The following is a 57,671-nucleotide window of genomic DNA, read 5'->3' on the forward strand; positions in this document are numbered from 1 at the left end:
TTTATGCTTCGAAATCACACAACCCGAAGGCATGTACCGATTTCTCAGCGTCGATCTTGCAAGCAAGATCGTTACTCACTCGTTGTTCAGTTTTCAAAGATCAAACTTGATTTGTGTTACTCTTTTTTCGTCTCAACCGCGTTTTCGGCGGCGACTTAAATAATGTAACACATTTCGTTCGTTTCCGTCAAGAACTTTTTTTATTTTCTTTTTTTAAAGCTTTAGCTCTTCACGATTTCCTGTGCAGAATTTATCATTTGTTGACGATAAGCTCGTTTGAGGAACGAAATATAATGTATCATATTTCCTGAATAAGAGTCAACTTCTTTTTATAAATTATTAAACAAACAAAAAAGGAAGGTTTCCCCTCCTACGTTATTTACCATTTTGCGGCCGGCTTTACGAGTATTCACCCCTCAACCCAATAACGGATTTCCCGTCCATCTCCACCTATAAAGGATGGCCAACCTGCCGATTCTTTTACTATAGAACGAAATACCAGCTTACGAAGAATGAGCGGCAGATCCTCCCGTACAAATCTCAACTGCGGATGATGGACAAGTTCATCCATACTCCACGGTTCCCTTCGACTTCCCAGCACACGCAGAAGCAATCTGGAGCAGTCGCTCATTTTGGACATCACTGAGAATTCACAAGCAAGCAGTACAAGCTCAACTCTCTGTTCCAGCGTCTCCGAACTTACTGTAAGCTCCTGATATAGCTTCCACAAAGCACGATCCAAACTCTGCACATGTGTCCAGACAGCATGATCCGGGTAAATCCCCTGCTCAATGAGTACAATTCGCGCCCAGTTCCCCAGTGCTTCAAGCACATTGTAGTAGGCATCTACAACATGACCCTCTTGAATGTAACGTTTGGCTTCCACATACATTTTTAAAAAACTGGCGAATTCATGAAGCAGCTTTTGCTCACGCAATTCGGTTCCAAAAGCAGATAGTTCCTCTCGCAAATCGCTCAAGGCGTTATCCGCTTCCCAGATGATCTCCCCTTCAATCAGACACTGCATGATGTTATTGTTATCCCCCGTAATTACACTGCTCTGCAATTCATGACGACTGACATAGATCATTTGATAACGAACATCACCATATTTGTAGTGTCCAACCTTGGATATCAACTGGTCGGTATTATGAACAACAAGTACGAGCAATTCAAAATCCTGGATTAGGGAGCCGTGGAATCGCTCTCCCGGGTGGGAATAAGCGATAGCCCCAACTGCCCCTGTCTCTTCCGACTGTTCGGACAAAAAAGCAAGGTTCTTTAGTTCCACGATTCCCTCCATACAATTCATGGCAGATAAGCGCCAAGTCAGTTATAATGTAATTCTACATGCTGACTAAAGTTTCCTTCTTATCCAGGTCCGATACTACTCATACGATAGGAGCATTTTTCATGATTTTTAAATCAGCAAAAATTAATGCTTTTCGCACTTGGGGACTACTACTTACCATGCTAGGCATGGGCCTAATGGTACTGGGAACTGCCGGAATTGTGTTCTGGGGACACGCGGGTAAAGTATTTGCCGCTGTGGGACTTGTGATTGGACTGATTGCCATGATGGCTAGTCTGGCCATTTATTTCTGGGCTGGTATGCTTTCCACAAGCGCTGTACAAGTGGACTGTCCGGAATGTGGCAAGTTAACCAAAATGCTCGGCAAGACGGATCGTTGTATGTTCTGTCACACCATCCTTACCCTGGACCCTAATCAGGCCAATATAACAAGTTCACAGCTGAAAGCGCATTCCACACCTCCATCCCCTTCCGACACAGATCATGGCATGAGTTCCAACAGCTAGATGTTCTTTTCATCAAAGCCCAGAGACAGAAAAAAGGCCCGGTATCTTCACCGGACCTTTTTTTTGAATTCAGAAAGACTTTTAAAATAATTGATATAAGTTCAATACAGCTATTTCAGGTCTATTTCGAATACCCTGCCTGTTTGAGCGTCTCCCATGCGGATGCATCGGCAAAGCTTCGATTCCATGCAGCTACGCCTCCCAATTTCAGCGAAGCAACCAAATCAACACGTGCCTGAAGCGAAACGGTATCCTCTAGCCAGATTTTCTTGGTGGCTCCATCCTCGGAATATTCCACATAATTCTGTCCGCTTTGTTTATCTAAGACAGGTTTGAGTTTCTTTTCCTTGATCAGGTCTGCGATGGTACTCATGCCTACCGCTTTGGAAGACACTTTCACTTCTCCTTGATCATTGGCCTCTTCCGTCCAGATTCGAGTATATAGCGGTACAGCCATAATCAATTTGTTCGAGGGTACTTCATCCTCCTCCAGGATCCGTCTCATAGAAGATTCGGTCCAAGGAAGCGAGGCAACCGAACCAGCCTTTGGACTTGCGGCCCAGTGCTCATCATATGCCATAACGACAATATAATCGGCAAAAGAGCCTAACGAGCGACGATCCAGAAAAGCGGACCACATCTCACTGTTCGATTTCGGCGTCACATCAACCGAGAGCATCAAGCCATGTATACGCGCCATCGCCTTGATTTCGCGGACAAATTGAGTGATATTTGGTCCATCGTCTGTATAGACGTTCTCAAAATCAATGTTAATGCCGTCCAAATGATAAGTCTGTGCAAATTCCAGCATCTGCTCAATAATATGCGTACGTGTCTCATATGAGGCCACGGCTTCTTTCGTAATATCCGGGTCAAAACTGTTATCCATCAAGGCCCACACTTCCATACCGGAACGGTGAGCCCAGTTGACGTATGCTTTATCCCCTTTGCTTTTTACGTTGCCTTGTCCATCTGTAATATGGAACCAAGTGGGGCTGACGACGTTGACTCCTGGCATTTTGCCGATCGAAGCCACATCAGGCTGTCGATTGTATACGGCTTCCCAAACCAGGTTTACCGGTTTATTCTGCCACTTTTTCTCCGCTGCGGTCAGTGTGAATGGGGGCTTGTCCAGCTCCTTTTTCTCCGTAAGGGTGACATATTTATTAGCTACATAACCGGCATAACCATTATCCAACTGCACAAAGCTCTGGTCATCACCCGTTTGCCAAACTCTTACTCGTGCGTCCTGCTCCATATCGGCAATGATGGGAGAAGATGCTCCCCCACGCTTATACAAAGGAACCGTTTTGTCTGCCTTGGAAGACAAGGTATCAATCTCTGCATACTGAATGGTGTCGCCTCCACGCATCAATATCACAGCACCCGTTGTAGCATCTTCCTGTATAGCTAATCCGTATACTTCTTTGAGTGGTTTGAGCGGAATATAAGCTTCTCCCCCAACGACCTCCGGTTTAACCGTCATAGGATAATCTCGATGATTAAGTTCTGCCTTCGTACTACCTTCCTTCATATGAAGCACTCGCTGCGGTGTTGCAATAATGATATCTCCTGTGTCAGCTTCGTAACGTATTCCGGAATCAATCGCCTCTTGCAGCACCGATACAGGCAACTTAAGCTGATCTCCCGTTCCTGCAGCCTCGCCATCCATCAATTGTCCGTCCACAAAAATAGGTTGATTCATGCCAATCCAGTCGGGGTCTTCGTGACTCTGACTAAGCCAAACATTCGTTATTAGCCAATAAGCACCACCTGCAATAACACAGGCAGCCAAAAATCCAGGCCAGAACGAGCGGCGCTTCTGACGTGTATATCTGCTTTTTCTACTCAAACCTCTACCTCCGTTAATCAATCATGCTGAATCATAAAATATCTAACCTGCTGAGAGCTATATACCTTCTATCGTCCTAAAAACAAAAAACGTGAAGAATCCAAACTGAATTCTGCACGTTAATATTGTAATTCAACTCTCTTAATCCCTGCAACTTTTACAAACACCATATACTTCCAGTCGGTGACCATGTACTTCAAATCCTGTACTTGACTCCGCCTGAAGCTCTACGCTTTTTAGCGAAGGATAACTAAAGTCTTCAATCTTGCCGCATTTATCACAGATAACATGGTAATGATCCGTCACATTGGCATCGAAGCGACTTGAGTTATCTCCGTATGTCAACTCCCGGACCATGCCCGCTTCCAGAAACATCTTCAAATTGTTATATACAGTCGCCACGCTCATACTGGGAAACTGGGGTTCAAGCGCACGGTAAATTTCATCGGCTGTCGGATGCCCCATGGATTCCATCAGATAATTCAATATGGCATGACGCTGGGGTGTAATACGGACACCGGTCGTTTTCAGATGCTCCAACGCATGTTGGACACGTGTTGCCATAAAACCCACCGCCTTACCTTTCATTACTCTGTAGAGACAAAAGCATTATCATGTAGTCTCTTCTTTCAGAGTTGATCCTCGGCTGGAACAGCAGCATTACATTTCCCCTGCCGTGTAACCTTGCCAGTTTATATTTATTGTACGGCGATTGCAAGTTTATTGTCAACGCGCCAGTCAGGGAACTTCAGACGTTTCGTCTTGGGAATTCTGTCCGTCTTCGGTCATTTGTTCCAAGTTATCATCCGTATTTTCCGAATCCAGTGTATTCGTCCCAACAGGAGGCACTGCAGGATTACGATCAATAGTGAGGTCGCTGTTCCCCTCAACTTTAACCGTATACTCTCCTTCACCAAGCTGGCCTTCAATCGTTTTATTCTTCACGGTAAACGGCAGATCCGTTTGCAAATCTCCATAACTGCTGGAACCACTAAGGCTATAATCCCCACGCTCCGGAAGCAGAATGTTAATCGCACCTACAGCGCTATAAATGTCCCAGTCACCGCCTACTTTGGCGGATACAATGCTTATGCTTCCATTGAGGGACTGAGCTTTGACCGCCAAACTTGCGCCGTCTACATTAATACTTCCGTTTCTGGTATCCGCTGTGATCTCTCCAACCGAGTCGGTGATGCTAATACTTCCGACTTGTGTAGTCAGATTCACATTTCCAGAAATTCCACGGGCCTTCATATCCCCTCGATTACTGTTCAAGTCCACATTTCCGAACGCATTTGCCACAATGACATCACCATTCAGTGTTTTACCCGAAATATCACCTACGGCATTCGTAATTCGTATACGTCCATTCCCTGTCTCAGCAAAAATGGTACTAATGGCTTCCGGACGATTCAGTAATATGGCTCCATTAGACGTTCGAATATCGAGATTGAAACGACGATCATCCGGGATCGTTATGGTAATATTCATTCGTGGTTGTGTTTTCTCGTTTTCTCCGTACGTTTTGCCTGTCGTCTTGATATGAATTACTTTTGTCCCGTCCGTCTCAACAAAGGAAGCGTCTGCCACAGCTTTGGCCTGTACTTCGGTTGTCTGATCCACCCAAACTACCGTGCGTACTTCAATCTCTTCCGTGTCCCCTCGCTGTACCGAGATATCCCCGTTCACTCCCTCAACAATAATGTCCGAAGTATCCATACCAACAGGCACCCGAATCGTACCCTTATCTTCCATGTACCCTGCAGCCTGGCTATAATCCATAGATGCCGCCCCCAGATTAAGACTCACCCTGTTCCACAAATGCATGTAATGATCCTGCTCTGTAACGATAAATACAGAGGCTGTCAGGAGAAGGGAAGTCAGGATACCTTTCGCATCGGGTCTGAAGCGCATTTTAATTTTGTCACCTTGATCTGAAGCTAAATTCCCTCTTCTGCGTGTTACTAAGAACAACAGTATGTATTCCACACCCAATACTACGAGCAAGAGGGGCCACCAGTCGACCATTTCATATACATAGTCCGTTCCCCACCGTTTATCCAAAATCAACAGCACACCGACAGCTATGATTAAAGCGGCAGCCGTATAGCGGCCGACCCGGATTTTACGGTTCATGGCTATCCCTCCTTGAATAGTTCACACTAGATTTTCTTCTTGCGTAGCATGACCCAGATTTCTCGTCCAAAAAGGATAAGTCCTCCTGCGATCATCAGAACAGCAAAAGTGTATCCGCCATACACAGCGATTAGTTCTTTAAACCAACGCGGTTTGCGAAAGAACAAAACCAACAGCGATCCTCCTACAATAAGAAGCAGCCCAAACGAAATGCCTCTTTCCCACACCATCATAGCTTCCCCTGCAGAACGTTCATTAGGGATCGGCTTGTCCGAGCTATTGTGAGTAATCGCTCTTCTTCTGCGCATCATCACCCAGTCCGCAGATTGTAATACGTCGAATACATTGTAAAAGTAAATTACCGGAATAAACAATGCCAGCAGGATAAGCAATGGTACATTGATCTGTATTCCAATAGATGAGAAGTACAAGAGTGCTGACAGGTCCAGAAGCACAAGCATCATGAAAGTCAGACCTCTCATATATAGTCGGAGATAGATATGGCCCAGACCGGGAATAACCGCACTTAGCAACCCGGCAATAAACTTGTGAGTCCGATTTCGGACAGGTTTTCCTCGCGTTCCGCTGGAATGAATGTTCGACTGACGTTTCCGATTCATAAACGACTCCTTTCTTCCGGGCTGATGTTCCCGCTCTTCATGCATTTGGTTAGATAGTACCCTAAAGAGCCGGGAGAGTAACTGGAAGAAATATGGTTATGAGCAAAAACCCTCCGGCACTAAAGGCTTCAGAGGGTTTAATTCATTTATTCGACCGACACCTTCGTTACATGTTCCCACTGTCTTAATTTGGATACAAGCTGTACTGCACTGAACTCATGTGGCATGTAAACATGCAGCACAATTTCAATTTTGCGTTCAACCGATATCATTTCTGCATAAGCCAAATCCTGCTCATTAACCGTTATTTTACGGATTTTGATCTTCTCCTGCTCCAGAAATGAAGATACCTGTTCCAGAAAGCCGGGCTCAGACAAGGTATGAAGCGTAACGACATGCAGTTTGTTTCCCCGTATATACCTCAGCTCCAACTTATTGAAAACCCAGAGGTTAAGCAATACCAAGACTGTTGACACGATGGAAGCAAAAAAGAATCCCGCACCTGTTGCCAGTCCGATGGCTGCCACCACCCAAATGGAAGCTGCCGTTGTCAGTCCGGTAATCGACTTTCCGGTAAAAAGAATCGTGCCCGCTCCGAGAAACCCAACGCCAGTAATAACGGCTGTCGCCAAACGGGCCGGATCAATCCTAACATTTAATTCATTGGCAAAATCTTTAAAACCATAAACAGATAACATCATAATGAGTGCAGATCCAAGACATACCAGAATGTGGGTACGCAAACCGGCAGCATGATTGGAACGTTCCCGCTCCAGGCCTACAAGCCCCCCAAGCAGCATAGCCAGTAATAATCGCAATAAAATGTGCCACTCATCTATCAACCAGGGATTGCCCAAAACCGGTATTCCTCCTCCACGTTGTTTACATCATTAATCTTTATTCTTATGAAATGTCGTTAATTCCACTCCCGGTGCAATCTGTACAACTTCCACGGGTTTGAAACCGAATTTGGTATACAATTGGACGGCTGGTTGATTCAACGTTCCTGTAGAAACGATATAACGCGGAAGATTCGAATGCTGTTCAAACACATACGTCATCAAAGCAGCAGCAATTCCTTTACGAAAATGTTCAGGGTGCACCATCATTCGTGTAATCGTCAATGTATTGATCTCTTCCTCATCCACTGCAACCGCACCAATCAATTCGCCATCCGTGTCCAGATAGCCATAAAAAGTCTCTCCACAATTCTGCAGTGTCTCCATCGTATCCATTAAAGGCGGAATTTCCTGAAATCCGATGATTTCCGCTTCAAGCCGATAAGACACATGCTGTAACCGCCACAACTGACCTACCATCTCCACATCGTTCAAAGACAACGATTGAATCTTCATACCTTCCTCATCTCCTTTGTACATCACTGAATCCAGGACAACGAAATCAAACCTGTACCCCTAACACAAAAAGAGGCTGTCACAGGGACGAGCCTCTTTCTGTCCGGCCTCACCGGATGGATTAGCGGTTCAGTACATCTGTAAGCAGTTGGTTGGCCAGTCCCGGATTGGCTTTGCCTTTGCTTTCTTTCATGACTTGACCAACGAGGAAACCAATGGCCTTCTGCTTGCCGGCCTTGTAATCTTCCACGGACTGCGGGTTGTTCGCAACAACCTGCTCTACAATGGCGAGAATGGCACCTGAGTCACTAATCTGGACCAGACCTTTTTCTTCAACGATTTGCTGTGGAAGCTTGCCGCTCTCCAGCATTTCCTTGAATACCGTTTTGGCGATTTTACTGTTAATTGTACCTTTTTCAAGCAATCCAATCATCTCACCCAGACCTTGGCCAGTCAGTGGCACCTGAGTCAATTCAAGGTTGCTTGTATTCAAATAACCGAGCAAATCGCCCATAATCCAGTTGGATACGGCTTTGGCATCCTTGGTGTATTTCAGACTGTCTTCAAAAAGATCAGCGACCGCTTTGGATGACGTAATAACCTCTGCATCATAATTAGGCAGACCATAGTCAGCAGTATAACGGGCTTTACGCTCGTCCGGAAGCTCCGGTATGGAAGCTCTGATCCGTTCTTTCCAGGCTACATCGATATGCAGCTTCACCAAATCAGGGTCCGGAAAATAACGATAGTCATGGGCTTGCTCTTTACCACGCATCGACAGTGTTTTCCCTTGAGCCTCATCCCAGCGACGAGTTTCCTGAACCACTTCACCGCCGTCGTCCAAAATTTCCGCTTGGCGATACTGTTCATATTCCAGACCACGCTGAACGCCGCGGAAGGAGTTCATGTTTTTCAGTTCGGCTCTCGTCCCCAGCTTCTCCTGTCCATACGGACGCAAACTGATGTTGGCATCACAACGCAGGGAGCCTTCTTCCATCTTCACATCAGACACATCACAGTACTGCATGATGGCACGTAATTTTTCAAGATATGCACGCGCTTCTTCCGGGGATGAAATCTCAGGTTCGGAGACAATCTCCACCAAAGGGGTACCGACACGGTTGAAATCGACCAATGAAGCATAGCCGCCGTCAACATGGGTAAGCTTCCCTGCATCTTCTTCCAGATGAAGACGCGTAATGCCGATTCGCTTCGTTTCACCGTTGACTTCAATATCGATCCAGCCGTTCTCACCAATTGGTTGATCAAATTGTGAGATCTGATAAGCTTTCGGAGAATCGGGATAGAAGTAGTTTTTGCGGTCAAACTTGCTGACATCAGCAATAGTGCAGTTAAGGGCCATGGCTGCTTTCATCGCGTAATCTACAGCTTGGCGATTCAATACAGGCAATACGCCTGGATGTCCGAGACAGACCGGACAAGTATGTGTATTGGGCGGAGCTCCAAAGGCAGTGGAGCAGCCGCAAAAGATTTTGGAGTTTGTATGCAACTCGACATGGACTTCAAGTCCAACGACCGTTTCATATTTAGATGCGGACATTTCTATATTCCTCCGTTCCTGGCAGTCTACAGCTGCGGACGCTGCTTGTGGAATTCCGTATTTTGTTCAAACGCATGTGCTACGCGCAGTACGGTCGTTTCATCAAAGGCTTTACCGATAATCTGCATGCCTACAGGTAGGCCATCCGAGAATCCGCAAGGGATGCTGACTGCAGGTACACCAGCCAAACTGACCGGGATGGTCAGAATGTCATTGAGATACATGGTAAGTGGGTCATCAACTTGGGAACCAAGTTTGAATGCCGTTGTTGGCGCAGTTGGTCCAATGATGACATCATATTTGGCAAATACGTCGTCGAAGTCCTGTTTGATCAACGTACGCACTTTCTGAGCTTTCAAATAATACGCATCGTAGTAACCCGAGCTGAGTGCATAGGTTCCAAGCATGATGCGTCGTTTTACTTCGGGACCAAAACCTTGACTGCGGGACTGGTGGTACAGATCCAACAAGTTTTCCGGATTGTCTGCACGAACACCATAACGCACGCCGTCGAAGCGAGCCAGGTTCGAAGAAGCTTCCGAAGAAGCGAGAAGATAATACGTAGCCACCGCATATTCGGTATGCGGAAGAGATACTTCTTCCCATGTTGCGCCGAGTCCTTCGAGGACTTTCAAGGCAGAAAGAACGGTCTCTTTTACTTGCGGATCAACGCCTTCACCAATGTATTCCTTCGGAACAGCGATGCGAAGCCCTTTGACATCCCCTGTCAGTCCGCTCAAGTAATCCGGGATATCCACTTTCGCGGATGTCGAATCTTTGGCGTCATAACCAGCAATGGCTTGCAGCACATAGGCAGAATCCTCGACATTTTTCGTCAAAGGTCCAATCTGGTCCAAGGAGGATGCGAATGCAACCAGACCAAAACGTGAAACGAGTCCGTAGGTAGGTTTCAAACCGACAACGCCGCAATAGGAAGCGGGCTGTCTGATGGAGCCCCCTGTGTCTGATCCCAATGTGAAATAAGCTTCTCCAGCAGCCACAGCAGCAGCCGATCCACCGCTGGAACCACCTGGAACACGATCGAGTGCCCATGGGTTACGTACAGGGTAAAAGCTTGAATTTTCATTGGAGCCGCCCATGGCAAATTCGTCCATGTTCAGTTTTCCGATCGTGACGGTATCCGCCGCTTTCAGCTTCTCGACAACCGTTGCATCATATACCGGGTCGAAGTTGCGTAAAAACTGGCTGCCGCAGGTTGTGCGAAGTCCGTTTGTCACGATGTTATCCTTAATGCCGACTGGCAGACCGAAAAGCAACCCTTTCTCCTCGCCACTGACGAGTCGATCATCCAGTTGACGTGCACGAGCACGCGCTTGTTCTTCATCCAGTGCCAGATAAGCCTTAACCTTCTCTTCACGTGCACCAATGTTCTGATATGCCTGATCCACCAGATCGCTTACCGACAGCTCCTTGGCGTGCAGCTTGTTATGTATCTCCGGCAACGATTGTTCAAATAAACTCACGTAATTCTTCCTCCTTCCGGTTATCCGTTATTCCATTACTGCAGGCACTTTGAACTGCCCGTCTTCTTCTTCCGGTGCATTGCGCATCACCTGTTCAATTGACAAACTTTCCTTCGTCTCATCATCACGCATCACATTGCTGACGTGCAGCACGTGAGTGGTAGGTTCAATGTCATCAGTGTCCAGCTCATTCAGCTTCTCAGCATATTTTAAAATCGCGTTCAGCTGCCCTGTCAGGGTCTGCTCTTCTTCAGCAGTCAAATTAAGCCGGGCCAGCTTGGCCACATGCTGAACGTCATTATTCGAAATACTCATTTCCGGATGCCTCCTTCATTCGTTCTAATTCCTGAAACCGCCGAAAACGAATCGTTCGTTTAACGGGCTAAAGTCCCAAGATAACTTTTTTCATTATAGGTGAGATAGTTCGACAATTCAATGCATACGACTCGAGTTGCCGAATATGCAAAATAACCCCACAACGGTGGAGTCCTCCTGTAATGCATATTTCAAAACCCATTTAGCAAAATTACCACATGCAATATCAAGATTACACGCGCTTCAAAGTTCAACCGTTCTAAATCTAATCAAAAAAGAGCCGGCATCAGCCGACTCTTCAAATTCTAAATCCATGCACGCAGATTAACCTGCTTTATAAAATCCGCCTGTGACATAACATCGTTCGCGGTTTCCTCTTCCTCTTCCACAGCTTGAAAGTCTCCGTTCATCAGATGATGAAACAGTTTCTCATTGTGTGTCGCAAGGGCGTAATCTATCAACGCTTCCCGCTCGACCCGCTCAGCTTCCTGCTTCAGCAGAACCTCTTCCAGATCGACGTCGCCGGATGGAACAAAAAAGTTCCGATTCACCTGCGGCACTCGAAGAACGTAATCGAACGCATTGTCCGGATTCCGGTCATAAGCGATGATGAAACCATATTCCCCCACAGGAAGATTCTGCTCAAACGCATCCGCGACGATGACAACCTTCTCTCCTAATCGCAGCATCGTCTAACCTCCTGGTAGTCTATCTTTTTATTATTTGTATAGTCTACTAGAAAAGAATAGCGCTGTCTACGATTACTAGAATTAAACAAAACATTTGTGCAAAATCTTTTTTCTGTTGCATAATGTTATTATTTTTTTGATGTTTGCTTAGGGGGCCTGCGGTCTGCTCGAACAGCAACAAACCAGTATATGATCAAAGGCATCGGGAAACTGGTGATTCCCCACAATCCCCATAACCAGGGAAAACGGCCACGCCTGCGTGCATCCCGAAAGATCCATGTTCCCTGAACAAGCAGTACAATGGCAAGTAGAATAAGCCATACGAGCGGAATCTCTTCTAATGAATAATGAAGATCATTCATGATGAGTCGTCTCCTTCCGGCGTCGCCCTGACCAGATGGCAGCCACGGCAATCGCTGCGACCAAGCTAGCAGCCTGAATACCCAAATATAGCGCCGGAGCCGAGTGTAATAATAATGCACCAAAGGCGATAATGAATAGTCCCACAATCCAGAACAAAATCAATTCGATCCGATTGGCTCGCCTTCCTAGCTGCCTTCGTTCCTTAACTTGGGCTTCAAGTGAGGCTAATGAAGGGATGTTTACAGGCTCATAAGCATCATCAAGCACTTTCATCTGTTGTTGCATCCGTGCCAGAATTTCTTGTTCATCCTGTTCTTCAGATCTGCTCATGCTCATCCCAGCTCCTTTCTCAATTGGCGAAGACCATAGGCTGTACGCGACTTCGCCGTTCCAGATGGAATACCCAGCATTTCACCAATTTCATCATATCCATATCCATAATAATGCTTCAAAAGAACGGCTATGCGATGCTCAGGCGTTAACCTTGTCATGGCATCCATGACATCCGTCCATTCTTCATTCCGACTCTCGAATTGCCATCGCAACTTTCTTACAGCTTGGTTGCGAACGGCCTCCAGCCAGATCTGCTCTCTTCGCCTGCGCCTCGTCTTATCAATATATATCCGGGTCGCAATCGTAATCATCCATGACGAAAAGGCAGACGAACCATCGTACCTTTGAATATTTTCCATACATCGAATCATGGTATCCTGCACCGTCTCCTCCGCAACGTTAGGGTCCATCGTTACTTTGACAAGATACTTATACACAAAAGCGTAGTGACGCTGGAGCAGTTCTGCCAGTGCACTGTCATCTCCCTGTATCGCCCTCTGTACTTCTTCCAGTTCGGCTGCCTCCATCTGGATTGTCACCTGCTCTCCGCTAAGTCTTATGTTATTACGACAGGCTCTGCAGAAACGTTCAATTCAATCCAAAAAAAAAATCTGAAGCCGACAATTTCCCGGGCAATCAGACTTCATTTCGGTAATCTTGCAGTTTGTCGAACCACGGTTGGTTGTGGGCACCGCTGTTTAATAAACGACTTCTCCATATATTTTGCTGTTGATCCTTGATTTGATTCATCTCATTACTGATGTAACTATGTAGTTGAGGACGCTGGGGAATTGATTCTATTTTGCCATTCTCCATTGCTCGAAGGTTTTCTTCGATGATCAGATGCTCGGCACGTTGTCCCAACTGGATAACTCGCTTTTTCTCCACTTCTATTTCCTCGCTCTCCTTAGCTATTATTCCATGATTCTTCTGACTATTATTAGAGCTCAAGCTTATTATGATTCGACTTGCTAAATGGAAAAGAACGATCTTCTGTAGAAGCTTGTCATTGATCTGTATGTAGGGTTAAACGGGATGTATCTTGGATATAAAAGAGGCTGAAAACAAAAAAAGAACGCAAACCGGGTATAGACCACAGTCTGCGTGCTTCGCAAGTTAGGGTGTTTCTTTTTATTGCCTCAGTTAGATGGTGCTTTATCGCTTGTAACAACTAATTGCTATTCTAATGAAAAAGTTGTCACTTGTCCAGACATTCTTCACATAAATTGTCGGATCATCTGGCAGAGACGTATGGATTGTTCTTCTTTTCATAACCGATTGTCGTTTTGGGACCATGACCTGGATATACTTTGACCTCATCCGCGAAGGTGTACAACTTGTTCTGGATCGAATCAATCAAATCTCGCTCACGGCCTCCAGTAAGATCCGTTCTGCCTACACCCATACGGAACAGAACATCACCTGCAAACAGGTCATCACCACATAACAGACTTACACTGCCTGGTGAATGTCCGGGTGTATGATACACTTTGAACGTATGACCAATAAAATTCAGAGTCTGCCCTTCGTCCATAGCATATTCAGCTGGTTCTGTCGAAAGCGGTGGGGTAGCCTGCGGCCAGTTCAAAGAACCATTCAACTTAGGGGTTGTGAGCCAGTCACTCTCCAAGTCATGCAAATAAACAGGACAGCCTTTCAATTTGCGGATTTCATCGACGCCGCCCATATGATCAAAATGCGCGTGAGTCAGCAGGATCGCTTCAATCTCCAGGCCCTGAATGGCTTTGAGCAACGGTCCCGGATTCATTCCGGGGTCAATAATCACAGCTTTATCAGGATCGTCACCCTGCAACAGATACGCATTGGTCTGGAGCGGTCCCAATGAAAATGTACGAATGTTAAGCATATCGGCTCAGTAACCCGAAATCAGTTCACGCAGCTCACGAATAATGGCTGCATTTGACTCCGTTCCTTCCCCATAACGTTTCCCGATCTCTTGACGCGCAACAGCCAAATTATCCTGATAATCTGCCGCTTCACGGTCCGGATTGAGACGTTTGAATTCAATCATAACCTCTTGTACATGTTGCGGACGAGGCCCCCATTGGCCCAGTACATGTCCGCCTGTATCTGCAAAAATAACAACAGGTACAGAGCGTCCGCCCATCGTAAGAAACTCATCCATCACTTCAGGATGATTTTCCATAATAAGAACTTCTGTCGGAATGCCCGAGATTTCCAACGCCTGGAACACGACCGGAATATTGCGTACCACATCGCCACACCAGTCAGCAGCCAAAATTAAAACACGTAAATCATCGCGGTAATTCAGGCTTTCGAAAAATTCACGATCATCTTCGTTCGGCCATACAAAGCTGTCATAGTTTGCCTGAAACTCACTTTGGTTCTTCGTCATGCTCTCAATGAATTCTTTCGGCGGCAGACCTTTACCGAATTTGTGAGACAAGTTTGGTTTTCCCATAACTAGACACTTCCCTTCTTTTTACGAACATTCATCCATTTAATAAGTACATAAATAATCATAAGTGCCAGAGCAACGAGCAGAATCGGCATAATATAAGGTGCCGCTTTTTCGTTGATATGTTGCCATTGATCTCCAAGTATCATCCCTAAATATATAAACAATGCAGACCAAGGTATAACAGCGAGGGTTGTCAGCAAAATAAACCGACCCGTATGCATTTTGGATATGCCGGCAGGAATCGATATGGCATGTCTTACGACTGGAACAAAACGCGCTGTGAAAATGACACCTGTCCCATACTTGCGGAACCACTCTTCGGAATGGTCGATGTGCTTTTTCTGGATCAGTATGTATTTTCCGTAGCGTTCAAGTACAGGTCTTCCGCCATAACGGCCAATCCAGTAAATAAATAGCTGGGCTATGACACCGCCCACGGTACCAAAAATCATTGCACCGAAAAAATTAATATGGCCTTGTGAAACGAGAAAACCTCCATATGCCAGTACAATTTCACTCGGAATAACTTCAAGCATTAGTCCAAGCATAATTCCAAAGTATCCAAGGCTTTGGATCCAATCGAATAATTGATTGACAATGTTATGAATAACGTCCATCTCGACCCTCTTTCTTCATCCTGATTGGCAGTGCCCTTCGCACCATGGATGTTCGTCCCTATTTTATCACAGGCCTGTAGCTGTTGCTACTTCACCCGTTTGGGATAGTGTCCCGCAGACAGCCGTTTGCATATGGTATCGGGAGAGGAGCGTGAGAAGATGTCACCCAAATCAGCACCCGGTACTCCCCCGGTAAAACATAGCACTCCAGGCCAGAAACTGCCTTCTGCCCGAGGGATCCGAAGGGCATGCAGCAAAGAGCTGTATCGAACAGCCAAAAAGCTAAAGGTATACATCTCCCCAGAACGGATGAAGCAGGCAGAAGAATTGTATTATGGGAAGGTCATCACCAATCTGCTCTGGATCGGTGAAAACCGGGATAATCGCAAAAAATTATGCGAATGGTGGAACGCCGATGTCAGCGTTGAGATTGCGACTCTATGGGGTGTGGAGGTAGAACCGCTGCAAGGTGCCTTCAAGGAAGCATTTGGCGGATATCGCCTGTAGATTCAGAGTAATGGACAGGTAACGGACAGGTAACCAAACAGTTTATGTGCAACATAGGGCTTGATGTTGAATTTGAATAGAACCTGAATCAAGCCGTAAAAAACCACTACTTTCGGTGGAAATGTGAATTGTTTTTATCCCATTCCATGTTGAATCATTCGTTTTCATGGATTTAGTTCAACATCGACGTTGCGTGAGGCCAGATATTCAGGGATACTTTCTGCTCACCTCTGAAGCAAGTGGATTAAAAGCAAGGATAAGCAGATTATCCCCATAACGTAATGCGACTTCATTAAGCCCAAAGCGCCGATCATTTCTCGCCTTCCCTGCCGCCACTTCTTCAGCCAGCTGTCTATACCGTTCGTATAACCTTACTCCGGCAGAAGCGGTCTGCCTTCCTCGCTCAGCATAGCCCGCCGCCAGCTCCCTCCGTGATGCCTGTTCCATCCAATATAAAGCCAGGGACTGGCTGGAGGCGTCAAAACGATTGAGGGCTATGGCTTGTTCAAAATAGTTCCCGGCTGACTCTCCTCTACCCGATCGAGCGGCCCACTGCCCCAGCTCTCCGTAGAGTTGGGGGTAAACTGGTGAATAGGACAGGCTCTGCACTAACATTAATTCAGCCTTTTTCGCAGGAAGCGTACGAGACAGGGAGATGGCGATATCCGGTCTGTAGGGGTTAAACTTGTACGCCGCCGTAAGCAGCGTCTTACGTTCAGCACTTCCTGCATCATTGGAAATTGCTTGACGGTATTGTTGATCTGCCGCCAATTGATGTCCAGCAAACCAGGCTGTCCCTCCAAGCCAAAATATGATGAACAGTCCTGCTAGTATCAGTTGAGGCCACGGAGTCAACTGACGGAAAAAGCGGGGCCGTTTTTTGTAAGCGGCGGCCTCCTGTACAGTTTGCGACGATAGTGCCCAGCCCCCCAGCCAAATGAACATCATCCAGAGAAAGGTGAAGCTCCAGTCAAAATCCATTGCACCATGGAGGACAAAAACAATAACCGAAGGCAGCAGCCAAGGAGCCTGCCTCCACATGGTTCGCAGGGTGGAAAAGAACCAGCCAGCGATGAGCAACAGCCCAATTATGCCTGCATCGAGGGCAAGATCAAGGATGCCGTTGTGGACCTCGCCTCCAACATAAGGCGAGGATTGGATGGCGCGAAACATGCTGCGCCATGTCTCTCCCCCGTGGCCCATCCATGGGGCCTCGGTCCAGAGCTTCAGGGCGTCCCGCCACATCTGAAGGCGGGACAGCCCTGTGCCGACACCAGCCGCCATGCGGTCGGCGGTGGAGGCCACGGCCAGGGCTGCGGCGGTGATCCCCGCCAGCCCCGTGGCCGTGAGGGCAGCGGCGCGGGCACGAGCGCCGCTGTGCCACAAACGGCACAGCAGCAGCGTGCCGAGCAGCGCAGCTGCCCAAGCCCCGGCCAGTGCCAGCAGGCCGGGCACGGGTGCAGGCGCCAGCTGGGCAGCAGCCAGCTGGCGGTAGAGCCAGGCCGCGCACGCCAGTGGCGCGGCCGTGGCCAGCAGCAGCGGCAGGCGGGCACCGCGCCGCTGCAAAGCGAAGGCGGCGACCGCGGCACAGCCGGTCGCCAGCCAGGCGCCGCGCGACTCGCTCAGCAGGAGCGCGGCTTGCGCGGGCATGAGCGGCAGCACTGCCGCGATGAGCCGCCCGGCCGACAATGGCCGGGCTACAGCTCTCGCGGCGGCAGCCAGCCGCTCCAATGCGTACATGCCGGCAACGGCGCCGTACGCATTGGGGTACTGCAGCATTCCGCCGAGCCGGGCTCCGGCGGAGCTGATCTCAGGGTCAGCGGTTCGCATGACCCCATAAGGCAGCGGCAGCACACCGCACGCGGCAAGCACGCCGCTTAGCACAAGCAGGCCGCCTGCCATTTGCCAGCCGCAGGCAAACCATCGCGCTCCGTTCGCGCGCGAAGCCAGCATCGCTGTTAGCAACGCAAATATAGCCAGCAGGCTCCAGCGCAGCATCTCATCCAAGCTTCCCTGTACACTGACAGAGCCCCTCCATGCATGCAGGCCCAACCAGACTGCCAGAGCCAAGGGCCAAAGCATCCATCGGAGATGAGCGTACTGCATAATAGCCACATAGAATCGTTTGAGGTGATCCAACCACTGAGCAATCCCTAGTTGCCCACTCGTCTTCGGTGCATTGAAGCACATCATGAACAAAATAAACCAAATAAGTGCGCTGCCTGATGCCATCAGCACCATGGGGTATACGTCCGTAAAATAAAACAATCCCCTGCGTAGACAGCCTGCTAACAGTAAAACGACTAAAATTAAACCAAGCACTACCGTTAATGCTGGCTCTGATAATCGGGAAAACGTCATCCCCTGATTTGCTGGGTTCAACTGTTCCACCTTGTCCAGGCTGTCCCCATCATCTGACTTACTCCACTTAACCTTTTTATCCGATTTTGCTTCCTCCATGCGTCTACCTCCTTTCTCACGTCATCGTATTCATCAAAAATTCCAACTAAAAAACAAAAAAAGACAGAAGCTCCCGTTAGGGTCTTCTGCCTGATTACATGCCTCTCGCACCTTATGTTGTTTTCACGGGACCCTCTCACCAGTATGTCCCGTCAAGGACGATGGCAGACGATCTGCATCAACTATTCAACAGTGATCACAGTTGCTAGCATCTTGGGTCACATCTAGGATGGATTCCCCATTTGAATTCTCTTGACTCAAATCTGCCCCATCATTCGGCACAGCTTCTTTCAGCTTGCCACCACCTGGAAGCAAGTCCGCACAAGCCCGCTCCAAATAAGGATCTGCCTGAATGAAGTCACGGAATGCGATATATTCATTCCACATGTCAGCTGTCTGCCCGGCCTGACCGCGTACTGCACGGATTAATATGTTTTTTGGCGTATGCTCCATATCGATAAATTCGAGCAGCTGCGTTTTGTATCCCATCAGATCCAGCAGCTTCGCCCGGATGGCGTCCGTTGCCAATGCGGAGAAACGTTCCTTCAAAATACCGTGTGACAACAACGGATTCATCACGCTGGATTCAATCTGGTCAAACAGCTCGTGCTGACAGCACGGTACAGACAGAATGACGGAAGCCCCCCAACGAACGGCTTTCTCCAAAGCAGCATCGGTTGCTGTATCGCAGGCATGCAGCGTCACGACCATATCCACTTCATTCAGCTCGTCATAGTCAGCGATGTCTCCCACAAGGAACTTCAGGTCACCGTAATGCAACTTGTTTGCCAGATCATTGCAGTGTTCAATAACATCGGCTTTTAAGTCCAAACCAATGATCTTGAGCGATCTGCGCTGCTGTACAGACAAATAGTGATATAAAGCAAAGGTCAAATAAGACTTCCCACACCCAAAATCAACAATCGTAAGTGGACGGCCCTCCGGCAGATGCGGGATGACATCCTGTACCATCTCGAGGAAACGGTTGATCTGTCTAAACTTATCGTACTTGCGAGCCAAAACTCGGCCTTCCTCGCTCATAATTCCCAGCTCGACCAGGAAAGAGACTGGAACTCCATCTTCCAGCACATATTGTTTTTTACGATTATGCGAGAGGTCCACCGCCGTCTTGGAAGCAGACTTGGTCAAGATGGACACTTTATATTTTTTGCTGATCAAAATTTGATAATCTGCGTCTGCTGTACAGAGCAGTCCTTGACGAAACGTCTCCTCGCATAACAAAGTCATGCGTTCTGCCGCTTCAGCCGGAGTCAAATTCTCGTGCAGCACTTTGTTGGTATAATGAAATGCGAATTGATAATGCAACTGATTCTTGAGCGTTACCGGCTTGACTTGCACTTTGGTATACGAGACATTGTCCCGTCTGCGCAGCTGGCTCCAGGTCGCTGTAATCAGCGAATTCTGTTCAAAGATGTCTTGTATAAGCTTTCGCAATGAATCCACGGGGGTACATCTCACTTTCGATTTGGTTTGGTCAACCGTTACCATACCACAATTCCGTTCCCTCTCCAAGTTAAGGTGCGTATTCATGGGGTTTAACGATTTAGCTCGGCAAGCCCCTCTTCCACTTCCTCACGAGGCAAGCCCCCTTGCTGCAGTTGCTCATCTTCCAGTTGTCTTAACCTTTCATAGAAAGCCTGCACCTCACCCCGATAATGAATGGGATGACTGTCGTCTACCTGCAACAGTCTGTACCAGCTATTCTCTGCCTGATCATAACGCCCCTGTTGTTCACGATACAGGGCAAGCTGCTTTTCCGTTCGTGCCGGAAGTTCGTATGCTTTCGTTTGCTCCAATATTCCCTCTACACGCTCTGGTGCATCCAGCAGCTTCGGATTAGCCCCATGATTCAGTGCATACAGGTAAAAATGAAGTGATCTCATCAGACGAATAAGTGCTTCATCCTCTGACTCCATTTTTTCATGATCATCTATGCCCTCTACTTTGGACTTTTCATTATAAATGTACGCCTCTTCTTCGATCAGCCTGGCGGCTTGCTGCAGATTGTCCACTTCAATGACGCCGCGAAAACGGAACATCTCAATGACATCCTCGGCAGGCAGTGAGTTCAGCAACGATAAATTCAGGCCAAACTGCCTGCGCAGCAGCTCGTCCAGCTCGGACAGAGCCTCCGTGTGTTTTCGCTGTTGTTTGAGTGTAAATACCTTGCCGATCGCTTCTGTCATTTCCTCCATCATACGGAGCAGATAATCTTTCCTGAACATGCTATATGCCCCCTCATCGTTCGATCGTGTACATTCCAGTTTCATTTACATGATCCATTCTCATCATTTTAATTCATGCCATGACAAAAAGCCAAAACATGGTGAATGCCCCCCCATGCTCTGACCTGAACAAATAAAACCCCTGCCGTTCTTGAGCGAACGTTGCAGGGGTTTAGCAAGACCCAGACACTTCGCAAAGAAGGCGAAATATCTGGTACTATTCATGTTTCAGTAAATTACTTCGATAATCCCGCCAAAAATTGTTTAATGACCTGAATTAACTCTTCCGGAGCTTCATACATGCTCATATGTCCTGCTCCAGGAATCACAGCTTGTGTAATATGTGGCTTGTCACTTGTAAATGTGCGTTCTGGCGGAATGACGCCATCCTTCTCTCCGGCAACCAGCAGGACAGGAAGTGGTGTCGCTGACAATACATCACGGCGGTCCGGCCGTTCCCGCATAGCCAGTGCAGCTCCAGTTGCCCCTTGCGGCGCAGTCTGGTAACCGATTTCCTTCACACGTGTCACCTGCGCTGATAGCGATTCCACATGTTCTGGTGCAAACAGACCGGGAACCAACCCATCCACAAAATGAACAATGCCTTCCGTCTGAATGGTAGATACTGCACGAAGGCGCTTCTCCTTGCCCTCTTCAGTATCCGGATACGCTGTGGAATGAATCAAGCCGAAGGCATTCAATCGTTCCGGGTGGCGCTGTGCGATGGAGAGTGCGATATATCCACCCATAGAGTGACCGAGCAAGACAGCCTTATCCACCTTGAGCTCGTCCATTAATTGCAATACGTCATTGCCCATCTGATCGATGGTATAGCTACCTACAGGCGCGTCCGTTTTGCCATGTCCACGCAGATCGGGTACGATGCAACGATAGCTGCGTGCAAGCTCAGGCACAACTTCATCCCAATAGGATGAACTTCCGCAGTATCCATGGAGCAAAATGAGTGCTTCTCCCTTACCCTGTTCGGCATAACAAATCGTCGTTCCGTCACACATCACTTTTTCCATATTAAATCCCTCTCTCTGCGCAAATTAAATTCATTCAAGTTGTATATTATTAAGCCTGCAACTCATTTATGAAACGTTTGTCTGTATTTCACTGCTTCGGATACCGCCTCAGCAATCGTTCGGGACATCCCCATAACGAAATGCAGCGAGGTCATCTGAAGAATGGAATAAGGTCTCGGTCCATTCGCATTCACCACAGCAGCCACGCTGTAATGACCAACCGGCGGCAGCTTGCCGCCAACCGATCGGGCCGGAATAAGTGCATGTTCCGCGAGATAGTATGTACCTTCTGCCTGTTTTGGACCCAGACAAGCATCAATGGCGATGATGGCATGATGGGACGGGACAAGCGCCAGCCTCTTCTCCAGCGTATCGGCATCGCAGGGTGAAGCCAGTGTCCCGATCACGTGGTTCACTCCGTACTCCTGCAGCAGGCTCCCTGTCAGCGGGCCCAGTGCATCCCCGGTAGAACGGTCCGTCCCGATACAGACAAAGGTAATTTCATCGGGTGAATGAAGTTGGTAGATGTGCTTGAAAAATAATACCAAATCTTCTCCCTGCACATTTTTGCGGGCTTCCCTGCTTTGATGGCGAACCAATTCCCGCTTGTACACTGTCAATCTCTTTTCCCTCCTTTACACATGTACTCCCTACCTGAAGCTCTATTGTTGTATTCCTCATTTTACCCGATGCTTCGTTACGCCGCAAAAGCATTGGCCTGTGCCTGTCCAAACATGATACAATGACAACAGTTTCCGATATGGAAGGGATGGACATAACGATGGATTTAACGCAAGCAAGCGCAGCCAACATGGAATATATGATTGAAGCGATCAAAACGAAGCTGCGGATGGCCAGTGGAGCTGCCATGCAGGCTTCGGCTTTCCCACTCGACAAGTATGAAGATCTGTTTGACCTGTATGAGATGGTCCTAGGCAAGGAACATCTGAGTATTTCTGAAGTGGAAGCTGTCGCTTCCGAACTGGGTAACCTTCGTAAATCCTAGGCGACATTGTTCATAGAACTTTGAGCGGCTCTTTTTATGAAGGTAAAGCTATGAAGGTAAATCAACCCGTACAAAGAGGACCTGATTCCACGTCACAGTGGAATCAGGTCCTCTTGCGGTTGTTATATTCCAAGACCATCCTTACCGGACAGTCTGCTTCATGTTTTAAACCCTATTCCATCGGTATAAGTTACACCCTTTTCCTCAAGGCAAGTCTACCAGTACAAATTCAGCAGTCTCGCTGCCTGTACCAGTAATTTGCAGATCACAGCTCTTACGGATCCGTGCAGCATCACCCGGCTTGAGATTGAAGTTACCATCTGAACATACAATCTCGATATGACCACTAATCAGGAAGAGATGTGTACGCCTGTCTTCATGTTGAGGGTACATTAATTTTTTGCCGGATTCCAGATGGGATAGATAGCAAGTTACATCCTGTGAAATCGGTAATGCTCCCTCGGCTGCTTCCCCCCCTTGTCCCGATACAATCGGACAAAGACGGTTCAGATGCTCCTGATCCTCCAGGCGACGATTGGTATACGAGGGTTTGAGCATGCGCTGGGATGGCAAAAACCACATTTGTAAAAAACGTACAGGTTCATCCTCAGAGGGGTTAGTCTCCGAATGCTCGACCCCGGTCCCCGCACTCATGACCTGAACTGTTCCCGGTTCCAGCAATTGCTCTGTTCCCATACTGTCCGTATGTTTCAACGTACCTGATATCACATAACTAACAATCTCCAAGTCATGATGTGGATGTCTCTTAAAGCCTTCCTGCGGCATCAGTGTGTTGTCATTATGAGCCAGAAGACAACCAAAGTGGGCATTGCTTGGATCATCATAGTCCGCAAAGGAAAAGCTGAATTCACTGTGTATCCAACCTCGATCCGACGTGTGCCTTTCTTCCGATGTCACTACTTTAATCATATTCATCCACCTCCAAAGGTTTAGAGCTGCCACATCTTCGCAGCAGTTCATGCGTGTATATTTAGAATTCTATAGATCAATACCAGTTGGTATGTCATCTTTACCCGTGGCCCGGGAATTCTAATCACGCCCCTTGCTTAAGGTTATACGCTTTCTTCAGGTGAGTGAAGTCTGAATTCGCTGTCTGCCCGCCCCACAACTTTACCCGCGTCGTTCCGAATATCAGGTGGATATACCTCTGCCAGTCGTTCGATGGTTTTTCGATTGCTATATCCAATCTGCTCCAAGATGGATTGTGCAATCCAGGCCCATTCTTCTTCCGAACCGTCAAGCACTTTGAACGTGATTCCAAGGCGTTCCTTTTTCAGAGCAAAACCAAACACACCCTTGAAGCCGCCCTTGGCTACAATGTTGCTGTCTTCAAGCAGCACGGAGTCCACGCGTCCGGTTCCTCCTACCATTAGCGGATATTCGTTCATGGCTCCAGTGATGCTCTCTACCGCAGAGCGTGTAGATGGATCTTCAATCAGATCCGGGCAAGCCAGCTTCAAGTATGCGTTCGACAATGCCGATAACGGCAATGAAAATACCGGAAAGCCGCAGCCATCCGTCCCAAGTTTAATCTCTTTCTCTTCAATACCCGCCATGTAGGCCATGGTCTCCAGAATTTCACGCTGTACTGGATGTTCTGGCTCTGCATAACTCCCCAAGTCAGCCTGTTTCATCTGAGTGTATGCGAGAATGCCCAGATGTTTACCAGAACAGTTGTGGAGGATACGACGCTTTTCTCCTTGAGCACGCAGCCATTGATTCCGGCTTTCTTCATTCAGGGGATAACTTGGTGCACATATGAGGCATTCTTCTCCCAATCCTATTTTGCTTTCCAACTGCTCCAGCACCTGAATATGAATCGGTTCCGATCGGTGCGAGGAAGACATGATGGCAATCTCCTGAGCTGTCAGACCATAATGCCCGGCAATACCGGCCCGAATCCCCGGAATGGCCTGAAAAGGTTTGGCAGATGAACGGGTAAACGCTCTAAAATGAGGATCGCCAGCTGAATATACAATCCTGCCGTTCTCATCCGTAATGCTTATGTGTCCGTAATGGGCGCATTCCATAACGCCTGCACGGTATTCTTTAATTAACAGGGCACTCTCCATGCGAGTTCTCTCCTTTATACTCCCAAATTCATCTCTGCTTTGCGTCACGACGCCGCATGGGATATCTTAAATAGTATAGTACAAAAGCGACGTTTTTACAGTTTTTTCGACAGACATTTCGGGTAATCCTTTATCAATCTTTATCTACCTACTACCATCACTGAAGGAGACACTCATTTATGCAGCGCAAAACGCATTCATCCTCATCCGGGTTAAATCGCAAAAATTCATTACGTCCACTGCTCAAGTGGGCTGGTGTTGGAATGATAGCCAGTGTTTCGGTCGTCTTCTTGCTGGCGGCTCTGGGAGCGTTGCTTGGTAACGATGCTATCCTTTCATTGGATGACCGTATCCAGCAGCTGGTCTATCTGAACTCGGAATCACGTATTTATCTGCTGCCTTTCATTTCTTTCATTACTGCGCTCGGCTCTTTTAACCTTTCTGCCATGGCAGCTGTCGGTTTTTCAATCCTTTTCTTGCTGCAGCGCCGTCCCCGTTTCCTCATATATGGATATGCGTTACTCAGCAGTTTTGCCATGATGTGGATTCTGAACACCCTATTGAAGGAAATATTCAGACGCAGCAGACCTGAACTGGAACATCTGCTGGTCGTTCATGGATATAGTTTTCCAAGCGGTCATGCGATGATCTCGATGGGGTTTTATGGCATGTTATTTGTCATCTGGGCGATTGAAAGACAGCAACAGTTGTTTGGAGTTGCCCTGCCTGTCCTTTGCGGAATGGCATTTATATTCCTGATCGGTATTAGCCGGATCATGCTTGGCGTACATTATCCAACCGATGTTTTCACCGGATTTGCTGCCGGGCTGGCTTGGATCTGCTGTATGATTCAGGGGATTAAACGCTCCTTCTGAATTGCATTATCCTACATTTTCCATATCATTTCTCCACACGTTGATTGTTTCACCTGGAAGCACGGCGTTTATATACGAAGTAAGCAAACGCGAACAGACAACATCCTACATCAAGTATAAAGGAGGCGGTTGTTATGTGGGGTATCATTATCAGCATTGTGATGGCAGTCATTATTGGTGTAATCGGTGATGCACTTGCCGGTCACAACATGCCTGGAGGAATCATCGGTGCAATGATTGCCGGATTTGTCGGTGCCTGGCTAGGAGCACTTTTGCTTGGTAACTGGGGGCCGGTCATCGGCAACTTCGCCGTCATTCCTGCCATCATTGGAACAGCGCTCTTTGTCTTCTTGCTGGGGCTTGCGTCCAGACTGTTCAGACAGGCTGCCTGATCGGTCAACAAGGTGTTCGTTGTTTCGTATCCGTTTTTTAAATTTGAAGAAGGAGTGATTTGACATGAATAAAGCAGAAGAGCAATATCCTGTACAAAGCGGTTCCAATTTCGCCAAAGGTATTTTCATCGGAGGTTTGCTGGGTGCTGCAGCTGCGCTGCTCTTTGCCCCTAAACCAGGACGCGAATTGCGTGGTGACCTTTCCGAGAAAGTGGGCATCGTTACGGATCGCACGAAAGAAGTTGCAGCAGTTGTAGGTGATAAAGCTTCCGAACTGGCTAAAACGGTCTCTTCCAAAACTTCTGATATTGCAAAAACAGTAAACCAAGGACGTAATGACGTCATGGATTCCGTGAGAAAAGCTTCCGCTGATGTAGCGAATGAAGCAACCAAGGCGACAGAAGAAGTGGCTGCTGCTTCTGTAGAAGCCAAGGAAGATACACGTAAAGAAATAAATTCGACCAGCCTGTAAGGCTTGTGATCGAGTGACCAATAGCCAGCTGTATTCCAGCTGGCTATTTTTTATCCACACCGCGAGATTAAAGGAGGAAGAACATGAGTAAAGTCACAATGAACGGCAATACGCCCATTACCGGGGGAAAACCCGCACAACAGTATGATACCAGTGAGCACCCTTTTGAATTGCGTCATGAGGTAAAACGTCTGAACACAAGGCTGGATCAAATTGCTGACAGTCTGGAAAAATCTCAAATCAAGGATATTATCGAAAATTACAGCAGTCCAAAAAAACGCATCATTACCAATTTTACAGCCGGTATGGCACGTGGTTTGGGTTTGACCGTAGGGACCTTTGTTGTTCTTGGTCTGCTCGCCTTTATTCTTAGTCAATTCGTGAATATGCCGATTGTAGGACAATACATTGCTGACTTATTGGGATACATTGAAGATTATAAAAAATAAAGGAAGCATGTGATGCTTCCCAAGTCATTGCCTTCGTTTACCAATGCCACGTTTCTCTGTTTCCTTAACTGACGGCTGGGAGGACTTTACTTTGAGCAGATCCCCTGTCCAGCCTTTCATCATCATCCATACATACATGCCGACCATGCTAATGATGATAAGTACAAGGACAAGTACAACCCCCCAGGTTTTGTCGATCCAAGGCAGATTCTCAAAGTTCATTCCCCATATGGCTCCAGCAGCCGTTGCGGGCGTGAATACCGAGGTAACGAGGGTCAATGTCTTCATGATCTCATTGCCACGCACCCCTGAAATCGCATTATCAATGGAAATCAGCGTATCGATCTCTTTCTCATAATGTTTGAACAAACGCTCCATGCGTTCGATCCGGTGCTGGAGCTGCTGAAAAAATCGGTTCTCCTTCAGCTCGTCCAGATAAGCCTCCCTGGCGGCGGCCATCAATTCGGAATACGGGATGAACAGGTTACTCCAATACAGCAACTCAAATCGGGCAGCAAGAATCTGATCCATCAACGTTCGGGCATTGCGGGATTCCATCGTCCGCTCCAAATCACGCAGGTTCATCTCAAATTGATCCATGCCCACATGGTAATAATGCAAGATGGCTCGAAACAGCACAAACATGCCGTCCCGGGCTTCATTGCATTGTTGTAACATGGCTGCACGTTCACCTGTATTCATAATCCCTCTGGTATTGTCATCTACATTCAAGGTAACCAGTCTTTCTTGATCCACATAGAAAAACATCTGATTATCTTTACGTTGATCGTCTCTTTCATTCTTGACCGCATATAATAATGACCCGAATATGACGGGCTCCGTGCCGTTCATGAAGCGGACAGACAGATAATTGGACTCTACCGCCGGTATTTTGCGAAGCCAGTACTGCATTTCTGGAAATTCGCTCGTTAGTTCCTCCAAGGCTTCTGCCATACTTTCCTCATCCGGTGCCACCCAGTCCCACCATTCCCAATGGTCTGAATAGGTAGCCTTGTCCCGACGCGCTTCCAGTTTGACTTTATCCACAATCACTAACATCCACTCCTGCATTCATACTGTTCATTAAGAAATCATTGATCCCAAAAAAGGACACGTATGCATTCCATTGGAATCACGTGTCCTTCTTTATGCCGTGCTCAATATCATCACCGATCTGCATCTCATAATAATGAAGCGTTCGACATAATCTGTTTTAATTTCTCAGTGGCTCGCTTCTGGATACGGGATACACTCATTTGGGATACTCCCAGTTTCTGAGCAATTGCCCGCTGCGACTGACCATCCTGAAATGCCAAAATAAGCACCTTTTGTTCCTGTTCCTTCAACTGTCCCAATGCCTGCTGCAAGTCCATCCGCTTCTCGACCGAATCGAAGTCATTTACATCTGAACTGATCAGTTCGCCCAATGTGGCTGCACTCTCATCCTGTGAAAGCGGAGAATCCAGTGACACATAGTGGTAACATTCCCGACCAGCCAAAACTTCGATGGTTTCCTCAGGAGTTAAATCCAGGTATTCTGCAATCTCGTTCACACCTGGTGAACGCTCCAGCTTCACTGTCAATTCATCAATCGCATGCTGGACAAGTGCTCCCTTTTCCTTAATTCTGCGGGGCACCTGAATATACCAGGACTTGTCCCTTAAATAATTTTTCATATGACCGATCATGCTCTTCATGGCATAAGGTTCAAACGGAATACCCAGATTGATATCGTATTGCTTAAGCAAACGAATTAGAGCCATCTGCCCGGTCTGATACAAATCTTCATATAGATCGGGTCGGTTCCGCGCGATTTTACCTGCTGCCATTTTCACCATCGGTTCATATTTACGGATAAGAACTGTTGCAATTTCGTTATCCTGGGTCTGCTGGTATTCCCAGATCAAACCTATAGCTTCAGACATGGACTCTGGGGGAGTCACTTTTTCATTCATACTTTCTCCTCACTTCTTGCAAGACGTTTTACGAGTACTACTTTCGTACCTTTGCCCGTCTCACTTTCCACACTGACATCATCCATCAGAGCTTGCATCAGGTAAAATCCAAGTCCACCGATTTGGGCTTCAGACAGTTCTTTGTCGTGAAGGCCTGCGCGGGATACCGCCGGGTTAATGTTCTCGAAGCTGGCACCTTCATCTTTGACGGTAATGGCCAACGTGTCACTATCGACTTCGAACACAACCTCTACCATGCCGCCTTCGTGTGAGTAAGCATACAGTACAGAGTTATTACAGGCCTCGGATACAGCAACCTTCATATCCTCAATGTCCTCATAAGAAAATCCCATTTTGGACGCAACACCATATAGATTGAGTCTTACAATATCAACGTAATCAGCTGTCGCCGGTAAATTAAGGGTGACTCTTTGAACTTCTGCATTCATTCCTTTTTCGATCCTTTCCTATTGGGAATTCTTCTGTGGGACAAAGAATTTGGCAATACCCGTCATATCAAAAAGTTTCTGAATTTGCGCAGGAACTTCCTGTACTTCAAAGCGAGCTTCCATTCCATGCCGTGCTTTCAGAACAGATAACAGGATACCAATCCCTGTACTATCGATGTACTTCAGATCCTGCATGTTAATAATCAAATCTTGTTCCTTGTTATCCACGAGCGGCTCCATCACCAAACGGAATTCAGGAGCAACTGACAAATCCAGTTCGCCAGTCAGATACACCGTGCACACGCCATCCAGTGTTTCTGTTCTTGCATTGAATTTTTCATTTTTGTTTGTATTCATTAGACATCTCTCTCCTGATCAATGGTTTCTTTACCTAATAACCCATCTACAGCACATATGAAACAGTAATCGAATTAGCAAATATTTCAATTGGCCTGATTTATGGCCGATGTTTTGGATTTGAACAATCGCCTTTCTTCCTGAAATCGGGACAACTTCTGTTTCACATTGCCCATTTTCACAGGTTTGCTGATGTAATCGTCCATACCTACAGTGGAACATCGCTGCTGAATACCATCCATGACATTGGCGGTCATTGCTACAATAACCGGCTGCTGGTCTTGAGGAAGGCTCTCACGAATTCGGCGAGTACACTCCAATCCATCCATCACGGGCATTTGTAAATCCATAAATATATAATCATAGCTACGATTGGCCAACACCATATCCAGCGCCTTCTTGCCATCTTCGGCGATATCTGCGATGAGTCCAAGCTTGCTCAGCATGATGGACATTAGTTTCTGATTAATGGGGTGATCATCGACGATTAATACGCTTGGATGCATTTCATAATTTTTAATATCCGTATGCTGATCTTCCCCCATACCATTCGTGAGCTCAGTTTCGACATACCGCTGCGCCTGAATGGTAAATACAAACGTTGCTCCACGCATCTCCGTCGTATCCAGATATATCTGTCCACCCATCATTTCAACGAGCGTTTTACATATAGCCAACCCCAGACCGGTTCCTCCATACTTGCGCGTCATGGATGTATCCAGTTGGGAAAACGGCTGGAACAGGCGGTCGACTTTGTCTAGAGCTATACCTATTCCGGTATCTTTTACAGCAAACTCCAGCGTCATTCGCCCGTCCTTTTCTTCATTAACGGATACGATCAGATACACACCGCCATGGTCCGTGAACTTGATGGCATTGGCAATCAGATTCAACAGAACCTGACGCAGCCTTGCCATATCTCCATAGATCAATTGAGGTACCGAATCTTCCAGGAAATATTCCAGCTCAATATTCTTTTTGCCGGCTTCTGCCGCGAACAGTTTCAGTACTTCACGAATACAGGAAACAAGTTCAAACGGATGCTCTTCCAGTTCCATTTTTCCGGATTCCATCTTGGTAAAATCAAGAATATCATTAATCACCGTCACAAGTGCATCCGCACTGCGACGTACAATGTCCACATATTCCTTCTGATCTTCCTTCAGCTCCGTTTCCATCAACAGATCAACCATACCGATAACGCCATTCATGGGTGTGCGAATTTCATGACTCATCATGGCAAGGAACTCGGTCTTCGCGTTTGCAGCGATCTCCGCTTCCTCTTTGGCCTGAATGAGCTGCTGATTCATCTTCTCCAATTCCTGCGTCTTCTGGTGCAAAAGCATGGTCTGTGTTTTCAAACGTTTATTCGTGATAAACATTTCCACAAAGCCCTCGATTTTGGACTTCAAAATCTGAGGAATAAACGGTTTGACCATATAATCAATGGCCCCCGCGGAATAACCTGCAAATAAGTGTTCTGCCTCTCTGCTGTTGGCAGAGATGAAAATGATCGGCACGTCCTTGGACTTGTCACGCGCCTTGATTAATTTTGCTGTCTCAATACCGTCCATCCCAGGCATCTGCACATCAAGTACAATGACCGCAAATTCGTCTTTCAGCAAACAACGAAGTGCCTCTTCCCCGGAGGTTGCCTTGACGAGCTTGTACTGTTCCGATTCCAGAACCGCTTCGAGAGCGAGCAGGTTCTCGGGGCGGTCATCTACCAATAATATGTGGATTGGTTCATTGAGCCCCATGACTAAGCCTAACCCCCTATTTAATCTTCCGGTATATTTTTTCCGTCCGGTCTAACGGCTCGTAGGCATCGCTGAATTCCGTAAAATGTATTGATTCTTTAGAACCCAGAACAAGGATGCCAAAGTGGCTCAAACTTTCATGAAAAAGTCCGTGCACATGGTTCCGCAGTTCATCATTGAAATAAATCATGACATTGCGGCAAAAGATCACATTAAACTCGTTAAATGAACGGTCTGTTGCCAGATTATGCTCGGCAAAAATAATATTTTTGCGTAAATAAGGATGAAAAATAACAGAATTATATTTGGCCGTGTAATACTCTGAGAATGCACGTGTGCCCCCGGCTTCAAGGTAATTTGTAGTATATAGTTTCATTTTCTCGATGCCATATACGCCTTCCTTGGCCTGCTGCAAAGAGCGATCATTCATATCTGTCGCATATATTCTTGCCTTGTCGTACAGTCCTTCCTCGTGCAGCATAATCGCCATGGAATAGACTTCTTCTCCTGTGGAACAGCCGGCATGCCATATTCGGATATACGGATATGTTCTTAAGATCGGAATAATCTGTTCGCGAAACATTCGGAAAAGCGTAGGATCACGAAACATTTCCGTCACGGGAATGGACAAGTTCTGTACAAAACGATCAAACGCAGAACGGTCATGCAGCACCCGTTCTTGTAACCCGGAAATGGTCTTAACGCCTTCGGCATGTGCATAATGCCAGATTCTGCGCTTTAATGAAGGCAACGCATAGTTTCTAAAATCATATCCATATAAACGGTGCATACCTTCCAACAGCAACTCGATCTCGATCAGCTCACGCTCTTCATCTTGCGGCATGCGGATCGATTCTGCCTCCGCCTCGGTAGGTTTCCACGGTGTCATATTTTCTCTCCACTTCTTGATTTGTTACTTGCGTATTAGATGTATTGTCTTTCATTACCCAAACTATTGGGTTACGAATACAGCCATACCCGCATTAAGGATAACAATTGATCCGTTTGGATCGGTTTTTTCACATAATCGGATGCTCCAGCCTCAATACACTTGCCACGATCATCTTTCATCGCTTTTGCGGTTAAGGCGATAATTGGCAATTTTTCGAATCTCGGTATTTGTCTGATCCGCGTCATGGCCTCATAACCATCCATTTCCGGCATCATCATGTCCATTAACACCAGATCGATTTCCGGGTTCTTATCCAGAATCTCCAGAGCTTCACGGCCGTTCTCTGCAAATGTCACATCCATCCGATAACCTTCGAGCACACTTGAAAGAGCAAATACATTACGGATGTCATCATCCACAAGCAATATTTTCTTACCTTCAAACAAGGTTTCCTTATTATGCAGTTTCTGCAGAATTCGACGTTTGTCTTCCGGCAGATTGGCTTCTACCCGGTGCAGGAACAAGGTCGTCTCATCGAGCAGACGTTCAGGTGATTTCACGTCCTTGATGATAATGGACTCCGCATATTTGCGAAGCTTCATCTCTTCTTTACTGTCCAGCTCTTTGCCTGTATAAATAATGATCGGCAGATCATTCAAATATTGATCGTCCCGAATCTGATCAAGCAATTCAAATCCGGTCATATCTGTCAGCATCAAGTCCAGTACCATACAGTCATAGCGTTGACTGTGCAATTCATTCAAGGCCTCACTGCCGGTGGACACTGCCGTGATTGCAACATCATCGTGGCCGATCAGTTCAATGATTGCTTTCCGCTGTATTTCATCATCTTCCACAATCAATAGACGTTTCAATTGATTCTCTGTATAGGATTCGATATGCGAGAAAGCTTTATCCAGCGAATCTTTACTGGAAGGTTTTTTCAGATAAGCAATGGCTCCCATCATCAAACCTTGTTTCATATCATCGATTACCGAAATCACATGGACCGGGATATGACGTGTCGCGGAGCTGCTTTTCAGTTCGCCCAGAATTGCCCAGCCATCCATGACAGGCAACTGAATATCAAGGATTATCGCATCCGGCAAATATTGACGGGCCATTTCGAGTCCTTTGTCTCCCTGAAGCGCCACAATCGCCTTAAATCCTCTGCCTCTCGCCATATCCATCAAAATATGCGCAAAATTCACATCATCCTCAATGATAAGGAGAATCTTGTCGCCTTCCATCAGGTTCTTCTGATCATCTTCCAGCTGGGCAAGTACAGGTGAGTCGGGTTGAGGCATTTTCATAAACGAATTACTATCCGGATCCGATGTAAGGACCATCTGTCTGCCTGAACGCATCGTCCACGTCTCTCTTGCAGACTGTTCGATCTCAGAAGAAGCAGCAGCTTCTGTCATAGCTTCGTCCACCTGAATCTCTTCTTCGTGATTATCCGGCAGGTACAGAGTAAAGCTGCTGCCCACACCTTCGGATGATTCTACCTGAATGGCACCACCAAGCAGGCGAGCAAGTTCGCGACTGATGGACAGTCCAAGGCCCGTTCCGCCATATTTGCGGCTCGTTGTACCATCCACCTGCTGGAATGCTTCAAAGATCAAATCCGTTTTGTCCGAAGGAATTCCGATTCCGGTATCCTTCACGGTAAAGCCTACATATTCCTGATTCGTATTCAGGTATCCAGGAAGCTCTTCCATTTTCATCTTCCGTCCAATCAGGCTTACCGATCCCCGGTTGGTAAATTTGAACGCATTCGACAACAGATTTCGCAAAATCTGCTTCACGCGATGGCTGTCGGTATATACCCATTCCGGCAAATTGCTGTCGAACTCAATGTTCAGGCTGAGTTCTTTTTTGTTCGCCATTGGACCGAAATTCTGTTGAACAAAGCTGGTCAGTTCATCCATGCGAACCGTCTCATAGTTGATGTCCATTTTTCCCGCATCCACCTTGGACAGATCCAAAATTTCATCAATCATTTTCAGCAGATCTGCACCCGACATATAGATCGTTTGGGCATATTCCTGCTGTTTAACACTCAGATTTCCATCCTTGTTCTCCGATAACAATTGGGACAGAATCAAAAGACTGTTAAGTGGCGTACGAAGTTCATGCGACATATTTGCCAAAAATTCGGATTTGTACTTGCTCGTCATCGACAATTGCATGGCTTGCTGTTCCAGCTGTGTTTTCGTTTTTTCAATCTCGTCGTTCTTCTCTTCCACTTCACGAACTTGTTCTTCCAATGCTCGTGTCTTGGCAATCAATTCGGTATTGAAGTGCTCCAATTCTTCCTGTTGACGCTGAAGAAGCTCTTCCGAACGTTTGAGGGCCCCCGTCTGCTCTTCCAGATTTTCATTGGAACGGCGCAGCTCTTCTTGCTGGGTCTGAAGTTCTTCAGATTGAACCTGTAATTCCTCCGTAAGCGCCTGGGATTCGCGCAGCAGTTCCTCCACCCGCAAACGGCGGCGAACGTTGTTAAGAATGACGCCCAGATTCATAATCAGCTGCGAGAACAGCTGTGTATGCAGATTCGTGAACCCTTCAAACGAAGCTAGTTCGACCACACCAATCAGTTCATCCTCAAATACGACAGGATAGATCATCACACCCGAAGCACGCGATGAGCCCGTTGCTGATCCAATGTTCACATAATCCTCCGGAGTTTTTTCCATGATTATTGGAGTCATATCCAATGCGGCTTGTCCAATTAATCCCTCTCCGATCCGGTAAACCTCTTTGCCAACATCTTCATTCTCTTCAAACGCATAAGCACCATAACGTCTCAGTTCGTCCGGATGTTTCTCTTCATCGATCAGATATACAACGCCCAGTTGAGCTCCAAGTACAGGCGTAAATTCACTGATAAACATCTGTGAGATCTGGCGAATGGAGCCAATACCTCGCAGCAATTCCGGAACTCTGGCTATGTTGGAACTCATCCAGTTCTGATCTTGCTGTGCTTGTAAATAAGCTTTCTCGACTTCCAGTTTCTCTTCCAAATCATTGGAGACATCCTTGAACACACTGGCAATCTGCCCAATCTCGTCGGTGGACTTCACCTGTATACGACGAATGGTTCGATAGCGACCTTTACCAAAACTGGTAATCATCATCGACACCGTATTCAGACCACGCGTAATACTAGGCAGTACCCACATAATAACCCCGAGAGCAAGCAGTAGCCCCGCAATCATGATGCCTACTGTAATCTGGACTGCTCGTGTATATGCTGCGTTAGCAACCTTAATTTCGCTATCAATCTCCTGATCCTGAAAACGGGAGAGTGCATTTAGACTGTCCACAGCTTCCTTTTGCACAGCAAGACCCGTTGAATTCCTGTAGTTGTTACCATCTTCCGCACGTCCTTGAGACATCAAGCTGAGCTGTTTGGCGGCATAAGAATTATAAGAATTCCAAGCCACATTCACACGGTCAACCAGTTGATGCTCCGACGCACTGTCAGCCCGTTGACGAACTTCCTTAAGGTAACCTTCTCCCCGTTCCTGCATTTCCTTAAGCTCATTTTCTGCAGTGCCGGTTGAGTTATTCGGGTTAAGCAACAAGTTAGCCAGCACTTTCGCGATATCATTAACCTCTCCACGTACGGATGAGGTGTATCTAACCTTTAAATATCGCTCCTGATACATTTGGTCAACCTGTTTATTGCTGCTGTTCAGCCGTTCGTAGCTCACAAACGTAAGCACGATCAATATGGCCATCAGAGCGGTAAAGCCGATCAGCAGTTTATTTCTGATTTTCATTCAGCTTCGCCCCCTTTATTTAAGGTAATCCAGACCAAACATTTATCATCATCCCGCTCTTGCGGAATTTCATCATCGAAGAATAATGCCTGCATGGCCGCTTCATCCCATTGGTGGGAGCCCGCCAGTTGTTCCTTCAGAAATGCCTGCTGCATTTCCTGGTCGCCCTGAACGGCTTCGGTTAATCCATCCGTATACAGCGCAATGTGCCCATCACCTTCATAGTGAATCGTCTGTGGTTCAATGTCCATCTTGTCGAACAGACCGACAGGACAGCAGACGCTGTCAAACGTGGTTACACTTCCATCATGACGGAAAAAGAGTGCTGGTGGATGGCCTGCATTCACGTAGTCAATCCGCTTCATTCGAGTATCTACGACCAGATATATCGCTGTAAAATAGTACTGCACCAGCTGTTTTTCCAAATGCAGCTGATTAAAGCGACGATTCAGCTCCTGAATGACCTTCTCCGGGTCTACATATGTTGTAACGGTGTCTTTCAGCACGGAAGCAATGAACATCGTAAATAGTGATGAAGATATCCCATGCCCCATCATATCCAGCAGCAGAACTCCATATCTGCCTTCACCAAGCGGATACCAAGAATACAAATCACCCGCGAGTTCAAACGAAGGTTTGTAAATGGCATTAACGTGAAATAGCGGATCTTCAATAGCAGGGCTTAACACGGCATTCTGTACCATCGCCGCAAGTTTCAGCTCATCCTGAATCCGCTGATCCCGCTCTTTATGCCAGTCCTTCTCTTGCTTCAGACGAAGCGCAAGACGGATTCTGGCCATCAGTTCCACTTTATTGATTGGTTTGGTCACGTAATCGGATGCCCCTGCATCCAGCGCCTCAGCCAATTTCTTGGAATCTCCGATCGCAGTAACCATAATAATAGGTATGTCCTTGAGATTCTCAAATTTCTGCACAATGCTGCATGCTTCGATTCCATCCATCTCCGGCATCATCATATCTAGCAAAATCAGGTCAATATCCGACGGTTTGGGACGAAGTTCATTGTTTTCCTCCCCAATCCCTAGAACTTCAAACATCTCCATGGCAGAACTTGCCGTTACAATGTCACGATAGTTTTCTTTTTTCAGAATTTCTCGAATGATAATGACATTCGTCGGATTGTCGTCAACAATAAGTATTCTCATTTCTATCTCCTTATCTGTGGCGTCCGGGTTTGTCGATTCTTATCAGGTCCGCTAACAACCTTAATTATACAAATTTCGCATTCAAGACAGCGGTAGACATAATAATTCCTAGTCTAACTATAATCGTATTATCAAAAAACTTCTATCAGTAAATGGCACCATCGTAGGAGAATTCCCCCGCTTGTCACCCTGTTTTTGCAGCGTTCTGATCCCGCTTCCAAACTTGCAAAAACATAGATAAGGAATGGGGATATCCCCATTCCTTATCTATGTTTTTGGTTAAGCATTCTGCATCATCAACTGTAAAACTTCTTTGATTCAAACAAAATACTCTATTCTGAAGCTTGTCCCTTGTCAGAAGGCTTCAGCTTACGTTTGTATCGGCTATGCTATTCTTTCTTTTTGGCAATCACAAGCACTTTGCCTTTATCGAGTTCACTCTCATAAAAATCTGCCTCAGCTTCGGTAAAGCCCATCGAAACAATTTTGGCCCGGAGTTCATCGCCACGGGAGCGGAACAGATTCGCCATGGAATCAAATACGCCTTCTTCCTTAATACCAATCTCTTTGGCGTCGGCCGTATCGGCAATCCGATCTGTACGATCCTTTTCATGGGCCAGAACGAAGATATGATCAGCAAGGTATCCGGTAATCTGCAATTCTTTCACCGCTTCTACCGCTTGGACTCCGTTTTCTACCACTTTTGCATAAGCTTGCGCATTGGTTGAATTCATCGTTTCCACTCTCCTCTGATTGATCTTCTTTATCGAGCTACTTAATATATAACCATATGATATGGGACTGAAACGTTTCTGGATTAACCAATCCTAGGAAACTGATTCATCAAAGAGATCTATTCCTTCAATCTGATTGGAGCCTGGCTTCATATAAACTTTCAACGCCTGACTTCCCCGAAGGAATACTTCTCCATCCTCTGCTACATAATACGGCTTGCCCAAAGCATCCCGAATGTCCTCAATATCCATATCAACCCACTCCTGATTAAGCTTCAGACGTTTCTCGGAAGCATCAATATGCACATAATTGACCACTCCTGTATCTTCGCAGAGCCCAACGGTTACATCTTTGAATTCATACTCCGGACAACCCAGATAGGGATCATGTTCCTTATGAACCGGTTGACCTTTACTGGCTAAAATATCATCGATGCTGTCATCCAGAGAAATGTCATTCAGAGTCCGAAAATGCTGGACAGGTCCGGATCGATCAGCAGCCAGAACTATCTCTGGTGTCTCCTCTTTCGCTACCGTCCATTGCATATCATGAGCAGCGGGTACCGCTGCCGGTTGAACGGAAAAGGGAGAAATTACGCTAAACATAACAAGCAGTAGTTTCATCATGATTCTCACCCTTTCTTCAGGTTCATCACCGCTCTGAAGACTTCTGTTGATTACAAAACGGTCATGCTATTTCCGCATACGTTGCCATACATTAGCGGCTACATCCACATATTTCAGCCAGCTTTTTGCGCCCTTGGCATCTTCATGATATGTAGCTTCATAGGATTGCAGTGTCCGATCTGTCGATGTAGCAGGTGGCGTCTGTACTACATTCGCTACTTCTGATCGTTTACTCTGTTCACTGCTGCTGCGTTTCGTCTGAAACTTGGCCATCAGCGTGGATGATACCTGCTTTGCGGCTTCCGTCACTTCGTTCAGCACTTCCCCCAAATTTTGTACAGATTCCATAACAGGATCAATTTGTTTCATTTTGTGCTGCACATCAACTGTAATATCATTAGCATGCCTTACTGTCTGTTTTACTTCATAACTAAGCTCATCAATGGTCTTTTGAACTTCCTGCAGTGTCTGTGACACATTGTCGAGTGAACCCTGAGCGGACTTCAAGGTACGAATTAAAAAGAATACAAGTACTGCAAATGCAATTGCAATTAAAGCCACACTAATTTGATAGATCATAAAAGAACCTCACTTTCCAGTATAAATCGGTTTTGTTATTGCTTAGTTACCCGACCAATTCCGAGGCGAAACAAATAGAAGATGAACTGTGAAATCAGCACAACCTGGTAAAATATCACAATGTTTCAACCCGAAAGGCCTCGGTTAAAGAACAACTACACACGGCAGTGAGACGAACACTTCTCGCTACCCAGTTCTATAAACGAAAGGATGATACCCATGTTGAAATGGTCGGTACTATTTCTAATTATTGCTCTTGTTGCAGGTATTTTCGGATTCTTCGGTATTGTTGAAGCAGCTGCTTCTATTGCCAAAGTACTCTTCTTCATCTTTGTTGTACTGTTCGTCATCTCCCTGATTACGGGACGCAGCCGAATGCGATGAATGGGGCTTCTCCCCTTATGAACAGCACACGATACATACAAAAGCCTATCGCGCTTGCAAAAGCCGGTAGGCTTTTGTGCGTTTATAGCATCTTTTTTTGCAACAATGATGCCCAAAGCAAATTACGACTTATCTCTATTATGTATTACGCTCCCTTCTCGTCTATTCCACCCCTTCTCCCCGACTAGATCATAAAAGACAGGACCATTATGACGTAGTCAACCCGGTTTTCTCCCACCGAAGTATGATATATATAGGCTCTCCTTATACCCACATATGCTCCAGTTGACACTGGAGAAACCAAGAAAATATTGTTATAATTTGTGTTTCACAAGTGAGCTCGCTTGGTTACTTTTAACACAGGACAACAAAACTACATACCTAACCGAGGAGGAAAAACAAATGAAAAAAATCGTAAGTTTTGCCGCTGCTCTGACTTTGATGGGTTCCATGGCTGCTGCCGCAGGTGCTGAGGAAGCGGTTACCGGGACGGTAACTCCAGAAACAGGAACACAGGCAACCACAACAACGCCTGCGGTTGAAGTGAACAAACCTGCTGTAGACACTGTAGAAGGCACAGCTGAGACTGTTACTGGCACAACAGAGGACACAACGGGTACGGAAGGTACTTCAACAACTACTGAAACTACAACTCCAACAACGGACGACAAAATGTTTGATGAACCTGTTGTGAAAGCAGGAGATGAGGTTCTGGTCCCTACGATGCTGCTCAACCTGTTGGAGCGCACATGGTTCTATGACACACCTAATGGCAAGCCGATCGGTGCACTGGGTTCCCAAATCATCGATACAACAGGTGAAGTTGTAGATGGATTCGACGGCGGTCAGTGGGTACAAGTATATACGTGGAAAGGCAAAGCTTGGATCCACGTTGCTATTCAATAGTATCGTATAATCGTTCTAACGATAAGTAAAGAGGACAGCGCTCAGGCAGCGGCTGTCCTCTTTTCATTTCAAAAGCGTTTATTTCGGGTGGTCTCTCCCGGTTTTAAGGGCTTCCCGTAGTTCCATCTTTCATCTTAGGCTCCACATGTACATGTACATGCATAATATTATGCGAACGTTTCAATCGCTCTTCGACCCGGTCACAGATCTGATGTCCTTCGATCAGGCTCAGTCCTCCATCCACCTCAATAACCACATCCACCAATACATGACTACCATGCACACGCGCCTTCACGTCCTTGATCATCTCTACACCAGGCACCCGAGCCACAGATGATCTTAGATCTGTCAGTTCTTTCTGATCAAATCCGTCTGTCAGACGATGTGTAGAATCCCGGAAGATCTCCCATGCTGTCTTACAGATCAACAGACCAACAGCAATTGCAGCTACTTTGTCCAACCAAGGAAGACCGAATTGTGCACCGATGATACCGATTGCAGCCCCGATGCTAACCCAAGCATCCGATCGATTATCTTTGGCTGCAGCCATCAGGGCCTGACTGTTAATTTGTTTGGCAAGACGATGATTGTAACGATATACGCCCAGCATCACCAGCGCACAGGCAACCGCAACCGCTGCTGACCACAGGTTCGGTGCAACAAAGTTCCCTTCATACCAGGAACGAACCGCTTCAACCAATACCTGCAGGCCAACCATGGCCATAATAAATGAAGCAATTAGGGCAGCGACTGTTTCCGCTCTAAAGTGACCATAGGCATGATCGGAATCAGGCGGCTTCTGGGATATGCGAAGTCCGATCAATACAGCAACAGACGCAACAATATCTGTAAGGTTATTGAAACCATCTGCCAGCAAAGCACTGGAAGCAAATAAATATCCGCAGATCAACTTAAAAGCAGACAAGACCAGATAGGCCACAATACTGACCCAAGCCCCGCGCTCTCCTTTGCGTATTTCTTCATAGGCGTTCAAACCGGGCGACACTCCTTTAACGTTTCGTATTACGGTTGTTCCATGTTACCAAATGCGTCCTGTGTGGGTCTATAGAAACAGTGTTGCCAAGCTGCATTGCTGTAGGGGAGCCGAAACAAAGTTGCCAGACCGCAGCGCTGTAGACGAAGAGAAAAAATGTTGGCCCAGTCAAAAAAGTGAAGGATTTCAGCATTTTATCAGGTTGCCCTTGTGGGGCTTTTGTAAAACGTATAAAATGAGTACATCCCGTCCAATTTGGACGGCTTACTGTAAGACCGGGAGGGAATAACGATGAGCGATAATACTGAACCGAAAAAAGTCAGTTTGCAGGATGCCATACGCCAAAAACTGGCGCAGAAGAAAGAACAGGCAAACACAGGTAACCAATCCAGTGCCTATTTTGAAGGCGGCCCCAAAGCAATGAAGAGCCAGAACAACAAAAAGCCTAACAACCAACGCCGCCGTACAGGCGGGTCATAGACCGTAAGAAGCTCTTGTATGAGATGTTTCTAAGGTTACAGGATCACCCTGTATGACCAAAAAAAAGAACCGCAGGCCCTCCACTGGAGAGCTTGCGGTTCTTTTAGTTCCATACGCAATGTAAACAGATTAGCTTATCTTAAGCTTCTACTGGATACATTTTGTTACGCAATTCTTTAATTTCGTCACTTTCCAGATACTCATCATAGCTCATTTGACGGTCAATGACGCCATTTGGCGTGATTTCGATAATCCGGTTAGCAATGGTTTGAATGAACTGATGGTCATGCGATGTAAACAGCATGGTGCCGTCAAAATCAATCATACCGTTGTTCAGTGCGGTAATGGATTCGAGATCCAAGTGGTTCGTTGGCTCATCCAGAATCAGAGCATTGGCGCCCGTTTGCATCATTTTTGCCAGCATACAGCGGACTTTCTCTCCCCCGGAGAGTACACTTGCTTTCTTCAGGGATTCCTCACCTGAGAACAGCATACGACCCAAGAATCCACGCAGGTACGTTTCATCCTGATCCTTGGAATATTGACGCAGCCAATCTACGAGACTCATATCTACTCCGTCAAAATACTTGGAGTTGTCTTTCGGGAAATAAGCCTGGGTAGTCGTAATCCCCCAAGTGTATTCGCCACTATCCGCTTCTGTTTCACCCATAAGGATATCAAACAACAACGATTTGGCATTACCGTTCGGGCCAACAAAGGCGATTTTATCCCCTTTATTCACGACAAAGCTGAGATCATTCAGCATGTTCACACCATCAATCGTTTTGCTGATGCGGTCAACGGTCAACAATTGTTTACCCGCTTCACGCTCCGGCTTGAAGTTGATGAACGGGTATTTCCGGTTCGATGGACGAAGGTCATCCAACGTGATTTTGTCGAGCTGTTTCTTCCGTGAAGTCGCTTGCTTCGATTTGGAAGCATTCGCAGAGAAACGTTGAATAAAGGCTTGCAGCTCTTTAATCTTCTCTTCTTTTTTCTTGTTGGCATCACGTTGCAAAGCAAGAGCCAATTGACTGGATTCATACCAGAAATCGTAGTTACCTACGTACAGTTGAATTTTACCAAAGTCGATATCGGCAATGTGTGTACATACTTTATTCAGGAAGTGACGGTCATGGGATACCACAATAACAGTACCTTCATAATCCATGAGGAAGTTCTCCAGCCATTGAATGGATTCGAGATCCAAGTGGTTGGTAGGCTCATCGAGCAGCAGGTTGTTTGGACGACCAAACAGAGCTTGTGCCAGCAGGACACGAACTTTTTCGTTACCGCTCAGATCAACCATTTTCTTCTCATGCATGTCACGTTCGATACCCAGGCCGATCAGGAGTGCCGCTGCATCCGGCTCAGCATCCCAGCCGTTCAACTCAGCAAACTCACCTTCAAGCTCACCTGCGCGCAATCCATCTTCTTCTGTAAAGTCCGCTTTGGCATACAGCGTATCTTTCTCTTTCATAATGGCATAGAGGCGACTGTGGCCCATAATTACCGTTTCGAGCACTGGAAACTCATCATATTCGAAGTGGTTTTGCTTCAAAACGGCCATGCGTTCGCCCGGGGTGATGTGCACCTCTCCCGAGTTCGATTCAATTTCACCGGACAAAATTTTCAAAAATGTTGATTTGCCGGCTCCGTTGGCGCCGATCAGTCCGTAACAGTTGCCTGGCGTGAACTTGATATTCACATCTTCAAAAAGTGCACGTTTTCCGTAGCGGAGCGTGATGCCGCTTGTACTAATCATTAAGCATACCATCCTTTATTTAATATTCTGCATACTGCATGAATAGCAACTAATTTAATCATGGATTCAATATCCCGTAGCCTATTCTGGCACCATATTATAACACAAAAAAGCGGCAAATTCGAAAATTGGCCGCTTTTTAATCGCTAAAGATTTGGTAAATGTACCGTTCATGCGGGTATACCCTTACATTAGCATATCTAGCTCACTTTTGTTAGTCTTGTTTACTTTCTTCGTGCCGGATGCGGAGTGTCTCGCCATGTCCCAACACCCGAATGCGCTCTGGGTTGATTCCCAGTCGTTCTCGTTCCACTTCCATTCGATCGAGTGCTTCCTTGGGTGTATCATCCGCCAGCTTAAACGTTCCATAATGCATGGGGACCATAAGCTGTGAACCTGTTTCTACAAAGCCCTGCAGCGCTTCTTCCGGCGTCACATGCTGTGATGTCATGAACCACTCGGGCTCGTATGCGCCGATTGGCATCAGGGTGACACCGATGTCAAAGCGTTCTCCAATGGTTTTGAATCCCTGAAAGTATCCTGTATCCCCCACAAAATAAATAACAGGCGGGCCGCCGGGAGGATTAGCAACTGATGCTGATGTTTCTGATGGATCATCCGTTCCAGCTGCTCGGGAATTTTCATGAGCACGGTCTTGACTCGTCGCAGCAGTCTCTTCAGACGGGACAACTGCAGGATGATGCTGTTCCAATACATAACCGCCCCAATGGGACATGTTGGTATCAAATAGGGTTCGGCGCGTCCAGTGCTGCGCTGGTACAAAGGTTATTTTGACACGGCCAAGCGTAATATGTTCCCACCATTTCATCTCATGACACCGATGGAATCCTTTGCGCACCATTTTGCGCTTCAGTCCATCGGGAACAATGAGCAGCGTCTTGGCCGTGACCAATTTCCGCAGCGATGCGAGATGCAAATGATCATAGTGGGAATGCGAGATCAGAATGACATCCAGAGGCGGAATATCCTGAATCGGAATGCCAGGCGCACCGAGTCTGCGCTGAAATCCCATTTTTTCGGCCCAAACCGGGTCTGTCACGATGTTTAATCCATGATATTGAATAAAAAATGTGGAATGTCCAATCCAGGTAATCGTGGTTTCAGCCTGGTTGGCATGCAGATAATCCAGTTCAGGTGGGTGCTTGGGCACGGTGTAGGAATAATCCTTAACTTTGCTGCGCCGCTGCTCCCTCCATTGCTTGAATTCCTTCAGCGTTTTGTCCGTACTTACATTATCAATGTTGTTATAACGGATTTTCGGCATGAAAGGGCCCTCCTCCCCTCCTCTGTATCTTAACAAAAGATTACCCCGAATTGGAAAGTACGTACCAACGAATCAATCCCTTGGATTTTTGCATTTCGCCAAATAGATGAACAGAAACGCAATTGCAGCCACAATGATCAGTGGTGGGGCGTACATAATCGTAAAGGTCTCAAAAAAACTCAACCCCGTTATACCGGGAATCCCCGTCACTCCCGCGTCAGAGCTGAGAAGCAACCTTGGAAGCATGATGAACAGCATGTTGGGAAGCATGAATGGACTCATCCTTTCTTTTTACCAGCATTACCGCGCACATAATTGGCATCAAACAGAAACAGCTTCATAATGAGCACGAGTGAAGGAATGAGCACCAGCAGTCCAAGGCTGAACGCCGTAATAAGCGCAATACCCATCGTCTTGTTCGTAAAGCTGTCGTAAATATTAATGTACGGATACAGAATGTATGGAAGATGCGAGCGCCCATAGCCGTACCAGGCAAAGGCAAACTGCAGCATGACGGCGATAAAGCACCAGCCCATATATTTACGTTTCCATACCAGCGAGACGGCGATCACAAAACAGATAAAAGATGCGATGAACATCCAAGAGATATTCAGCATCTGCTCAAAGTGTGCGGGATTCTGTTTGTTGATCTGCAAAAATGCCAGAAAGCTGGCAAAGATCGTAGGCAGACTCCATAGGAGCGCATATTCCCGCAGGACTTCAAACGCAGTCTCATCCTCCGCCCGCTTGGCGTAGTAGGAAAGAAACATCGCAGAGATATACAGCACACTTACCAAAGCAAGCAATACAACAGACCAGGTATACGGATTCGTCAGAAACTCACGCCAGCGAAAAAATACCTGGTCACCCACCTGCTCAATAATTCCACCTTCGGATATCGCCAAAATGGTGGAAAATACCGCCGGAATCAGCAATCCCGTTGCTCCGTACAATGCCATGTAGATCCGGCTGTTCTGCCCATGGTTCCCGTAGGTGTTATAGGCGTAGTACACGCCCCGGATGGCAAGCAGCACAATGGCCAATGAACCTGGAACAAGCAGCGCTGTCCCGTAATAAAAGGCGCTATCCGGATAAAATCCGACCAGACCGACAACAAAAAAGATCAGAAACACATTCGTCACTTCCCACACGGGGGAGAGATAGCGCTGAATAATGTTATGAATTTTGTTCTCGTGTCCGCTTAATATGCTGTAAAAGCTGAAAAATCCGGCTCCAAAATCAATCGAAGCCACGATCAGATATCCAAACAGAAACGTCCACAAGATCGCGATGCCTGCAATTTCAAAACTCAATGCACGATCCCTCCTTCCAGACCGAGAGACTCCAGTTCCTTCTCTGCTTCCTTGTTACGGAACAGCTTGCTGAGTACCCGGATTGCGGAGAAGCAAAGGATCAGGTACAGCAGAATAAACAGAATCAGCATCCACCCCACGGAGGTTGACGTTGTTGCGGCTTCCGACACCTTCATGTAACCGCGCAATATCCAGGGCTGCCTGCCAACCTCGGCAAACATCCAGCCCAGTTCAATGGCAATCATGGCCAGCGGCCCGAGCAGGACGATGCCGAGCAGCAGCCATTTGGGATAAGGCTTGCGCCCAGGCAGCCAGCGACGGATTACATAGAGCACCGGAATCAGCAGAATGATCACGCCGGTCGTCACTTTAAGGTCAAACATATAGTGAATGGACAACGGCGGCCTGAGATCGGCCGGAAATTCTTCCAGCCCTTTCACTTCCGTGTCGGGTCTGTTTCCCGCCAATATGCTGAGTGCATAGGGAATCTCAATGGCGTATTTCACTTCATTGTTCTCGTCAAGAATGCCCCCATAGACCAGCGGCGCCTTCGTCATTGTTTTGAAATGCCACTCCGCGGCGGCCAGCTTCTCCGGTTGGTATTTCGCCAGAAATTTACCGGAAGAATCTCCGATCATGACCGTGCTGACCGCAAATACGAGTGCACATACCGTTGTGAGTTTAAGTGCTTTTTTATAATAGACATGGTTCCGACCCCGCAGCAGACTGAACGCGGCGATACCTGCGAGAACCCCTGCACTTAAGGTATACGAAGAGGCAAGCACATGAGATACCTTCGTTGGGGTAGCCGGATTCAGCATCGCGGCAATCGGATGGATATCCTTCATGATGCCATTAATCAGGGTAAACCCCTGAGGTTGGTTCATAAAAGAATTCACCGTTGTGATGAATATCGCAGAGGCAGAGGAACCCAACGCCACCGGAATAAGCAGCAGCATATGCGTATATTTCTTTTTGAAACGGTCCCATGTGTAAAGGTAAATGCCAAGAAAGATCGCCTCCACAAAAAAGGCGAACGTCTCCATAAACAGTGGCAAGGCAATCGCCTGCCCCGCTACTCGCATAAACATCGGCCACAGCAGGCTGAGCTGTAAACCGATGGAGGTGCCTGTAACCACACCCACGGCAACGGTAATGACAAAACCACGCGCCCATCTGCGCGCCAGCAAGGTGTAATGGATATCATTGGTGCGCAATCCGCGCCATTCAGCCAAGGCAATCATGAGTGGAACACCTACACCGATGGAGGCAAAAATGATGTGCACAAACAGGGTAAGACCGGTAAGCATCCGGCTGAGTAGAACAGGGTCCAGGGATGACATGGGGTTACACTCCTCTTTCACATAATCATTATGTACGACTTCATACCGTCTGGATGACGATATGACTCAATAACTCATGATCCGGATAATACTTTTGACAACGGCATATAGCACAATCACGGCTGCGACCAAGCAGACGATAATAAGGGTTTTCTCTTGTTTACGGAACATAGACCTGCCGTCCTCCTTTTGCATGGAATGCAAATTATTGGCTCTATAGACAGTTTGCAAAAGAAGTTGTTTTTTTATCCGGGAAATTTTGAAAAACAAAAAAGCCCTTATCGATTTCAGGATGAAAGCATCCTTTCCGATAAAGACTTTCTCTTGCCTTACACGAGTTCGTCTTGCTTGGGCAATCGAACCTTGAACGTACTTCCTTTGAGCGGCGCGGATGTAAAGGTGAGCGTACCCTGGTGGTCCTCTACAATTTTGCGCGAAATGTAAAGCCCCAGTCCAGTCCCGCCAATCTGGCGATGATCCGAATTGTCCACACGATAAAACTTCGTAAACAGTAGGTCCTGCACGTTCTCTGGAATACCTATACCATAATCACGTACATCGATGCATAACCATTCTTTCTCTTCCCACAGCGTAATATCAATTCGGTCTGCTCCAGGCGAGTACTTGACCGCGTTACCAATCAAATTATGGAGCACCTGAACCATACGGTTCTGGTCCGCATAAGCAAAAAAGTCTCCATTAAATGCATGCACATAGATGCGCTGAATGGATTGCATATTCCATTGCTCTGCAACACCCTCAACCAGTTCAAGCAAAGGTACATAGGTCTTGTGGTAGGTCATGCCTTCATTGTCTAAACGTTGAATATCAAGTACATCATCCAGCAGACTACTCAGCCGCGAGCCTTCCGAGGATATGGTTTCCATGAACTCCTGACGCTGTGAAGCAGGAAGATCATACATCATCATTAGTTCCACATAGCCCATAATGGTCGCTACAGGGGTACGAAGCTCATGCGAGACCACACTGATCAGTTCGTTTTTCATCCGATTCAGACGTTCTTCCTCCGTACGATCGCGGAACACCAGCAGAAATCCATGGTTTTTACCGGGAACATCCACTTGCTTCATGTACAGGGAAAATACACTCTTTTCCACATCATTGAATATAAATTCAGTTTCAACAAAAGCCTGTTCTCCGTCCAGAAATGCACGCGTCTGTTCCATCAAATTGAAATCGGGGGTTAACACCATGGTGTCAATCGCATTGGCTAGATCCTCAATGGACCTACCTGAAAAATCTCCGAGACCAAACATTTCTTCAATTCTTCTGTTCACTATCGTGATGGTGCCAGACCGATCAGACATGACCAGACCTTCCCGAACGGATTCAATGAAATGCTCGCTAATGTCCCGCTGCTCCTGAATAGCAACTTTTTCGTGAAACAGTTCAGCATTCAGCTTCTCCAAAGCCAGCGCATGACGTACACGTTCTTCCTCAGCTCTTGTCCGCTCGGTAATATCCTTGATAAACAAGTTATACAGCGTTTCGTTATTGCCCAACTGAATTTCTACAATTTTGTACTCAATCGGAAAAACTGAACCATCCCGGCGTATGCCTGAAATCTCTTCCACAATGTCATGCCTTTTACCCAAGATAAACTCAAATCTTTCCAGCATTTTTTTGATTTCCATATAGCTCGCTCCCTGGAATAGGGATGGGGCTTCCTTCTCGAATATCACTTCTTCCCGTTTTAGTCCAAACATTCTTTCGGCTTCGGGATTAAACTCGATAATCAGCCCGTTCGAATCCACAGCAATAATGGCATCGATGGATGAATCAATAATCGCTCGTTTGATCTCCTCACTATTCTTCAGCTCTTTCGTTCGTTCTTTGACTCTATCTTCCAGGGTGTGCTTGTCCTGGCGAATCTGTTCGAATTGTTCAAGGAGCACATCGGCCATTTTGCGCAGATTGCCAATCAAAATCTGTACTTCTGTTACATGACTGCTCGGCCACTCCATTTTTCCATTACGAAATAACAGCCTTGGTAGAGAGCCAGTCATGCGTGTAAGGCGCTTCAATGGACTTACCACTTTTCGACTGAGCGGAGCGGCTACAATCATGGAAACCATGAAAATGATAAACAACGATTGAAGTGTAGTCAGATAGATCGACTCGATTCGTGTATAATAATGGGCTGAACTGGTCTCAACGAATACTCGGTATGCTGTACTTGTAGTCATATCTGCTTCGTACATGAATGAAGCCTCTTTCCAGTGAGTAAGCACATCACTGTAATAAGCATCACCGGAGCGAAATAAAATGCTGTTCTCCCCTGGATTCAGAAAACGATAATTATTGAAATCAAGATGTTCTCCTACCCGAAGTGTATCCAGCCCTGAAGCAATGACCCTATCATTGGAATCCAGAATAATGACGTTTACGTCCAGCAGATGATGATAGCGCTCCATGCTCTGCTGCATGTTCTCATTGGTTAAATATTGTTCATTTAAATCCTTGATAACTGCATTGGCAGCATGTTTCAGATTCAGCATGATGGTATCATTTATTTGCCCCAATTGTCTGCGACTATCTGCGGACAACAGGATAAGGGAAACAACAACTACAAAGGCTACAACGTATTTAAAAGCAATTCTCGTGAGCGGAATGGTTCCTGTTCGTTTCGACTTCAGTTCACCATTTATAATCCAGAAGTCCACCACTATGCCTGCAATCAGCGCGTTAACCATGCTGATTACAGCGACATGCATATAGCCATACTTTAATTCGTCAAGACTGATGCCCATGATGAAATATCCGTAAAAAATCACTGGCAGTAACATCACAACCCAAAATACGGCGTTGGCTTTTATGATGCTTCCATTTTTCGAGCGTATCTGCCACACCAGCATCCAGATTAATTCGATGAAATGAGCTCCGATCATAAACAGGCTGTTAGGGACCAATTCTGTGCATAACACACCCAAAGAGCTGATCCCTATATAGGTAATGAATCCGTAAATAGCCCCATGTAAGCGCAGGGCAATAAAAGCTGCGGCTATACCGAACATTAGCTGTACACCATAAAATAAAGTTAAGGGAAATATCGTTCCAAGCGTCCCAAGGATAATAAGTATGGCAGTGCCCAGCCACGGAATACGGAGTTTGATTATCACCCAATCTAACACCTTGCTAGCCTTTATGTAGTCCATAGGCAGTTGCCCTCATGACTGATTTCTATGTTTGCATTCAACAACAACGTTGGTTCCTCCCGTAAATAAAGCTCGTAAAATCGACTTTTTTTCCTTTCATCGATCTGATACATTATACTGTAATTACCTCTCCATGTAGCTTTGGGAAATTTTGAATGATCGGCAAATAAGCTACATTCATGGTAAAATACTGAGGTTTGGCTCGAACTCTATACAATTCTCTACATATGCATCCTATATTCTGGAATACAAACATTAAAAAATTTGCAGTATTCCCTCACAAAATTACGACAAATTTCTAGAAATTTCTTAACAAATTCATTTCATCAGGAGTGTGACCTCAATGTCTATTAAAGTACTTCTTATAGAAGATGAGAAAAATCTGGCCGACATGATTGCTTTCTTTCTTGAGGAGGAGGGTTACATAACTGAACGGGTTCATCATGCACGCGAAGCAATTCAACTTTTCCCACGATTCCAGCCTGATATTGTAGTGACTGACTTGATGCTGCCTGAAATGGACGGCAATGATCTGGTTGATGCGTTTCGTCAGCACTCCACTGTACCCATACTCATGATCTCAGCCAGCACCATGCTGAATGATCGGCTCAGAGCATTGCATAATGGTGCGGATGATTTTCTATGTAAACCCTTTAGTCTGAAAGAGCTGGATGCCCGCATGAAAGCTTTACTCCGCAGATCGGCAATCGCCTACCCGAACAAACCGGTAAAAGAGGACAAGCCTACTGAAGTCGCTGGACATGTCAGTGTAAATGAGTACAGACGAACCTTGTTTGTGGATGGTCATGAAATCGAGGTTACGCATATCGAATTTGAGATTATGAAGGAATTGTACCGGAATCCCGGCAAGGTATTTACCCGCAATGAACTTATGGACCGAATTAAGGGCTCAGAGCGGGCATATCTCGACCGTACAATCGATGTGCACATCTCCAGTCTGCGCAAAAAAATTGAGCCCGACCCCAAAAATCCACGGTATATCAAGACGGTTTGGGGAACGGGATATAAATACGTCATTTAGTACACGGCGAAATTACATAACGGCTCATGTCCTCTCTCTGTCATCGTCTCATCGACCGGGTTGAGGGCAGAGCTGTTTTTGATTTGCAGGCAACAGAATGCAGCCACCGCTGGATTTCCATGATCAGTCCTTCGGGTTCTTTCTCTTTCCAGAGAATCAACTTCATCAGACCGGTGCCCGTGATAAGCTGCAAATGGCGCTTGCGAATCAGGGATTGGAAATCTGTTATCACCAGTAAAGGAATCTGAGGCACAAATGCCCGGATGGCATTCGCTGCTGAAACGGCTTGCCCGGCGTCCTGATAATCCACAATACAATAACGGGCTGTCCCCCATTTCGACCCGACCATGCTTTCCATATTTTTTTCTGTCTTAACTGCTGACTCCCTCTTCTCGTCTGTTATCCATTCATTCAACAATTCAATAATATGATCATAATCAATACCACGACTTCCGTCCGAAAGTACGGTAATGGGTTCCATAGCGATTACCTCCAGTTCATTCTCTTGTCTTATTGTGCCAATCTTCATTTAAAAATGTTCGTGTTCTCACATAAAAGAAGTGTTAACTATCTTCGTATATCTTCACAAACGCTGTAAGGTACATTACCCATTTCGCAGTTTGCAGCAATTCATGTAAAATAGGGATATGCCCGTGCCCATTGCGGGAACTTTAAGTATGAATCCGGTACAGGAGGTTATGAACTGATGAATATTGTTTCCATTGAACCAACACCCAGTCCCAATACAATGATGCTGCATCTGGATGAACGTCTGGAGGACGGGATTCGCAGAACATATACACTGGATAACGAACGGTCTGCTCCGGCGTTTATTCGCCAGATGCTACATATTCCCGGAGTAAAAAGTGTATTCCATACGACTGACTTCGTAGCGCTCGACCGCAAGGGAAATGCGGACTGGTCCGTCATTCTTGGCGAAGTTCAAAGTCGTCTGGGGCAGCAGGGAATTGATCTGGATTGGATTGAATCTGAAGATGCCTCTGGTGAGCACTTCGGTGAAGCACAGGTATTCGTTCAATTCTTCAGAGGCGTGCCGATGCAAATTCGGGTCAAAGTCGGCGCGAAGGAAGAACGAATCTCGCTCTCGGATCGGTTCGTCAAAGCGGTGACTGAAGTCGCCAGTGCAACGCTGATCAAGGAACGGAAGCTGAGTGATTATGGCGTTCGCTACGGGGAATTGCCTGAAATTGCAAGAGAAGTGGAACAGGAGCTGGAAGCAGCATATCCGCCAGAACGTCTGGAACGAGTGATCCAACAAGCCATTGAACACGGCACCAATGCGGAAGAGTTCGTGGAACGTCGCCGCCAGCTGGATGGGGCCGAACTTGAAGAGGCTCTAAATAGTGAGGACTGGAATGTACGTTATGCTGCATTTGATGGTATGGAGCCTACAGCAGAACGTCTGCCACTTGTAGCCCATGCACTCCATGACAGTAAAATGCAGATACGCCGACTGGCTGTCGTATATCTCGGTGACATCCGTACACCGGAAGCGATGGAACTGCTGTACGAAGCTCTACAGGATAGTTCGCCTGCTGTACGCCGGACTGCCGGAGATACCCTCTCCGACATCGGTGATCCCGCAGCAACGGCAGCCATGACAGCTACGTTATCCGATAAAAGCAAGCTTGTACGCTGGCGTGCGGCCCGCTTCCTGTACGAAGTGGGGACCGAGGAAGCAGAGCAAGCTCTGCGGAAGGCAGCAGATGACCCTGAGTTTGAAGTTAGCCTGCAAGCCAAAATGGCATTGGAACGGATCGAATCCGGGGAACAGGCAGCCGGAACTGTATGGCAGCAGATGGCCGGGCGTAACAAAACGTCGGAATAGTCCTTTGGATTCATATCCAACAATTGTTATTGCACTGGAATACCATGGGGGTTATACTAATTGTCTGTTTACCAAACAGAACATGGAGCGTTACGTTCTGTGATTTATCAACTTCATAGACAATAGATACACCTCATCATGATGATGAGGTAGAGGTCGCGGGTGCGATCAGTACGCTGAAGGAGGCGCTAAGGAGCCGCTTATGAATTCAGCCGAAAGGTGCACCCGCCGAAGCCCGCAGGACGTTCCTTACGTTGTCCAGCGCGGCTGGGGCTGTTGCCGAAAGGTGCAGAACTGTCACAGATGAATGATACCTTTCTCGGAGGGTATGATTTCTTCTGTGTTGAGCTATCTTAAACATTCGGGACGAGGTGCGGACAATTGATATAAAGACCGCAGGCTAATGCCTGCGGTCTTTTGTGTTATTTGCCATTGTTCTGAACCCATTAGTACACTGAAAGAAGGAGTGTTTCCATGCAAGATCGCAACAACCAAACCACAACAGGGCCCACCCTGAAAAAAGGACTACGCGCACGGCATATGACTATGATTGCACTCGGTGGCTCCATTGGTACAGGGTTGTTCCTCGCAAGTGGAACAGCCATAGCCAATGCAGGTCCCGGCGGTGCACTGATTGCTTACGCTGCCGTCGGCATTATGGTTTTCTTTCTAATGACCAGTCTCGGAGAACTGGCTACCTTCATGCCTGACTCCGGTTCATTCAATACGTATGCGGCCCGCTTTGTCGATCCCGCCCTTGGGTTCGCCATGGGCTGGAACTTCTGGTACAACTGGGCAGTCACCATTGCGGCAGAGCTCGCTGCGGCAACCGTACTCATCAAATACTGGTTCCCTGACAGTTCATCCATGCTGTGGAGTCTGTTGTTTCTCGTATTAATCTTTGCCCTGAATGTGTTGTCCGTCAAAGGATATGGAGAGTCGGAATACTGGTTCGCCATTATCAAAGTCGCTACCGTCATCATCTTCCTTACCGTTGGGGTGCTCATGATCTTCGGCATTATAGGCGGAGAAGCGGTTGGATTCAGCAATTTCACAGTAGGTGACGCACCATTCCATGGCGGATTCTTCGCGGTTCTCGGTGTATTTATGGCCGCCGGGTTCTCTTTCCAGGGAACGGAGCTCATTGGCGTCGCAGCCGGTGAAAGCGAAAATCCGCGTAAAAATGTCCCTCGTGCTATTCGGCAAGTGTTCTGGCGCATTTTGATCTTCTACATTCTGGCGATTACTGTCATCAGTCTGATCATTCCTTACACACATCCGGATCTGCTCAAAGGTGATCTGAACAATATCGGAGTCAGTCCGTTTACCCTTGTCTTTGAAAAGGCAGGCCTGGCCATTGCTGCTTCTGTCATGAATGCCGTTATTCTGACCTCTGTACTGTCAGCCGGGAATTCGGGCATGTATGCTTCAAGTCGTGTCCTGTATGCTCTTGCTCGAGATGGCAAAGCACCTCGCTTTCTCGGTCGGCTGAACAAAAAGGGCATTCCAATGAATGCCCTGCTCTTGACTACAGCAGTGGGTATGCTTGCTTTTCTAGCCTCCCTTTTCGGTGATGGCATTGTATACACCTGGCTGCTTAATGCATCCGGTATGTGTGGCTTTATCACCTGGCTTGGCATTGCCATCAGCCATTATCGCTTCCGCCGTGCTTATGTGGCTCAGGGACGGGATTTGAACGATCTGCCCTACCGTGCACGCTGGTTCCCATTTGGGCCAATCTTTGCTTTTGTATTATGTATCATCGTCATTGTTGGACAGAACTATCAGGCGTTCACGGGCGATCAGATCGATTGGAGCGGAGCCCTCGTCGCTTACTTGAGCGTTCCATTGTTCTTGGTATTATGGCTGGGTTATAAATTTGTTAAGAAAACAAAAGTCGTACCGCTACAGGATTGCGATTTTACTCCATCTTCAGAATGATTATACCCAAATAATGATATTGATCAGCATTGGGTTACTCCATTTAAATCAAACAGGCAGCCTTCCTTCTTTCTACGAAAGAAAAGGCTGCCTGTTTGATTTGTCCAGGTTTTGTATATGTCCCTATGTTTACAATAGAACAGTTAATCTATTTTTGGACAAAAGGGGTACACGTACAATGAAATTCTTTTTTTTCATGCTTGTTGTTATGGGGATCTTACTTCTTTTCTTGCCTCTTCTGCAGGAAAAGTATTTTGACTGGCAGCAAGCCGAAGTTATGGATGAGCTGAAACAGCTACAACTCGACCTAACTAAAATCAATGATTCTTTTGAACAAGCCAGACAGGATCCTGCCTCAATCGATGATGATAGCGAAGACAAAGAACAAGAAGGTTATCCCCATGCACTGGGGGTTATTACAATTGATGAGATTGATGTGCAGCTGCCCATTCTGGAGGATGCAACCGAAAGCAATATGAAGGTTGCAGCAACGCATCTTGTGGAGACGGCCCGCATCGGGACTGAAGGAAATGCAGCGATAGCCGCCCATCGCGCTCACAAAAAAGGACGCCTGTTCAACCGAATGGGAGAATTGGAGATTGGTGATTGGATTAAGGTCACTCTGGCAGATCAGACCCATATCCAATACAAAGTGGATCAGATATCCGTTGTGGAGCCTACGGACTTGTCCGTACTTGAGGACCCGCATCTGGGACAGGTGCTCACCTTGATTACCTGTGATCCATTAGTAAATCCAACACATCGGCTGATTATAAGAGCGGTCCAAGTGACTTCAGAGGTTGCTCAGCGTGACCTGCCTTAAACATGAACATGCTGTAAAAAAACCAAAAACACCCCTGGCATGCGCGCGGTGATTCTGAATCTCCGAAGCGCTTATGCTGGGGGTATTTTGTTGTAGCTGTTAAGAAATATCCGAGGTTACATGTTCCCGTCTACGGATTCATTTGTTGTCTTCGACGGAAATACAAATATCCCATACTGCCAAGAATAATCATAAGAGTCCCTACAAGAGTGTATCCCCATGTTCTCTCTTCTCCTGTTTTAGGCAGCATGCCTAGGAAAGAACCGTCCTTCCCTTCCTCTGCTCCTGCAACATTCGTATCTACAGGGGAGGATGTATGATCCGCTCCTGGGCTGGTAGCATCACCAGCATTGCCAACAGCTGAAGGCTCCTCTTCGTCAACAACAGTCGAATCTCCTGGCTTGGAAGGGGACTCTCCCCTATCCGGATCCGTCCCCTGGTCGGTTCCATCCTCTGGTTCTGAAGTTTCAGGTGTTACCACCGTGCCTGGAACCGTTGTGTCCGGAGTTGATGGATCTGGCGTTGATGTCCCAGGATTCGGTGTTCCTATACTTGGCGTTCCCGGATTATAAGGCTCATTTGGCCCGCCCGGTACCGGAATGGCGTTATTCGTTTTTTCCACCACTACAGTTTCCGTCTGTTTATTTGTAATCTCAAATTCAACTGGCGTTTGGTCCAATCTATACCCTGCTGGTGCTTTTATTTCAACCAGTTGATATTTATTGGGTTCCAAATCTTTCAGAACAAGCTCACCATTGGAATTGGTAGTCAGTTTGGCTTCATCAATGCCTGTAACCACTTTGAATTCCCAAACACCGTTGGCATCCATCAGAGCACTTTGAGCACGCAATTCAAAAACGGCTCCTTGCAGATGTTGCGATTTGCCTGAATTATATTTAATCAACTGAACAGAACGGTCATTTTCTTTATTTTCAATCGTTAATAGAGT

59 protein-coding genes and 1 riboswitch (1 of these 60 running past the window's edge) are annotated in these 57,671 nt (G+C 46.8%); of the genes, 14 read left to right on the forward strand and 45 right to left on the reverse strand.

From position 1 onward, the window contains the following. Positions 1–409: 409 nt before the first annotated feature. The gene (locus P364_RS0117195) at positions 410–1,291 is read right to left on the reverse strand and encodes a nucleotidyltransferase-like protein (protein WP_024631325.1); all 882 of its coding nucleotides are present in this window, start codon (positions 1,289–1,291) and stop codon (positions 410–412) included. Positions 1,292–1,413: 122 nt separating this feature from the next. Here P364_RS0117195 and P364_RS0117200 point away from each other — a divergent pair, with 122 nt between their 5' ends. Continuing rightward, complete coding sequence (locus P364_RS0117200) at positions 1,414–1,818, forward strand: YgzB family protein (RefSeq protein WP_024631326.1); 405 nt, start codon at positions 1,414–1,416, stop codon at positions 1,816–1,818. A gap of 121 nt (positions 1,819–1,939) precedes the next feature. Here P364_RS0117200 and P364_RS0117205 read toward each other — a convergent pair whose 3' ends face one another. The 17 genes from P364_RS0117205 to P364_RS0117285 form a co-directional block, all read right to left on the reverse strand. Continuing rightward, positions 1,940–3,670, reverse strand: coding sequence for a glycosyl hydrolase family 18 protein (locus P364_RS0117205; RefSeq protein WP_024631327.1), 1,731 nt, complete (start codon positions 3,668–3,670; stop codon positions 1,940–1,942). 141 nt (positions 3,671–3,811) lie between these two features. Continuing rightward, positions 3,812–4,234 (reverse strand): peroxide-responsive transcriptional repressor PerR, encoded by a 423-nt coding sequence (gene perR, locus P364_RS0117210; RefSeq protein WP_024631328.1) that lies wholly within the window; start codon positions 4,232–4,234, stop codon positions 3,812–3,814. A gap of 174 nt (positions 4,235–4,408) precedes the next feature. Further along, entirely contained in the window at positions 4,409–5,806 is a 1,398-nt protein-coding gene (locus tag P364_RS0117215) for a DUF4097 family beta strand repeat-containing protein (protein WP_024631329.1), read from the reverse strand. Positions 5,807–5,832: 26 nt separating this feature from the next. Then, positions 5,833–6,426, reverse strand: a complete 594-nt coding sequence (locus P364_RS0117220) for a hypothetical protein (protein WP_024631330.1) — start codon at positions 6,424–6,426, stop codon at positions 5,833–5,835. A gap of 146 nt (positions 6,427–6,572) precedes the next feature. Further along, a complete protein-coding gene (locus tag P364_RS0117225) occupies positions 6,573–7,283 on the reverse strand; it encodes an MgtC/SapB family protein (RefSeq protein WP_024631331.1) in 711 nt (236 codons plus the stop codon). 33 nt (positions 7,284–7,316) lie between these two features. Next, positions 7,317–7,781, reverse strand: a complete 465-nt coding sequence (locus P364_RS0117230; RefSeq protein ID WP_024631332.1) for a GNAT family N-acetyltransferase — start codon at positions 7,779–7,781, stop codon at positions 7,317–7,319. 121 nt (positions 7,782–7,902) lie between these two features. Continuing rightward, positions 7,903–9,342 carry an Asp-tRNA(Asn)/Glu-tRNA(Gln) amidotransferase subunit GatB gene (gene gatB, locus P364_RS0117235; protein ID WP_024631333.1) on the reverse strand — a complete coding sequence of 480 codons (1,440 nt, stop codon included), beginning with the start codon at positions 9,340–9,342 and terminating at the stop codon, positions 7,903–7,905. 26 nt (positions 9,343–9,368) lie between these two features. Then, a complete protein-coding gene (gene gatA / locus P364_RS0117240) occupies positions 9,369–10,826 on the reverse strand; it encodes an Asp-tRNA(Asn)/Glu-tRNA(Gln) amidotransferase subunit GatA (protein WP_024631334.1) in 1,458 nt (485 codons plus the stop codon). Positions 10,827–10,853: 27 nt separating this feature from the next. After that, a complete protein-coding gene (gene gatC / locus P364_RS0117245) occupies positions 10,854–11,141 on the reverse strand; it encodes an Asp-tRNA(Asn)/Glu-tRNA(Gln) amidotransferase subunit GatC (RefSeq protein ID WP_024631335.1) in 288 nt (95 codons plus the stop codon). 305 nt (positions 11,142–11,446) lie between these two features. Continuing rightward, entirely contained in the window at positions 11,447–11,830 is a 384-nt protein-coding gene (locus tag P364_RS0117250) for a hypothetical protein (protein ID WP_024631336.1), read from the reverse strand. 128 nt (positions 11,831–11,958) lie between these two features. Further along, positions 11,959–12,192 (reverse strand): hypothetical protein, encoded by a 234-nt coding sequence (locus tag P364_RS0117255; protein WP_024631337.1) that lies wholly within the window; start codon positions 12,190–12,192, stop codon positions 11,959–11,961. After that, entirely contained in the window at positions 12,185–12,523 is a 339-nt protein-coding gene (locus tag P364_RS0117260; RefSeq protein ID WP_024634553.1) for a YxlC family protein, read from the reverse strand. The genes P364_RS0117255 and P364_RS0117260 overlap by 8 nt, the downstream gene beginning before the upstream one ends. A gap of 2 nt (positions 12,524–12,525) precedes the next feature. Continuing rightward, on the reverse strand, positions 12,526–13,053 hold the full coding sequence (gene sigY / locus P364_RS0117265) for an RNA polymerase sigma factor SigY (protein ID WP_024631339.1): 528 nt from the start codon (positions 13,051–13,053) through the stop codon (positions 12,526–12,528). 109 nt (positions 13,054–13,162) lie between these two features. After that, entirely contained in the window at positions 13,163–13,414 is a 252-nt protein-coding gene (locus P364_RS0117270) for a hypothetical protein (RefSeq protein WP_024631340.1), read from the reverse strand. Between the two features lie 346 nt (positions 13,415–13,760). Beyond that, on the reverse strand, positions 13,761–14,393 hold the full coding sequence (locus P364_RS0117275) for an MBL fold metallo-hydrolase (RefSeq protein ID WP_024631341.1): 633 nt from the start codon (positions 14,391–14,393) through the stop codon (positions 13,761–13,763). Between the two features lie 6 nt (positions 14,394–14,399). Beyond that, complete coding sequence (locus P364_RS0117280) at positions 14,400–14,969, reverse strand: thioredoxin family protein (RefSeq protein WP_024631342.1); 570 nt, start codon at positions 14,967–14,969, stop codon at positions 14,400–14,402. Between the two features lie 2 nt (positions 14,970–14,971). Then, positions 14,972–15,586 (reverse strand): DedA family protein, encoded by a 615-nt coding sequence (locus tag P364_RS0117285; protein WP_024631343.1) that lies wholly within the window; start codon positions 15,584–15,586, stop codon positions 14,972–14,974. Positions 15,587–15,745: 159 nt separating this feature from the next. On the opposite strand from P364_RS0117285, the gene P364_RS0117290 reads away from it, so the two are divergent. Then, positions 15,746–16,093 (forward strand): hypothetical protein, encoded by a 348-nt coding sequence (locus P364_RS0117290; RefSeq protein ID WP_024631344.1) that lies wholly within the window; start codon positions 15,746–15,748, stop codon positions 16,091–16,093. A gap of 207 nt (positions 16,094–16,300) precedes the next feature. On the opposite strand, the gene P364_RS38260 is transcribed toward P364_RS0117290, so the two are convergent. From P364_RS38260 to yyaC, 5 genes are all read right to left on the reverse strand, one after another. Beyond that, positions 16,301–17,548 carry an O-antigen ligase family protein gene (locus tag P364_RS38260; protein WP_328285962.1) on the reverse strand — a complete coding sequence of 416 codons (1,248 nt, stop codon included), beginning with the start codon at positions 17,546–17,548 and terminating at the stop codon, positions 16,301–16,303. A 1,191-nt stretch (positions 17,549–18,739) separates the two neighbouring features. Beyond that, positions 18,740–20,017 carry a class I SAM-dependent methyltransferase gene (locus tag P364_RS0117300; protein ID WP_024631346.1) on the reverse strand — a complete coding sequence of 426 codons (1,278 nt, stop codon included), beginning with the start codon at positions 20,015–20,017 and terminating at the stop codon, positions 18,740–18,742. 92 nt (positions 20,018–20,109) lie between these two features. After that, on the reverse strand, positions 20,110–20,799 hold the full coding sequence (locus tag P364_RS0117305; RefSeq protein ID WP_024631347.1) for a DUF6483 family protein: 690 nt from the start codon (positions 20,797–20,799) through the stop codon (positions 20,110–20,112). A gap of 236 nt (positions 20,800–21,035) precedes the next feature. After that, entirely contained in the window at positions 21,036–21,827 is a 792-nt protein-coding gene (locus P364_RS0117310) for an alpha/beta fold hydrolase (protein ID WP_024631348.1), read from the reverse strand. A 62-nt stretch (positions 21,828–21,889) separates the two neighbouring features. Continuing rightward, positions 21,890–22,441, reverse strand: a complete 552-nt coding sequence (yyaC, locus tag P364_RS0117315) for a spore protease YyaC (RefSeq protein ID WP_052016667.1) — start codon at positions 22,439–22,441, stop codon at positions 21,890–21,892. Positions 22,442–22,608: 167 nt separating this feature from the next. On the opposite strand from yyaC, the gene P364_RS0117320 reads away from it, so the two are divergent. After that, positions 22,609–22,833: a DUF1128 domain-containing protein gene (locus tag P364_RS0117320; RefSeq protein ID WP_024631350.1), complete on the forward strand. Its 225-nt coding sequence runs from the start codon at positions 22,609–22,611 to the stop codon at positions 22,831–22,833. A gap of 204 nt (positions 22,834–23,037) precedes the next feature. Here P364_RS0117320 and P364_RS0117325 read toward each other — a convergent pair whose 3' ends face one another. Both P364_RS0117325 and P364_RS0117330 read right to left on the reverse strand, forming a co-directional pair. Beyond that, positions 23,038–23,763 (reverse strand): pirin family protein, encoded by a 726-nt coding sequence (locus P364_RS0117325; protein ID WP_024631351.1) that lies wholly within the window; start codon positions 23,761–23,763, stop codon positions 23,038–23,040. A 143-nt stretch (positions 23,764–23,906) separates the two neighbouring features. After that, positions 23,907–24,926 (reverse strand): asparaginase, encoded by a 1,020-nt coding sequence (locus P364_RS0117330; protein WP_024631352.1) that lies wholly within the window; start codon positions 24,924–24,926, stop codon positions 23,907–23,909. A gap of 179 nt (positions 24,927–25,105) precedes the next feature. On the opposite strand from P364_RS0117330, the gene P364_RS36245 reads away from it, so the two are divergent. From P364_RS36245 to P364_RS0117350, 4 genes are all read left to right on the forward strand, one after another. Further along, on the forward strand, positions 25,106–25,801 hold the full coding sequence (locus P364_RS36245; protein WP_024631353.1) for a phosphatase PAP2 family protein: 696 nt from the start codon (positions 25,106–25,108) through the stop codon (positions 25,799–25,801). Between the two features lie 134 nt (positions 25,802–25,935). Beyond that, the gene (locus P364_RS0117340; protein WP_024631354.1) at positions 25,936–26,193 is read left to right on the forward strand and encodes a GlsB/YeaQ/YmgE family stress response membrane protein; all 258 of its coding nucleotides are present in this window, start codon (positions 25,936–25,938) and stop codon (positions 26,191–26,193) included. A gap of 64 nt (positions 26,194–26,257) precedes the next feature. Further along, a complete protein-coding gene (locus P364_RS0117345) occupies positions 26,258–26,665 on the forward strand; it encodes a YtxH domain-containing protein (protein WP_024631355.1) in 408 nt (135 codons plus the stop codon). A gap of 83 nt (positions 26,666–26,748) precedes the next feature. Then, positions 26,749–27,114 carry a DUF5665 domain-containing protein gene (locus P364_RS0117350; RefSeq protein ID WP_024631356.1) on the forward strand — a complete coding sequence of 122 codons (366 nt, stop codon included), beginning with the start codon at positions 26,749–26,751 and terminating at the stop codon, positions 27,112–27,114. Between the two features lie 24 nt (positions 27,115–27,138). Here the strand turns inward: P364_RS0117350 and P364_RS0117355 are convergent, their stop codons facing one another. The 11 genes from P364_RS0117355 to P364_RS0117405 form a co-directional block, all read right to left on the reverse strand. Next, the gene (locus P364_RS0117355) at positions 27,139–28,167 is read right to left on the reverse strand and encodes a magnesium transporter CorA family protein (protein WP_024631357.1); all 1,029 of its coding nucleotides are present in this window, start codon (positions 28,165–28,167) and stop codon (positions 27,139–27,141) included. A gap of 128 nt (positions 28,168–28,295) precedes the next feature. Beyond that, complete coding sequence (locus tag P364_RS0117360) at positions 28,296–29,069, reverse strand: sigma-70 family RNA polymerase sigma factor (protein WP_024631358.1); 774 nt, start codon at positions 29,067–29,069, stop codon at positions 28,296–28,298. Beyond that, complete coding sequence (gene rsbW / locus P364_RS0117365) at positions 29,066–29,518, reverse strand: anti-sigma B factor RsbW (RefSeq protein ID WP_024631359.1); 453 nt, start codon at positions 29,516–29,518, stop codon at positions 29,066–29,068. The genes P364_RS0117360 and rsbW overlap by 4 nt, the downstream gene beginning before the upstream one ends. A gap of 18 nt (positions 29,519–29,536) precedes the next feature. After that, positions 29,537–29,875 carry an STAS domain-containing protein gene (locus P364_RS0117370; RefSeq protein ID WP_024631360.1) on the reverse strand — a complete coding sequence of 113 codons (339 nt, stop codon included), beginning with the start codon at positions 29,873–29,875 and terminating at the stop codon, positions 29,537–29,539. A gap of 86 nt (positions 29,876–29,961) precedes the next feature. Continuing rightward, positions 29,962–31,635, reverse strand: coding sequence for a response regulator (locus tag P364_RS0117375; protein WP_024631361.1), 1,674 nt, complete (start codon positions 31,633–31,635; stop codon positions 29,962–29,964). A 16-nt stretch (positions 31,636–31,651) separates the two neighbouring features. Continuing rightward, positions 31,652–32,524, reverse strand: coding sequence for a CheR family methyltransferase (locus P364_RS0117380; RefSeq protein WP_024631362.1), 873 nt, complete (start codon positions 32,522–32,524; stop codon positions 31,652–31,654). 71 nt (positions 32,525–32,595) lie between these two features. After that, the gene (locus P364_RS0117385) at positions 32,596–36,315 is read right to left on the reverse strand and encodes a response regulator (protein ID WP_024631363.1); all 3,720 of its coding nucleotides are present in this window, start codon (positions 36,313–36,315) and stop codon (positions 32,596–32,598) included. Continuing rightward, positions 36,312–37,481: a PP2C family protein-serine/threonine phosphatase gene (locus P364_RS0117390; protein WP_024631364.1), complete on the reverse strand. Its 1,170-nt coding sequence runs from the start codon at positions 37,479–37,481 to the stop codon at positions 36,312–36,314. Before P364_RS0117390 ends, P364_RS0117385 begins: the two co-directional genes overlap by 4 nt. 389 nt (positions 37,482–37,870) lie before the next feature. Next, positions 37,871–38,215, reverse strand: coding sequence for a general stress protein (locus P364_RS0117395; protein ID WP_024631365.1), 345 nt, complete (start codon positions 38,213–38,215; stop codon positions 37,871–37,873). A gap of 93 nt (positions 38,216–38,308) precedes the next feature. Further along, positions 38,309–38,842, reverse strand: a complete 534-nt coding sequence (locus P364_RS0117400) for a hypothetical protein (RefSeq protein WP_024631366.1) — start codon at positions 38,840–38,842, stop codon at positions 38,309–38,311. A gap of 66 nt (positions 38,843–38,908) precedes the next feature. Then, positions 38,909–39,421, reverse strand: coding sequence for a DUF948 domain-containing protein (locus P364_RS0117405; RefSeq protein ID WP_024631367.1), 513 nt, complete (start codon positions 39,419–39,421; stop codon positions 38,909–38,911). A gap of 219 nt (positions 39,422–39,640) precedes the next feature. On the opposite strand from P364_RS0117405, the gene P364_RS36915 reads away from it, so the two are divergent. Together P364_RS36915 and P364_RS0117415 are read left to right on the forward strand one after the other, a co-directional pair. Next, positions 39,641–39,805: a DUF1328 domain-containing protein gene (locus P364_RS36915; protein WP_017692264.1), complete on the forward strand. Its 165-nt coding sequence runs from the start codon at positions 39,641–39,643 to the stop codon at positions 39,803–39,805. 402 nt (positions 39,806–40,207) lie between these two features. Next, on the forward strand, positions 40,208–40,711 hold the full coding sequence (locus tag P364_RS0117415) for a hypothetical protein (protein ID WP_024631368.1): 504 nt from the start codon (positions 40,208–40,210) through the stop codon (positions 40,709–40,711). 103 nt (positions 40,712–40,814) lie between these two features. Here P364_RS0117415 and P364_RS0117420 read toward each other — a convergent pair whose 3' ends face one another. After that, a complete protein-coding gene (locus tag P364_RS0117420; RefSeq protein WP_024631369.1) occupies positions 40,815–41,705 on the reverse strand; it encodes a cation diffusion facilitator family transporter in 891 nt (296 codons plus the stop codon). Positions 41,706–41,996: 291 nt separating this feature from the next. Here P364_RS0117420 and P364_RS0117425 point away from each other — a divergent pair, with 291 nt between their 5' ends. After that, the gene (locus P364_RS0117425) at positions 41,997–42,185 is read left to right on the forward strand and encodes a hypothetical protein (RefSeq protein WP_024631370.1); all 189 of its coding nucleotides are present in this window, start codon (positions 41,997–41,999) and stop codon (positions 42,183–42,185) included. Between the two features lie 139 nt (positions 42,186–42,324). On the opposite strand, the gene P364_RS0117430 is transcribed toward P364_RS0117425, so the two are convergent. From P364_RS0117430 to P364_RS36250, 6 genes are all read right to left on the reverse strand, one after another. After that, positions 42,325–43,950, reverse strand: coding sequence for an ABC-F family ATP-binding cassette domain-containing protein (locus P364_RS0117430; RefSeq protein WP_024631371.1), 1,626 nt, complete (start codon positions 43,948–43,950; stop codon positions 42,325–42,327). 214 nt (positions 43,951–44,164) lie between these two features. Continuing rightward, a complete protein-coding gene (locus tag P364_RS0117435; RefSeq protein ID WP_024631372.1) occupies positions 44,165–45,235 on the reverse strand; it encodes an MBL fold metallo-hydrolase in 1,071 nt (356 codons plus the stop codon). Between the two features lie 72 nt (positions 45,236–45,307). Further along, entirely contained in the window at positions 45,308–45,505 is a 198-nt protein-coding gene (cydS, locus tag P364_RS37845; protein ID WP_029881058.1) for a cytochrome bd oxidase small subunit CydS, read from the reverse strand. 8 nt (positions 45,506–45,513) lie between these two features. Further along, positions 45,514–46,548, reverse strand: coding sequence for a cytochrome d ubiquinol oxidase subunit II (locus P364_RS0117445; RefSeq protein WP_024631373.1), 1,035 nt, complete (start codon positions 46,546–46,548; stop codon positions 45,514–45,516). Next, positions 46,545–47,891: a cytochrome ubiquinol oxidase subunit I gene (locus P364_RS0117450; RefSeq protein ID WP_024631374.1), complete on the reverse strand. Its 1,347-nt coding sequence runs from the start codon at positions 47,889–47,891 to the stop codon at positions 46,545–46,547. Before P364_RS0117450 ends, P364_RS0117445 begins: the two co-directional genes overlap by 4 nt. Positions 47,892–48,220: 329 nt before the next feature. Beyond that, a complete protein-coding gene (locus tag P364_RS36250; RefSeq protein ID WP_161634232.1) occupies positions 48,221–51,031 on the reverse strand; it encodes an ATP-binding protein in 2,811 nt (936 codons plus the stop codon). A gap of 379 nt (positions 51,032–51,410) precedes the next feature. Between P364_RS36250 and P364_RS0117465 the strand changes: the two genes are divergently transcribed. Next, complete coding sequence (locus P364_RS0117465) at positions 51,411–52,109, forward strand: response regulator transcription factor (protein ID WP_024631376.1); 699 nt, start codon at positions 51,411–51,413, stop codon at positions 52,107–52,109. Between the two features lie 40 nt (positions 52,110–52,149). On the opposite strand, the gene P364_RS0117470 is transcribed toward P364_RS0117465, so the two are convergent. Continuing rightward, positions 52,150–52,590 (reverse strand): hypothetical protein, encoded by a 441-nt coding sequence (locus tag P364_RS0117470; protein ID WP_024631377.1) that lies wholly within the window; start codon positions 52,588–52,590, stop codon positions 52,150–52,152. A 225-nt stretch (positions 52,591–52,815) separates the two neighbouring features. Between P364_RS0117470 and P364_RS0117475 the strand changes: the two genes are divergently transcribed. The 3 genes from P364_RS0117475 (at position 52,816) to P364_RS0117485 (ending at position 56,722) form a co-directional block, all read left to right on the forward strand. After that, entirely contained in the window at positions 52,816–53,958 is a 1,143-nt protein-coding gene (locus P364_RS0117475; RefSeq protein WP_024631378.1) for a virulence factor, read from the forward strand. A 142-nt stretch (positions 53,959–54,100) separates the two neighbouring features. Further along, positions 54,101–54,317: riboswitch (Lysine riboswitch) on the forward strand. A 115-nt stretch (positions 54,318–54,432) separates the two neighbouring features. Continuing rightward, a complete protein-coding gene (locus P364_RS0117480) occupies positions 54,433–55,899 on the forward strand; it encodes an amino acid permease (protein ID WP_024631379.1) in 1,467 nt (488 codons plus the stop codon). Positions 55,900–56,077: 178 nt separating this feature from the next. Next, positions 56,078–56,722: a class D sortase gene (locus P364_RS0117485; protein WP_024631380.1), complete on the forward strand. Its 645-nt coding sequence runs from the start codon at positions 56,078–56,080 to the stop codon at positions 56,720–56,722. A gap of 130 nt (positions 56,723–56,852) precedes the next feature. Here P364_RS0117485 and P364_RS0117490 read toward each other — a convergent pair whose 3' ends face one another. After that, positions 56,853–57,671 carry the 3' end of an LPXTG cell wall anchor domain-containing protein gene (locus P364_RS0117490; RefSeq protein ID WP_024631381.1) on the reverse strand. The gene runs 3,636 nt beyond the window's last position, so only the last 819 of its 4,455 coding nucleotides appear in the window; its start codon lies off the right edge, out of view; its stop codon occupies positions 56,853–56,855.

It is taken from the genome of Paenibacillus sp. MAEPY2, assembly GCF_000499205.1.
Classification (GTDB): Bacteria; Bacillota; Bacilli; order Paenibacillales; family Paenibacillaceae; genus Paenibacillus; species Paenibacillus vandeheii.

Bases quoted from the DNA above. Each gene is read 5' to 3' on its own strand.
- P364_RS0117200 (WP_024631326.1), top strand. From the start codon at position 1,414: ATGATTTTTAAATCAGCAAAAATTAATGCTTTTCGCACTTGGGGACTA.
- perR (WP_024631328.1), bottom strand. From the start codon at position 4,234: ATGGCAACACGTGTCCAACATGCGTTGGAGCATCTGAAAACGACCGGT.
- P364_RS0117215 (WP_024631329.1), bottom strand. From the start codon at position 5,806: ATGAACCGTAAAATCCGGGTCGGCCGCTATACGGCTGCCGCTTTAATC.
- P364_RS0117220 (WP_024631330.1), bottom strand. From the start codon at position 6,426: ATGAATCGGAAACGTCAGTCGAACATTCATTCCAGCGGAACGCGAGGA.
- P364_RS0117230 (WP_024631332.1), bottom strand. From the start codon at position 7,781: ATGAAGATTCAATCGTTGTCTTTGAACGATGTGGAGATGGTAGGTCAG.
- gatB (WP_024631333.1), bottom strand. From the start codon at position 9,342: ATGTCCGCATCTAAATATGAAACGGTCGTTGGACTTGAAGTCCATGTC.
- gatC (WP_024631335.1), bottom strand. From the start codon at position 11,141: ATGAGTATTTCGAATAATGACGTTCAGCATGTGGCCAAGCTGGCCCGG.
- P364_RS0117250 (WP_024631336.1), bottom strand. From the start codon at position 11,830: ATGCTGCGATTAGGAGAGAAGGTTGTCATCGTCGCGGATGCGTTTGAG.
- P364_RS0117255 (WP_024631337.1), bottom strand. From the start codon at position 12,192: ATGAATGATCTTCATTATTCATTAGAAGAGATTCCGCTCGTATGGCTT.
- P364_RS0117260 (WP_024634553.1), bottom strand. From the start codon at position 12,523: ATGAGCAGATCTGAAGAACAGGATGAACAAGAAATTCTGGCACGGATG.
- sigY (WP_024631339.1), bottom strand. From the start codon at position 13,053: ATGGAGGCAGCCGAACTGGAAGAAGTACAGAGGGCGATACAGGGAGAT.
- P364_RS0117275 (WP_024631341.1), bottom strand. From the start codon at position 14,393: ATGCTTAACATTCGTACATTTTCATTGGGACCGCTCCAGACCAATGCG.
- P364_RS0117280 (WP_024631342.1), bottom strand. From the start codon at position 14,969: ATGGGAAAACCAAACTTGTCTCACAAATTCGGTAAAGGTCTGCCGCCG.
- P364_RS0117285 (WP_024631343.1), bottom strand. From the start codon at position 15,586: ATGGACGTTATTCATAACATTGTCAATCAATTATTCGATTGGATCCAA.
- P364_RS0117290 (WP_024631344.1), top strand. From the start codon at position 15,746: ATGTCACCCAAATCAGCACCCGGTACTCCCCCGGTAAAACATAGCACT.
- P364_RS0117305 (WP_024631347.1), bottom strand. From the start codon at position 20,799: ATGTTCAGGAAAGATTATCTGCTCCGTATGATGGAGGAAATGACAGAA.
- P364_RS0117310 (WP_024631348.1), bottom strand. From the start codon at position 21,827: ATGGAAAAAGTGATGTGTGACGGAACGACGATTTGTTATGCCGAACAG.
- P364_RS0117320 (WP_024631350.1), top strand. From the start codon at position 22,609: ATGGATTTAACGCAAGCAAGCGCAGCCAACATGGAATATATGATTGAA.
- P364_RS0117325 (WP_024631351.1), bottom strand. From the start codon at position 23,763: ATGATTAAAGTAGTGACATCGGAAGAAAGGCACACGTCGGATCGAGGT.
- P364_RS0117330 (WP_024631352.1), bottom strand. From the start codon at position 24,926: ATGGAGAGTGCCCTGTTAATTAAAGAATACCGTGCAGGCGTTATGGAA.
- P364_RS36245 (WP_024631353.1), top strand. From the start codon at position 25,106: ATGCAGCGCAAAACGCATTCATCCTCATCCGGGTTAAATCGCAAAAAT.
- P364_RS0117340 (WP_024631354.1), top strand. From the start codon at position 25,936: ATGTGGGGTATCATTATCAGCATTGTGATGGCAGTCATTATTGGTGTA.
- P364_RS0117345 (WP_024631355.1), top strand. From the start codon at position 26,258: ATGAATAAAGCAGAAGAGCAATATCCTGTACAAAGCGGTTCCAATTTC.
- P364_RS0117350 (WP_024631356.1), top strand. From the start codon at position 26,749: ATGAGTAAAGTCACAATGAACGGCAATACGCCCATTACCGGGGGAAAA.
- P364_RS0117360 (WP_024631358.1), bottom strand. From the start codon at position 29,069: ATGAATGAAAAAGTGACTCCCCCAGAGTCCATGTCTGAAGCTATAGGT.
- rsbW (WP_024631359.1), bottom strand. From the start codon at position 29,518: ATGAATGCAGAAGTTCAAAGAGTCACCCTTAATTTACCGGCGACAGCT.
- P364_RS0117370 (WP_024631360.1), bottom strand. From the start codon at position 29,875: ATGAATACAAACAAAAATGAAAAATTCAATGCAAGAACAGAAACACTG.
- P364_RS0117375 (WP_024631361.1), bottom strand. From the start codon at position 31,635: ATGGGGCTCAATGAACCAATCCACATATTATTGGTAGATGACCGCCCC.
- P364_RS0117380 (WP_024631362.1), bottom strand. From the start codon at position 32,524: ATGACACCGTGGAAACCTACCGAGGCGGAGGCAGAATCGATCCGCATG.
- P364_RS0117385 (WP_024631363.1), bottom strand. From the start codon at position 36,315: ATGAAAATCAGAAATAAACTGCTGATCGGCTTTACCGCTCTGATGGCC.
- P364_RS0117390 (WP_024631364.1), bottom strand. From the start codon at position 37,481: ATGAGAATACTTATTGTTGACGACAATCCGACGAATGTCATTATCATT.
- P364_RS0117395 (WP_024631365.1), bottom strand. From the start codon at position 38,215: ATGAATTCAACCAATGCGCAAGCTTATGCAAAAGTGGTAGAAAACGGA.
- P364_RS0117400 (WP_024631366.1), bottom strand. From the start codon at position 38,842: ATGATGAAACTACTGCTTGTTATGTTTAGCGTAATTTCTCCCTTTTCC.
- P364_RS0117405 (WP_024631367.1), bottom strand. From the start codon at position 39,421: ATGATCTATCAAATTAGTGTGGCTTTAATTGCAATTGCATTTGCAGTA.
- P364_RS36915 (WP_017692264.1), top strand. From the start codon at position 39,641: ATGTTGAAATGGTCGGTACTATTTCTAATTATTGCTCTTGTTGCAGGT.
- P364_RS0117415 (WP_024631368.1), top strand. From the start codon at position 40,208: ATGAAAAAAATCGTAAGTTTTGCCGCTGCTCTGACTTTGATGGGTTCC.
- P364_RS0117425 (WP_024631370.1), top strand. From the start codon at position 41,997: ATGAGCGATAATACTGAACCGAAAAAAGTCAGTTTGCAGGATGCCATA.
- P364_RS0117430 (WP_024631371.1), bottom strand. From the start codon at position 43,950: ATGATTAGTACAAGCGGCATCACGCTCCGCTACGGAAAACGTGCACTT.
- P364_RS0117435 (WP_024631372.1), bottom strand. From the start codon at position 45,235: ATGCCGAAAATCCGTTATAACAACATTGATAATGTAAGTACGGACAAA.
- cydS (WP_029881058.1), bottom strand. From the start codon at position 45,505: ATGCTTCCCAACATGCTGTTCATCATGCTTCCAAGGTTGCTTCTCAGC.
- P364_RS0117450 (WP_024631374.1), bottom strand. From the start codon at position 47,891: ATGTCATCCCTGGACCCTGTTCTACTCAGCCGGATGCTTACCGGTCTT.
- P364_RS0117465 (WP_024631376.1), top strand. From the start codon at position 51,411: ATGTCTATTAAAGTACTTCTTATAGAAGATGAGAAAAATCTGGCCGAC.
- P364_RS0117470 (WP_024631377.1), bottom strand. From the start codon at position 52,590: ATGGAACCCATTACCGTACTTTCGGACGGAAGTCGTGGTATTGATTAT.
- P364_RS0117475 (WP_024631378.1), top strand. From the start codon at position 52,816: ATGAATATTGTTTCCATTGAACCAACACCCAGTCCCAATACAATGATG.
- P364_RS0117480 (WP_024631379.1), top strand. From the start codon at position 54,433: ATGCAAGATCGCAACAACCAAACCACAACAGGGCCCACCCTGAAAAAA.
- P364_RS0117485 (WP_024631380.1), top strand. From the start codon at position 56,078: ATGAAATTCTTTTTTTTCATGCTTGTTGTTATGGGGATCTTACTTCTT.